This is a genomic window from Citrobacter sp. W9, from assembly GCF_026719375.1.
Taxonomy (GTDB): Bacteria; Pseudomonadota; Gammaproteobacteria; order Enterobacterales; family Enterobacteriaceae; genus Citrobacter; species Citrobacter werkmanii.
This window is the reverse complement of sequence record NZ_JAPPTE010000008.1, coordinates 1-57,671: the sequence shown is the minus strand read 5'-3', so window position 1 is coordinate 57,671 and position 57,671 is coordinate 1. Positions and strand designations below refer to the sequence as shown.

Here is a 57,671-nt window from a genome sequence, read left to right as displayed (position 1 = left end):
CGGCCTTTCCAGATCCGTACGCGCTTTAAAGAATGGGAAAGCCAGCGCAAGGAACAGATACGGCAGCGTCATTGAGACGTTCGCCATCAGGGTCAGTTTGTTATAAAACGCTGAGGCCGTGTCGCCGCCAAACGAAACCAGCAGGATAAACAGGCTCACCAGTAAACACTGCAACCACATTGCCGTCGTCGGCATCCCCACCGCATTCAGCCTGGTCATCGGCGCGGGCCACAATGCCTTCGGCGTTCCCTGAATAATCGCTTTCAGCGGCGAGTAGCTGAGCGTGAAAAAAGCGCCAGTATAGGCGAGGAACATAGAAAGACCGGTGATACGCGCGAACCATACACCCAACGCCATCGCGCTTTCCGGGGAAAGGTGCAGTGCATTACCCAACGTCATCCCGAGGCTTTTCATCAGGATATAGGTGATGTTGCCGAGGTTGACCGAGCCATCACTTAATACCTGTTGCCAGTTGGTGCTAACGCCCCATAAAAATATCGCCAGTGAATAACCGACAGAAATGACAATAGCGGCAAAGACAATCCCTTTCGCGAAGTTCTTTTCTGGCTTTTCTGTTTTATCTACCAGTCCGCCCACGGCCTCAATTCCGCCGTAAGCAAAAATAGCAAACACAACAAATGACAACATTGCCAGACCGGACTGATATCCCGGATTAGGCGAGGAGATAAAATTAATATCCTGCGCAAAGTGGCCACCCGTTAATAACAAAATAGCGACACTCACTAACAACAAAACTAAATTAAGACACATTACGGCAATTCCACCTACAGCCGTAATACGGGCAATCTTATTAATCCCCCGTGAGGCCACGCAGGTCACCAGAATCATCCAGCCGACGGCGAGCAGCCCGACAACCTGCGTAGGCTCAAGCCCGGCAAAACGCCAGTGCTGCGTCATGTCTGCGCCAAATAAGAAGGTCGAAAAAGGTACCCAGACCTTTGCCGCCGTGCTGACCATCCATATCACATAGGAAGAAAACCACATAAACGTGCCGATAAACGCATAACGTGGCCCAACGCTATTATTCATCCACGAATAGATTCCACCCTCTTCTTTCCGATAGGCGGAACCCATTTCCGCCATCATTAAAGCAAATGGAATAAAAAATAATAATGCGGAAAATATATACCATGGAATCGCGCTGTACCCCATTAAATAGAACGCGGAGGGGCTGTTAGCAAAACCAAAAACAGACGTAAATATCATAAGGATGAGACCAATCAGGCTCATCTTTTTTATTGTTTGGGTCATTAAACCATCCCTTACTCTGGCAAGCGTTTCACAAACGCCGCTCACCGATTGGCACTGCTCTCATTGCGGAGTTCAGCGATAAAAAATTAACACAGAATTGATACCTGAAAGATATCAAACATCCAGATGTAAATTGTGGCTATTAGAGGGTAAATGAAAAAATATGCTACAAAGTGGCTGTTTATCCGCCACTTTGTATGGAGAGAGCGTAAATTACGCGCGATCGACGGTAAATGCGATAACCTCAGCCAGGCTTTCCGCGCCCAGAGCCAGCATCACCAGACGGTCAACGCCGAGCGCCACGCCAGAGCAATCCGGCATGCCCACTTTTAACGCTTCAAGCAGGTTGGTATCGATAGGTTGCTGTGGCAGGCCACGCGCGGCACGTTTGCGGTTATCCTGTTCAAACCGTTGCTGCTGCTCGCGCGCGTCGGTCAACTCATGGAAACCATTCGCCAGCTCAATACCTTTGTAATACACCTCGAAACGCTCAGCCACGCGGTGATCTTCGGTACTGATTTGCGCCAATGATGCCTGGCTGGCGGGGAAATGATACACAAACGTCGGTTTGTCTTTGCCGATATGCGGCTCAACGCCCATCGTGAACAGCAGTTGCAGCAACGTATCCCGATCTTCTTCAGTATCGGCGATATTGCTGAGATCCAGCTTAGCCGCTACTTCCCGCAGTTGGGTTTTGTCTGCTGATAGTGGATCTATCTCCAGATGGCGCTGAAAGGCCTGCTGATAAGAAAGGCTTTCCGCCGGAGAGCAGTCCAGCACCTGCTGGAGCAAATCATCCACTTCATTCATCAGGCGATACATATCGTAGTGGGGACGATACCACTCGAGCATGGTGAACTCAGGGTTATGATGACGTCCCATCTCTTCATTGCGAAAGCTGCGGCACAGTTGATATACCGGGCCACATCCTGCCACCAGCAGGCGCTTCATGTGATATTCCGGACTGGTCATTAAATAGAGATTCATTCCCTGGGAATGTCCAGGGCCGACGAAACGTGTTTCGAACGGGAACAGATGGATGTCCGTTACCGTTGCCTGACTCATACAAGGGGTCTCAACCTCAAGCACGCCACGATCGGCAAAAAAGCGGCGAATCTCCGCTATAATTGCTGCACGTTTTAACAGATTGGGGATGGACGCGCTCGGCTGCCAGGTTGCCGTTTCGCTCATGGTTGTTTCTCCGATTTAAGACAAGGGCACGAAGTCTACTCGTATCGCGCTAACGAGACAAATTTCCCGCGGTAGTAATCAGCACTGGCAATCGGGTAAAAAAAGCGACATTGGGTGGTTTAGTAATTAAATTAATCAAATTCAATGATAATTCCCCCCTTTGACACGCTAAAAAAATCGAACACGTCAAATTTCCCGCACATCCCTAAGACTATACTATTGTACCTATAAAGGAGCAGTGGAAACGCGTTCATAACCTGTTTGAAGCCGATGAAGCATCTGAGTTCAGGCGGGGATGAAATAACAACAATCTGGAGGAATGTCGTGCAAACCTTTCAAGCCGATCTTGCCATTATAGGCGCCGGTGGCGCGGGATTACGTGCTGCAATTGCTGCCGCACAAGCAAATCCCAACGCTAAAATCGCACTGATCTCAAAAGTGTACCCAATGCGCAGCCATACCGTTGCTGCCGAAGGCGGCTCTGCTGCTGTCGCGCAGGATCATGACAGCTTTGACTACCATTTTCACGATACGGTAGCAGGCGGAGACTGGCTATGTGAGCAGGATGTCGTGGATTACTTTGTCCACCACTGCCCAACTGAAATGACGCAACTCGAACAATGGGGCTGCCCATGGAGCCGTCGTGAAGACGGTAGCGTCAACGTACGTCGCTTCGGCGGCATGAAAATCGAGCGTACCTGGTTTGCCGCGGATAAAACCGGCTTCCACATGCTGCATACGCTGTTCCAAACGTCTTTGCAGTTCCCACAGATTCAGCGCTTTGACGAACACTTCGTTCTCGATATCCTGGTTGACGATGGCCATGCTCGCGGCGTCGTCGCGATGAACATGATGGAAGGCACGCTGGTGCAGATCCGTGCTAACGCAGTGGTAATGGCAACGGGCGGCGCAGGTCGCGTTTACCGTTACAACACCAACGGCGGCATCGTAACCGGCGACGGTATGGGCATGGCGCTGAGCCACGGCGTTCCGCTGCGTGATATGGAATTCGTTCAGTATCACCCGACGGGTCTGCCAGGCTCCGGTATCCTGATGACTGAAGGCTGCCGTGGTGAAGGCGGTATTCTGGTCAACAAAAATGGCTACCGTTATCTGCAAGACTACGGCATGGGTCCGGAAACCCCACTGGGCGAGCCGAAAAACAAATATATGGAACTCGGTCCGCGCGACAAAGTTTCTCAGGCTTTCTGGCACGAATGGCGCAAAGGCAACACCATTTCCACTCCGCGTGGCGATGTGGTTCACCTCGACCTGCGTCACCTCGGCGAGAAAAAACTGCTCGAACGTTTACCGTTCATCTGCGAACTGGCGAAAGCCTACGTGGGTGTCGATCCGGTTAAAGAACCGATCCCGGTACGTCCGACCGCGCACTACACCATGGGCGGTATCGAAACCGATCAGCACTGTGAAACCCGCATTAAAGGTCTGTTCGCTGTCGGCGAATGTTCCTCTGTTGGTCTGCATGGCGCTAACCGTCTGGGCTCTAACTCCCTGGCGGAACTGGTGGTCTTCGGTCGTATGGCCGGCGAACAGGCTGCGGAACGTGCTGCAACGGCTGGCGCTGCAAACAGTGCCGCGCTTGATGCACAGGTTGCCGGTATTGAAAAACGTCTGAAAGATCTGGTTAACCAGGAAGGTAACGAAAACTGGTCTAAGATCCGTGACGAAATGGGGATCTCCATGGAAGAAGGTTGCGGTATCTACCGTACGCCGGAACTCATGCAGAAAACCGTTGATAAGCTGGCTGAGCTGCAGGAGCGCTTCAAGCGCGTGCGTATCACTGATACCTCCAGCGTCTTCAACACCGACCTGCTGTACACCATCGAACTGGGTCACGGTCTGAACGTTGCTGAATGTATGGCGCACTCCGCTCTGGCGCGTAAAGAATCCCGCGGCGCGCATCAGCGTCTGGATGAAGGCTGCACCGAGCGTGACGACGTGAACTTCCTCAAACACACCCTCGCCTTCCGCGATGCTGACGGCACGACTCGCCTGGAATACAGCGACGTGAAAATCACCACTCTGCCACCGGCTAAACGTGTTTACGGTGGCGAAGCGGAAGCAGCCGATAAGAAGGAGAAGGCGAATGGCTGAGATGAAAAACCTGAAAGTTGAGGTGGTGCGCTATAACCCGGAAACCGATACCGCGCCGCACAGTGCTTTCTACGAAGTTCCTTACGATGAAACCACGTCTCTGCTCGATGCGTTGGGCTACATCAAGGATAACCTGGCGCCAGACCTGAGCTATCGCTGGTCCTGCCGTATGGCAATCTGCGGCTCCTGCGGCATGATGGTCAACAACGTGCCGAAGCTGGCGTGCAAAACCTTCCTGCGTGATTACACCAACGGTATGAAGGTTGAAGCGCTGGGCAACTTCCCGATTGAGCGCGATCTGATCGTCGATATGACGCACTTTATCGAAAGCCTGGAAGCGATCAAACCGTACATCATCGGTAACCCGCGTACACCGGATCAGGGTCCAAACACCCAGACTCCGGCGCAGATGGCGAAGTATCATCAGTTCTCCGGTTGCATCAACTGTGGTCTGTGCTACGCCGCGTGCCCGCAGTTCGGCCTGAACCCTGAGTTCATTGGACCGGCTGCGATTACGCTGGCGCATCGTTACAACGAAGATAGCCGCGACCACGGTAAGAAAGAGCGTATGGCTCAATTGAATAGCCCGAACGGCGTCTGGAGTTGTACTTTCGTGGGCTACTGCTCCGAAGTCTGCCCGAAACACGTCGATCCGGCTGCGGCCATTCAGCAGGGTAAAGTTGAAAGTTCAAAAGACTTTCTTATCGCAACCCTGAAACCACGCTAAGGAGTGCAACATGACGACTAAACGCAACGCCTATGTGCGGCCAATGACGTCCACCTGGTGGAAGAAACTGCCGTTTTATCGCTTTTACATGCTGCGTGAAGGCACAGCCGTTCCGGCTGTCTGGTTCAGTATTGAACTGATCTTCGGCCTGTTTGCGCTTAAGCACGGTGTGGAATCCTGGGCTGGCTTTGTCGGGTTCCTGCAGAACCCGGTGGTGGTGATCCTTAACATCATCGCCCTGGCAGCCGCGCTGCTGCATACCAAGACCTGGTTTGAGCTGGCGCCGAAAGCGGCCAACATCATCGTAAAAGACGAAAAAATGGGACCAGAGCCAATCATCAAAGGGCTTTGGGCGGTTACTGTGGTTGCGACAGTAGTAATACTGTTTGTTGCCCTGTTCTGGTAAGGAGTCCGGAATGATTAATCCAAATCCAAAACGCTCTGACGAACCCGTATTCTGGGGCCTGTTTGGTGCAGGCGGTATGTGGAGCGCAATCATTGCGCCGGTGATGATTCTGCTGGTAGGCATTATGCTGCCGCTGGGCTTTGTTCCTGATGCCTTCAGCTATGAACGCGTCCTGGCATTCGCTCAGAGCTTTATCGGTCGCGCATTCCTGTTCCTGATGATCGTCCTGCCGCTGTGGTGCGGTTTACACCGTATGCATCACGCGATGCATGACCTGAAAATCCACGTGCCTGCTGGCAAATGGGTATTCTACGGACTGGCAGCTATCCTGACCGTTGTAACGGCCATTGGTATCCTGACCATCTAATTGCATGCGTTAACTATCAGGCCCGCCATTGGCGGGCCTTTTTATTTGTGCAGAGCCCCAGCCAACCAACGGGAAAACTCACGCATTGCAGATGTCTCCGGTCGGGATTGCAAACGCGTTATCCAATAGCTCCCCAGATCAATCTGCGTTAGAAACGGTTGAACGATACGTTCACTACCAAGCAGATGAGTGAACATTCTTACCGGGGCAATCGCCACCCCGATCCCCGCCTGCGCGGCCTCCAGCATTGTGACGGACGAATCAAACACCACCACGTTGTGCGTCGGTGACGGAGGCGCTTCTCCGGCGGCCTGCATCCAAAGCGTCCACTCATCTCGCCGATAAGAGCGTAATAACGGGAATTTCAGGAGGTCTGCAGGTACCTTGATCTGTGCGGCTAATTCTGGCGAGCAAAGCGGGGACATCAGCGCGCTACACAAATATTGTGCATCGGTATCGTGCCAGGCACCTCCTCCGTAGCGAATGGTATAGTCCAGTCCCTCGGCGGCGGGATCCACGCGGTTATTGTGGGTGGAAATATGCAAATCAATATGCGGATAACTACGCTTAAAGTCGCTGAGCAGAGGAAAAAGACAACCGACCGCAAAGGTCCCCACCACTCCGATTTTAAGTTTTTCCTGGGTTTTTTTAGTAGCAAAACGATCCAGCATCCCCGCCATACGATCGAAAGAATCATTAAGTACAGGTAACAGACTTTCCCCTTCTGTCGTCAGCATTAACCCACGGGAGCCGCGCACAAACAGCTGACAATTTAGCTGCTGTTCCAGCGCTTTGACATGCTGGCTGATGGCAGAATGCGTCACGTTGAGCTCAATCGCAGCGCGGGTAAAGCTAAGGTGTCTGGCCGCGGCTTCAAAAGCTCGCAGTGAGTTAAGAGGAATATAGCTACGCGTCATCATCCGGCCTGTTAGAAAAACTTATATCTGCTGCTAAATTTAACCGTTTGTCAACACACTGCAACTCAAACAAACTGATTGCGTCTGACGGGCCCGGACACCCTTTCGCTTTTTATTACGGAACTGATTTCATGATGAAAAAATCGTTATGCTGCGCGTTGCTGCTGACAGCCTCTTTCTCCACGTTTGCCGCCGCAAAAACAGAACAACAGATTGCCGATATCGTAAACCGTACCATCACACCGCTGATGCAAGAACAGGCTATTCCGGGTATGGCCGTAGCAATTATCTACCAGGGAAAACCCTATTACTTTACCTGGGGGAAAGCCGATATCGCCAATGACCGCCCCGTCACCCGGCAAACGCTGTTTGAGCTTGGATCGGTAAGTAAGACGTTTAACGGTGTGCTGGGCGGCGATGCTATCGCCCGTGGTGAAATTAAGCTCAGCGATCCGGTCACCCAATACTGGCCCGAATTAACTGGCAAACAATGGCAGGGTATCAGCCTGCTGCACCTGGCCACCTATACGGCGGGTGGTCTGCCGCTTCAGGTACCTGACGACGTTACAGATAAAGCGGCATTACTGCGCTTTTATCAAAACTGGCAGCCGCAATGGGTCCCGGGAGCTAAACGCCTGTATGCTAACTCCAGTATTGGTCTGTTTGGCGCACTGGCGGTGAAACCTTCAGGAATAGGCTATGAAGAGGCGATGACCAAACGCGTCCTGCAACCATTAAAACTGGCGCATACCTGGATTACGGTTCCACAGAGCGAACAAAAGGATTATGCCTGGGGTTATCGCGAAGGGAAGCCCGTGCACGTATCTCCGGGTCAGCTTGATGCCGAAGCCTACGGGGTGAAATCCAGCCTTGTCGATATGACTCGTTGGGTTCAGGCCAACATGGACGCCAGCCAGGTGCAGGAGAAAACGCTCCGACAGGGAATTGAAATTGCACAGGCTCGTTACTGGCATATTGGCGACATGTACCAGGGATTAGGTTGGGAGATGCTGAACTGGCCGGTGAATGCCGACTCGATAATCAACGGTAGCGACAGTAAAGTCGCGTTAGCGGCGCTTCCCGTCGTTGAGGTCAATCCGCCCGCCCCTGCAGTGAAAGCCTCATGGGTGCACAAAACCGGCTCCACTGGCGGATTTGGCAGCTACGTTGCGTTCGTTCCGGAAAAAAATCTCGGCATCGTGATGCTGGCAAACAAAAGCTACCCAAACCCTGCTCGCGTCGAGGCCGCCTGGCGTATTCTTGAAAAACTGCAGTAACTGACGATGAGGTCCGCTATAGCGGACCTCGTTTCTTCCTCTTCTTTTCCTGCTGTCATCTACACTTAACAAAAAAACAGTAAGGAAAATCTTATGCGCATTCTGCCCGTCGTTGCTGCAGTTACCGCTGCATTTCTGGTTGTCGCCTGCAGTTCCCCTACACCGCCAAAAGGCGTTACCGTTGTGAATAACTTTGACGCCAAACGCTATCTCGGTACCTGGTATGAAATTGCACGTTTAGACCATCGCTTCGAACGTGGACTGGAAAAAGTGACCGCAACGTATAGCTTGCGCGACGACGGCGGTATCAACGTGATCAATAAGGGCTATAACCCGGACAGAGGGATGTGGCAAAAAACGGAGGGTAAAGCCTATTTCACCGGCGACCCAAATCGGGCGGCGCTCAAGGTGTCATTCTTCGGCCCCTTCTATGGTGGGTATAACGTGATTGCGCTCGACCGGGAATATCGCCACGCGCTGGTGTGTGGTCCGGATCGCGATTACCTGTGGATCCTTTCACGGACCCCCACCATTTCAGATGAAATGAAGCAGCAAATGTTGGCTATCGCGACCCGGGAAGGGTTTGACGTCAATAAACTGATTTGGGTGAAACAGCCTGGTGCTTAGTGAGTGCTCAGCTTCAGACCAATAATGCCAGCCACAATCAGCCCCAGACTCAGCAAACGCGCCGGACTGGCAGATTCACCCAACAGCAGAATCCCGGTAATGGCCGCCCCGACGGCGCCAATACCGGTCCAGACGGCATAGGCGGTCCCAACTGGCAAGGTGCGCATCGCCCAGGAGAGCATGGCGATACTGACGATCATCGCGACAATGGTGATAATGCTTGGCGTCAGACGAGTGAAGCCGTGGGTGTATTTCAGGCCAATCGCCCAAACAACTTCGAGCAAACCGGCAATTAATAAAATGATCCAGGACATATGAGGCTCCAGAACAATGGGGCCGTCCCCGGTGAAAGAAGCGTTTGCAGGTCGTCCTGCAAAGCTGGTGTGTGAAATGGCATTTTTGCCCGACAGAAAATGAATTTCAACCTTTTTATTCACCGTCTGTTAAAAGCAAGAATTAAGCATAATTTGCGGCGTAGTTCCCGCATTTGGCACTCATCGGAGTTCTCTATGATGAAGGGCTTTCTGAAATCAGAAAGTCGATTGCCCCTCTTCTGAATGCGAAAAGTTTATGCTTAAAATTTTAGTGATTGACCGATGCCACTTTACCCGCACAGGGATTGAGGCCTTGCTTAATCATTCTGGCAGGTTCAGCTCCTCATTTCTGGTATCAGGAATTAATAATCTTCTGTTGGCAAAAGAGCATATTTTGCAGTGGAAACCACATCTGGTCATTGCGGATTTATACAGTTTTATTAGCGAGGCGCATTCCACTCCGCCAGTTAAGCCCTTTTTCATGAGCTGTGGCGTCATCCCGTTGATTTTACTGCAATCAGCGGACAGACAGCACACATCCATCCCGACTTCTCAAGCCATCGCTCATTCGGTATTAACCAAACACACCTCGCTAAACACACTCACACACACGATTCAGGAAGCGCTACAAGATCGCCCCACATTAGCATTAGCCGAAAACCCGACGCCACTGCTGACGCCGCAGGAGGAGAAAGTATTGTCAATGTGGATGGATGGCGTGAGCAACAGTGCGATAGCCGCCACGCTCAGCATTCATGGCAAAACGGTGTATACCTATAAACGAAATATTCGTATGAAGCTTCATCTGGGGAACCGCTTCTCACCGTTTCTCTCGCTCCCGCATAAGGAGAGTTAACGGTACGACCCGGCGTCGTACCGTTGAGCGTTATTGCTGAGCTTTTGTCGCTGCACCAGAAATAGCGTTACCACCGTCAGAAATATCCTCCCCTACGCCTCGCGTGGTATTACACGCGGTTAATACGGAAGAAAGTACCAACACAGAAAAGATCGCAGCAATTGTCTTCTTAATCATAACGTCTTCCTTTTCTAGCCAATATTGTTTGTGTATAGCTACTTAATAATAGACAAGATCCGGAAGTGTGATGGATAAACAATCGTTTTTCAGATTATGTGAGAAGTTTAACTGGCGGCGTGAGAGATTGAATTGCCGAGGTGTTTGATGTCTTCACCGAAGCCGCGCGCGGTATTACAGCCCGCCAGTAGGGTGCTGGTGAAAAGGATTAGCATTACAAGACTGAGAAGACGTTTCATCATTCCTGCCCTGGAAAAAGTATGGCGCAGCAACCTGCGCCACAAGATCAAATAAGTGTTTTATTTTACGCGGGAAACGTATTCGCCTGAGCGAGTATCCACTTTGATCACTTCGCCGATCTGTACGAACAGCGGAACTTTAACGACTGCGCCGGTAGACAGAGTAGCCGGTTTGCCGCCAGTACCAGCGGTATCGCCTTTCAGACCTGGGTCGGTTTCAATGACTTCCAGCTCAACGAAGTTCGGCGGGGTCACGGAGATCGGCTGACCGTTCCACAGGGTCACGATGCATTCAGCCTGGTCCAGCAGCCATTTAGCGTTATCGCCTACCGCTTTTTCATCTGCAGCCAGCTGTTCGAAAGTGGTGTTGTTCATGAAGTGCCAGAATTCACCGTCGCTATACAAGAAGGTCAGGTTCATGTCGGCTACATCTGCGCCTTCGGCAGAGTCGGTAGACTTGAAGGTTTTCTCTACGCGAGTACCGGTCAGCAGGCGACGCAGCTTAACGCGCGCAAACGCCTGGCCTTTACCTGGTTTAACGAATTCGCTGGCTTCAACCGCATACGGTTCGCCGTCCAACATGATTTTAAGACCAGCACGAAAATCGTTGCTATAGTACGTTGCCATAAGGCCCTCTGAAAATTGTTAACTGGTAGCTAAGCCACAAAATGGCGCATATTGTAACCCTAAATACCCCATCCAGAGAAGATTGGTTATCGCAACTTGCCGATGTTGTGACCGATCCCGATGAACTTCTGCATCTTTTGAATATAGACGCAGATGAAAAACTGTTGGCCGGACGCGACGCGAGACGACTTTTCGCCCTGCGCATACCACGCGCGTTTATTGCGCGCATGGAGAAAGGCAATCCGAGCGATCCGCTTCTGCGTCAGGTACTTACCGCCGAGGAAGAGTTTGTTGCGGCGCCAGGCTACTCGACCGATCCGCTGGAGGAACAACACAGTGTGGTTCCTGGCCTGCTGCATAAATATCGCAACCGGGCGCTGCTGCTGGTCAAAGGCGGCTGCGCGGTAAATTGTCGTTATTGCTTCCGCCGACACTTCCCGTACGCCGAAAATCAGGGCAACAAGCGCAACTGGCAGGTCGCTCTGGACTACATTACTGCCCATCCTGAGTTAGATGAGGTAATCTTCTCCGGCGGCGATCCGTTGATGGCCAAGGATCACGAACTGGACTGGCTGCTCACGCAACTGGAAACCATTCCACACATTAAGCGTCTGCGCATTCACAGCCGTTTACCGATTGTGATCCCTGCGCGCATTACCGAAGGGCTGACCGAGCGTTTTGCTCACTCTTCATTGCAAATTCTGCTGGTCAATCATATTAACCATGCCAATGAAGTTGATGAGACGTTTCGCCAGGCGATGCTCAGACTACGCAAAGTAGGCGTCACGCTACTCAATCAAAGCGTATTGCTACGGGGTGTTAACGATAACGCCCAAACCCTGGCCGACCTTAGTAACGCACTGTTTGATGCGGGTGTTATGCCCTATTACCTGCACGTACTGGATAAAGTGCAGGGTGCCGCCCACTTTATGGTCAGCGACGACGAAGCACGTCAGATTGTGCGTGAACTGCTGACGCTGGTTTCCGGTTATATGGTCCCTAAACTGGCGCGAGAAATTGGCGGAGAACCCAGTAAAACGCCGTTGGATCTGCAATTACGCCAGCAATAATGCTTATTGAGTGTCCGATTATGGACACTCACTACCAATCCCGAGTATTTAATATCCGTGCAGGTGGAGTCGCACTTTTAATATGTGCTATTTTAACTGGTACTGTGCAACAACTCATTTGCAAAATTTATAAATTAATAAAAATATAAATTCCCAATAAATATATGGTTAGGGAGAACCCTGGATGGCTATTAGTATTAAGGGTATTAATACCGGTGTTATTCGTCAGAAGAATGAATTTATTGCTCTGGCACTCAAGATCAAAGAACCAAGAAATAAAGAGTCACTGTTTTTCCTCTCACCGCTGGGGCTAAGAGATCTGCTTATCGCTCTGGAGAGCAGACTCCATGCGAAGCACCAGCTTAGCCAAGAAGCGCGTTTGCGATATGAAAAAGAACGCGACAAAGCCAGTAAAAAGATGCACGAGAATATCCCTTTAATTCAGGAAGATGAGTTAAAAAATGCAGATATAAACCGTCGAATCAATTCTCTGGTGTTAGTGGATGATAAAGGAGAAAGCTTAGCATTTTCTCTGACACTGCATAACGGACAAATCCACGAATTATTGATTAATGAACTGCAGATCCAGGTATTAGCCTATGCAATCATTCATGCAATAAAAAATGCTGGCATGCAGGAATTAGCGCTAAGAATGACATCGCTGCTGGATTTCCTGCCGCTGTACGATGTTGACTACCAGCAAAACGATAATCTTGAATATGATTCATATACACAACCAGAATGGAAACATAACCTGTTTAACCATTACCTGGCGATTATCTACCGCTATAAGGATGAAAAGGGTAAAGCTCAATTCTGTGGCTCAGTAGTGAAAACTCGCGCCCTTTCCGGCAGTAAAGAAGCTGAGGCCATTACCCGACGCCTTCTGGACTTCAGCCCACGACTGAAAAAACTTGCAGGTGTCCCGTGCCAGGTGTTTGTCAAAACATTGACGGGAGATAAAACCCAAAAGCTCAATCAGGATCAGTGTTTGCGCGCGCTACATCATTTACGCGTTCAGTCTGCGCATAAAGCTCAGAATGCCTGATGGCGCTGCGCTTATCAGGCCTACGATCATTTATACCGTAGGCCGGATAAGACGCTTTAGCGTCGCCATCCGGCATCAACAGCTTTTATCAGTTTGGGCACTTATAAACCTGACCATTCATCTCACTGGCGGTAGGAACAAAACTGGACAGCATTCCCTGTGATGGGCTGCTGACGCCGTAAATTACGTTACCCCCCATTGCTGCGGCCTGGTTACGCAGATCGTTCGCTGCGCCACGCATAGACCCACCCTCTTCGCCATGCTGACCAGAAAGCCAGTTGCTCTGCGTACCGGTTGCAGTGCCAATCAGCTGGCACTCTGCGCCTGGCTTGTCTTCGACAAAGCGTACGTTTTGTCCGGCTGAACTCAGTTCGTTGCTGGAGCTACAACCCGCCATCAGTAGCGCGGCACCAACGATCCCTGCTAAATATTTCACGTGCATGTCATTCCCCATAATCAATTAGTTGGACGTTATGTCCGTAGCTGAATCATATACTAAAAAGATGACCAAAAGAAAAACCCCCAGACATTTCTGCCCGGGGGTTTCTCATTTTTCGCGAGAGGCGTATTTAATCAAATAATTCAAGTTGCAGGCAGGCGGCAAGTTCATGAACCCCAGGAGCTTACATAAGTAAGTGACTGGGGTGAACGAACGCAGCCAACGAACCTACGGCTTGAAGTATGAAGATTAAATTACATCATGCCGCCCATTCCACCCATGCCGCCCATACCACCAGCAGCACCTAAGTCAGGCGCATCGCCTTTCGGCAGATCGGTAACCATGCACTCGGTGGTGATCATCAGACCCGCAACAGAAGCTGCATACTGCAGAGCAGAACGCGTTACTTTGGTTGGATCCAGGATACCCATGTCGATCATGTTGCCGTATTCTTCAGTTGCAGCGTTGTAACCGTAGTTACCGTCACCCGCTTTCACGGTGTTAGCCACTACAGACGGCTCTTCGCCGCAGTTCAGAACGATTTGACGCAGCGGAGCTTCCATTGCGCGCAGCGCAACTTTGATACCGACGTTCTGGTCTTCGTTCTGACCTTTCAGGCCGGCAATTTTGGACGCTACGCGAATCAGCGCAACACCACCACCAGCAACCACGCCTTCTTCTACCGCAGCACGGGTTGCGTGCAGGGCATCTTCAACGCGGGCTTTCTTCTCTTTCATTTCAACTTCAGTCGCAGCACCAACTTTGATTACCGCAACGCCGCCTGCCAGTTTCGCTACGCGCTCCTGCAGTTTTTCACGGTCGTAGTCTGAAGTAGCTTCTTCGATCTGCTGACGAATCTGAGTCACACGACCCTGGATTGCCGCTTCATCGCCCACGCCATCAATGATGGTGGTGGTGTCTTTATTGATAACAACGCGTTTTGCCTGACCCAGATCTTCCAGAGTGGCTTTTTCCAGTTCCATACCGATCTCTTCAGAGATAACGGTACCACCGGTCAGGGTAGCGATATCCTGCAGCATCGCTTTACGACGATCGCCGAAGCCAGGTGCTTTAACAGCAGCCACTTTCACGATACCGCGCATGGTGTTAACAACCAGAGTTGCCAGCGCTTCGCCTTCAACATCTTCTGCGATGATCAGCAGCGGTTTGCCTGCTTTCGCGACAGCTTCCAGAACCGGCAGCATTTCGCGGATGTTGGAGATTTTCTTATCAGCCAGCAGGATGAACGGGCTTTCCAGTTCAACAGCGCCAGTTTCCGGCTTGTTGATGAAGTAAGGAGACAGGTAGCCACGGTCGAACTGCATACCTTCAACCACGTCCAGTTCGTCCTGCAGACCGGTACCGTCTTCAACGGTGATCACGCCTTCTTTACCGACTTTGTCCATCGCTTCTGCGATCAGTTTACCTACGGTTTCGTCGGAGTTAGCGGAGATGGTACCAACCTGAGCGATTGCTTTAGAGTCAGAGCACGGTACGGACAGCGCTTTCAGTTCTTCAACGGCAGCAGCGACAGCTTTGTCGATACCACGTTTCAGATCCATTGGGTTCATACCCGCAGCAACAGCTTTCAGACCTTCAGTAATGATGGACTGAGCCAGTACGGTCGCGGTGGTGGTACCGTCGCCTGCAGCGTCATTCGCTTTAGAGGCAACTTCTTTCACCATCTGCGCACCCATGTTTTCGAACTTGTCTTCCAGTTCGATTTCACGTGCTACGGAAACACCATCTTTAGTGATGGTCGGTGCACCGAAAGATTTATCCAGAACTACGTTACGGCCTTTTGGACCGAGGGTAACTTTCACTGCATCTGCCAGTACGTTTACGCCGCGCAGCATTTTCACACGAGCGTCGTTACCGAATTTTACGTCTTTAGCTGCCATTTTCTCTTTCCCTTAAATTCGTATGTTCAGTGTCGTTCGCGGATTAGGCTTCAACAATTGCCAGGATGTCACTTTCAGACATGATCAACACTTCTTCATTGTCGATCTTCTCAGATTTAACACCGTAGCCATCGTTGAAAATAACGATATCGCCGACTTTCACGTCCAGCGGCTGTACGGTACCGTTGTCCAGGATGCGACCCTTACCGACAGCGATGATTTCGCCACGAGTTGATTTACCTGCTGCAGAACCGGTCAGTACGATGCCGCCAGCAGATTTGGATTCAACTTCTTTACGTTTGACGATCACACGATCATGTAACGGACGAATACTCATTGATAGCTCTCCTTTGAGAAAGTCTTTATCAGTTATGGGTGACGCCGGCCCGTAAACGGTTTCCCGGCTAGTGACCAGAGAGATGGGGATGGGCTTTTGTGCCTTCAAGGGGGCAAGCGAAAAAAATTTTTTATCAGCAGAAAATCCCGTCAAAACACCGACACGCCTCACATTTCATAACGATTTCAGTCACGTCGTCATAAGCAAATCCGATTGTGATACCATCAAAATCTGCGCTGTAGCCCGGTCAATGGGCATAACCGGATAACAACTTATGAGCGGACTGAAACAAGAGCTGGGACTGGCTCAGGGCGTTGGCCTGTTGTCGACATCATTATTAGGTACAGGCGTTTTTGCCGTCCCCGCGCTGGCTGCGCTGGTCGCTGGCAACAACAGTCTTTGGGCCTGGCCGGTGCTGATTGTTTTAGTCTTTCCCGTGGCGATTGTCTTTGCCGTGCTCGGCCGCCATTTCCCCAGCGCGGGCGGCGTGGCGCATTTTGTCGGTATGGCCTTTGGTTCGCGGCTGGAGCGCGTCACCGGATGGCTGTTTTTGTCGGTAATCCCGGTTGGCTTGCCTGCGGCATTACATATTGCCGCAGGATTCGGCCAGGCGATGTTTGGCTGGCATGACGAGCAGCTTCTGCTGGCAGAACTCGGTACACTGGCGTTGGTCTGGTACATAGGCTCCCGCGGCGCCAGCTCCAGCGCTAACCTACAAACGGTCATTGCCGGGCTGATCGTGGCCCTGATTGTCGCCATCTGGTGGGCGGGCGATCTAAAACCCAGTGAAATCCCCTTCCCTGCAATTAGCGAAATTGAGCTTCCCGGACTGTTCGCGGCCCTGTCAGTGATGTTCTGGTGCTTTGTCGGTCTTGAAGCATTTGCCCACCTGGCCTCTGAATTTAAAAATCCGGAGCGAGACTTCCCGCGCGCGCTAATGATCGGTCTACTGCTGGCAGGTTCTGTCTACTGGGCATGCACCGTCGTCGTCCTCCATTTTGGCGCTTATGGCGAGAAAATGGCGGCGGCGGCATCACTGCCAGAAATTGTTGTACAGCTGTTTGGCGTACAGGCACTGTGGGTCGCCTGCATTATTGGTTATCTGGCCTGCTTTGCCAGTCTCAACATTTATATTCAAAGTTTCGCCCGGCTGGTCTGGTCGCAAGCACAATACAAGCCGGGGAGTTATCTGGCGCGTCTTTCCCCTCGTCACCTTCCGCGCAATGCGCTGAACGCCGTGCTAGGTTGCTGCGTGGTCAGTACTTTGTGCATCTATATGCTGCAAATCAATCTCGATGCGTTAATCGTCTACGCTAACGGCATCTTTATTATGATTTATCTGCTGTGCATGCTGGCAGGTTGTCGATTACTGAAAGGACACTATCGCGCATTGGCGATCGTTGGCGGTTTGCTATGTCTGCTATTGCTGGCGATGGTGGGTTGGAAGAGCCTGTATGCGCTGATTATGCTGGCTGCGCTGTGGTTATTTTTACCCGGCAGGCCGGATAAGTCGACGCTGACGCCATCATCCGGCATATGAACACGTGCCGGATGGCGCTAACGCTTATCCGGCCTACATACTGATGCTTAATCCCGACGATCGTCTTTATGTTCGATACTGTCACGATGCTCGTCTTTGCGCTGGAACTCACCGTCAAAGGTCTCGCCCCCACCCGTTCCGGCGCTAAAACCACCGCCGGGCATACGAGAAAAACGCAAATGTGGCAGCAGTTTCATCGTCAGATGCTTCTGCACCGGGGGTAATAAAAGAAGAAGACCAAGGAAATCGGTGAAAAAACCCGGCAGCACTAATAGCAGACCGGCAATAATCAGCGAAACGCTCTTGATCATTTCTGCAGCCGGGCTTTCACCTGCCGCCATTTTTTGTTGCATCAGTAAAAAGTTCTTAAATCCCTGATTACGAACCAGAGACATCCCGATAACCGACGTAAAAATAACCAAAATCAGGGTCATCAGAACACCCAACACATGGGCAACCTGAATAAAAATAGATATCTCTATGTAAACATAGAGAAAAATGGCAAGTAATGGTATCCAGCGCAAAGGGGACTCCTGTTAATAACAGGCGTTTTGTACAACGTCTGTTCAAAAATTATGTGACTCGCATCAGTCAGATATTGAGGTGGTTAGCAAAATTTCAAGTCGCTTGTACACTAATATTTAGTGTTAATCCTAAAGGGGTGATCTATTTCACAGAATAATAAATAAGGGGTAAATTCCACGCTTTAAGTGATCCAGATTACGGTAGAAATCCTGAACCAGCATATGATCTCGGGTATCAGACCGATGCAGGGGATAATCGTCGGTCGAGAAACAATCGAAATCACATATATCCTGTGTGTTTAGTCAAATCATTGGCAGCTTGAAAAAGAAGGTTCACATGTTAAACAACATTCGTATCGAAGAAGACTTGTTGGGTACCAGGGAAGTTCCAGCGGACGCTTACTATGGTGTTCACACTCTGAGAGCGATTGAAAACTTCTACATTAGCAACAACAAAATCAGCGACATTCCTGAATTTGTTCGCGGCATGGTAATGGTGAAAAAGGCAGCGGCGATGGCCAACAAAGAGCTGCAAACCATTCCTAAAAGTGTGGCAAATGCCATCATCGCGGCGTGTGATGAAGTCCTGAATAACGGAAAATGCATGGATCAGTTCCCGGTAGACGTTTACCAGGGTGGTGCGGGTACCTCCGTCAACATGAACACCAACGAAGTGCTGGCCAATATCGGTCTGGAACTGATGGGTCACCAGAAAGGTGAATATCAGTACCTGAACCCGAACGACCACGTTAACAAATGTCAGTCTACCAACGACGCATACCCAACCGGTTTCCGTATCGCGGTATACGCATCCATCATCAAACTGATTGATGCTCTGAACCAGCTGCGTGAAGGCTTCGAGAAAAAAGCCGATGAATTCCAGGACATCCTGAAAATGGGTCGTACCCAGTTGCAGGATGCTGTGCCGATGACCCTCGGTCAGGAATTCCGTGCTTTCAGCATCCTGCTGAAAGAAGAAGTGAAAAACATTGGGCGTACTGCAGAGCTGCTGCTGGAAGTTAACCTCGGCGCAACGGCAATCGGTACGGGTCTGAACACACCGAAAGAATACTCTCCGTTGGCAGTGAAAAAACTGGCTGAAGTTACCGGTTTTGCCTGTGTTCCTGCAGAAGACCTGATTGAAGCAACTTCTGACTGCGGCGCATACGTTATGGTGCATGGCGCACTGAAACGTCTGGCTGTGAAGATGTCCAAAATCTGTAACGACCTGCGTTTGCTCTCCTCTGGTCCACGTGCCGGCCTGAACGAGATCAACCTGCCGGAACTGCAGGCTGGCTCTTCCATCATGCCAGCTAAAGTGAACCCGGTTGTTCCGGAAGTCGTAAACCAGGTGTGCTTTAAAGTCATCGGTAACGACATCACAGTCACCATGGCGTCTGAAGCAGGTCAGCTGCAGCTGAACGTTATGGAGCCAGTAATCGGCCAGGCAATGTTCGAATCCATTCACATTCTGAGCAACGCTTGCTACAACCTGTTGGAAAAATGCGTTAGCGGCATTACTGCTAACAAAGAAGTGTGCGAAGCATTCGTATACAACTCTATCGGTATCGTTACTTACCTCAACCCGTTCATCGGCCACCACAACGGCGACATCGTTGGTAAAATTTGTGCCGAAACCGGTAAGAGCGTACGTGAAGTTGTCCTCGAGCGCGGCCTGTTGACCGAAGCCGAACTGGACGATATCTTCTCAGTACAGAACCTGATGCACCCGGCTTATAAAGCAAAACGTTATACTGATGAAAGCGAGCAGTAATCGTGTAGGGTAGTACCAGAGAAGGCACGTCAGATGACGTGCCTTTTTTCTTGCACGAAGTTACTTAAAAACAACAATTTAATATCAACTTGTTAAACAACAAGGAAGGCTAATATGATAGTTTTAGAACTTATCATCGTTTTGCTGGCAATCTTTTTAGGTGCCAGACTTGGGGGTATCGGTATTGGATTTGCAGGTGGGCTGGGTGTCCTGGTTCTCGCCGCTATCGGCGTAAAACCCGGTAATATCCCGTTCGATGTCATTTCCATTATCATGGCGGTTATCGCTGCCATCTCAGCTATGCAGATTGCAGGTGGTCTGGACTATCTGGTTCATCAAACTGAAAAACTGCTGCGTAAGAACCCGAAATACATCACGATCCTGGCACCCATCGTGACCTATTTCCTGACCATCTTTGCGGGTACGGGTAACATCTCTCTGGCAACTCTGCCGGTTATCGCTGAAGTTGCGAAGGAACAAGGGATCAAACCTTGCCGTCCGCTCTCAACTGCGGTGGTTTCTGCTCAGATTGCGATCACAGCATCACCAATCTCTGCAGCCGTGGTTTACATGTCTTCCGTAATGGAAGGTCATGGCATCAGCTATATTCACCTGCTGTCCGTGGTTATTCCGTCCACCCTGCTGGCCGTTCTGGTAATGTCCTTCCTGGTGACTATGCTATTCAACTCTAAACTGTCTGACGATCCGATTTATCGTAAACGTCTGGAAGAAGGTTTGGTTGAACTGCGCGGTGAAAGACAAGTTGAAATCAAAGCAGGCGCAAAAACTTCCGTTTGGCTGTTCCTGCTGGGCGTAATTTGCGTTGTTGTCTATGCGATCGTTAACAGCCCAAGCCTTGGTCTGGTCGCTAAACCGCTGATGAATACCACCAACGCTATCCTGATCATCATGCTGAGCATCGCGACGCTGACTACCATCATCTGCCGCGTTGAAACTGACTCCATTCTCAACTCCAGCACCTTCAAAGCCGGTATGAGCGCCTGTATTTGTATCCTGGGCGTTGCGTGGTTGGGTGATACCTTCGTATCTCACAACATTGACTGGATCAAAGATACTGCAGGTAGCGTAATTCAGGGTCATCCGTGGCTGCTGGCCGTCATCTTCTTCTTTGCTTCTGCATTGCTGTACTCTCAGGCAGCAACCGCTAAAGCACTGATGCCGATGGCTTTGGCGCTGAACGTTTCCCCGCTGACCGCTGTTGCCTCCTTCGCAGCTGTTTCCGGCCTGTTCATTCTGCCAACCTACCCAACGCTGGTTGCGGCAGTTCAGATGGATGACACTGGTACAACCCGCATCGGTAAATTCGTCTTTAACCATCCGTTCTTCATCCCGGGTACTCTGGGTGTAGTTCTGGCTGTCTGCTTCGGCTTCTTGCTGGGTAGCTTCATGCTGTAAGTTTTTTCTGCAGGGTGCTCGTGCGCCCTGCAGTTCCTCCTCCTCACCCCGCTTTAGCTAACATCCTTCCCTCGTCCGTTGTATAGTGACCACTCTTTAGCTGGTTACTCTGTTCTTTCGAGGTGTTTATGCTTGATGTAAAGAGTCAGGATATTTCCATCCCCGATACCGTTGTGGTGCTCTGTACTGCTCCGGATGAAGCAACCGCCCAGGATCTGGCTGCAAAAGTGCTGGCGGAAAAGCTGGCAGCCTGCGTGACACTTCTGCCCGGTGCAACCTCCCTCTATTATTGGGAAGGTAAACTGGAGCAGGAATATGAAGTCCAGATGATTTTAAAAACCACCGTCACGCACCAGCAAGCCCTTCTCGATTGCCTGAAGTCACATCACCCGTATCAAACACCTGAACTTCTGGTTTTACCCGTCACTCACGGAGACTTTGATTACCGCTCATGGCTCAACGCATCCTTACGCTGATCCTGCTGCTATGCAGCACATCTACCTTTGCCGGATTATTTGACGCGCCCGGCCGCTCGCAGTTTGTTCCTGCCGATCGGGCGTTTGTTTTTGATTTTCAGCAAAACCAACACGATCTGAACCTCTCATGGCAGGTCAAAGATGGCTACTATCTCTATCGCAAACAGATAAGCATTACACCATCTCAGGCCGATATTGCCGAGGTAAAACTGCCGCCTGGCGTCTGGCATGAAGATGAGTTTTACGGCAAAAGTGAGATTTACCGTAAACAGTTGAATATTCCGGTCACGGTTAATCAGGCCGCAACTGGCGCAACATTAACGGTCACGTACCAGGGCTGTGCCGACGCCGGTTTTTGCTATCCGCCGGAAACTAAAACTGTCCCCTTAAGTGAAGTGTCAGCCGCTGTCGGGGGGGCTCCGGCTACCGCACCTGTCACTGAGGCCCCGGAAGAGAAACCACAGCCCGCAGCCCAGCTCCCCTTTTCCGCGCTGTGGGCCTTGCTAATCGGCATTGGCATCGCTTTCACGCCCTGCGTACTGCCGATGTATCCGCTGATTTCCGGCATCGTGCTGGGCGGCAAGCAACGGTTATCAACCGGTAGGGCGCTGCTGCTGACGTTTATCTACGTCCAGGGAATGGCGCTCACCTATACTGCGCTGGGTCTGGTTGTTGCCGCCGCCGGATTACAGTTTCAGGCGGCATTACAGCATCCTTATGTTCTGATCGGTCTTGCCATCATCTTTACGCTGCTGGCTCTGTCTATGTTCGGCCTGTTCACGCTGCAACTCCCTTCCTCATTGCAAACGCGCCTCACGTTGCTGAGTAACCGCCAGCAAGGCGGCTCTCCCGGTAGCGTCTTTGCGATGGGGGCGATTGCGGGTCTCATCTGTTCTCCTTGCACAACCGCGCCGCTAAGCGCGATTTTGCTGTATATCGCTCAGAGCGGAAATATGTGGCTGGGAGGCGGTACGCTGTATCTGTACGCGCTGGGGATGGGCTTGCCGCTGATGTTGATTACCGTCTTTGGCAACCGCCTGCTGCCTAAAAGCGGTCCATGGATGGAACATGTTAAAACCGCTTTCGGCTTCATCATCCTGGCGCTTCCCGTCTTCTTGCTTGAACGCATCATTGGCGACGAATGGGGCGTGCGCCTGTGGTCACTGTTGGGCGTTGCGTTCTTTAGCTGGGCATTCATTACCAGCCTGCAGGCAAAGCACGCCTGGATGCGTATCGTGCAGATTGTCCTGTTAGCCGCAGCGCTTGTCAGTGTACGTCCATTGCAGGACTGGGCGTTTGGCACGCCGCATGCTCAAACCCAGACACACCTTAACTTTACGCCGGTGGCCTCGGTAGAGGCGTTAAATCAGGCGCTGGCGCAAGCCAAAGGCAGGCCCGTCATGTTGGATTTGTATGCCGACTGGTGCGTGGCTTGTAAGGAGTTTGAGAAGTACACCTTCAGCGATCCGCAGGTTCAGCAAGCACTAGGCGACACGGTGCTTTTACAGGCGGATGTAACTGCAAACAATGCCAAGGATGTCGCTCTCCTGAAACATCTACAGGTTTTAGGTTTGCCAACTATCCTGTTTTTTGATGCCGAGGGTAAAGAGCATCCGGAGGCTCGGGTAACGGGATTTATGGATGCAGCGACCTTCAGCGCACATTTGCGCGATCGTCAACCGTGAGCGACACTTGCAAAAGGAAATACGGAGGAGAATACCGTGCAACGTGAAGATGTCCTGGGAGAAGCCCTGAAATTACTTGAGGTTCAAGGGATAGCCAATACCACGCTGGAAATGGTGGCCGAACGTATCGATTATCCGCTTGATGAACTACAGCGCTTTTGGCCAGATAAAGAGGCCATCCTGTATGATGCGTTACGTTACCTCAGCCAGCGGGTGGATATCTGGCGGCGTCAGCTTTTGCTGGATGAGACCCTGAGCGCGGAACAGAAATTACTGGCACGCTACAGCGCGCTGTCCGAATGCGTGAGCAATAATCGCTATCCCGGCTGCCTGTTCATTGCCGCCTGCACGTTTTATCCCGATCCTGGACATCCAATCCACCAGTTAGCCGACCAACAAAAAAAAGCAGCGCATGACTTCACTCATGAGCTACTGACTGAGCTGGAAGTTGACGACCCGGCTATGGTCGCCAAACAGATGGAGCTGGTGCTGGAGGGATGTCTGAGCCGCATGCTGGTGAATCGTAGCCATGCTGATGTCGAAACGGCACACCGTCTGGCGGAAGATATTCTGCGCTTTGCCCAGTGCCGTATGGGCGGCGCGCTAACCTAAGCGAACAAGCCCGTCCTGGCCGGTGTGAGTAAGCATAACGCCATCAGTCGTTGAAAACGTGCCATCGCCACGGTGGTGCGAATTAATCGGTTAACCGCCCTGGTCAGCATGTGATTAAGATGCAGTGAAACACTCTTTTGCCATACTGCCCTTCTTGCGCTTAGCATGACCTGTCGGCATCGTGGCGATCTGGAAGATTTGTGCAAACTTCAGGCACAAACGCACAGATTGCCGTAATATTAAGCGGTTGAACCGCTTTTCCTGAAATTTGATTGACTGGCAGGCGCGAATACGGTTTAATGCGCCCCGTTGCCCGGATAGCTCAGTCGGTAGAGCAGGGGATTGAAAATCCCCGTGTCCTTGGTTCGATTCCGAGTCCGGGCACCAAATTCATATCAACGGACCTCCACGGAGGTCCGTTTTTGCATTCTGAACCCGCGAAAATCAACACATCCACAATACGTTAACTCCACCCAACTCAATCAAATTCAACCCGCTTCAAGTCCCTTGCGAGGGTACAACTGAGGGTATAGTCTGATTCGATAAAATTTATACCCCTTTTACTATCAGGAGACCCCACCAATGGCGCTCACTGACGCTAAAATCCGGGCAGCTAAACCGGATGAAAAACCTTATAAACTTGCTGACAGCGGCAACATGTTTTTGCTCGTTCACCCTAACGGCTCGCGTTACTGGCGACTCCGCTATCGGTTTCTGGGCAAAGAGAAAACGCTCGCTCTGGGCGTCTATCCTGAAGTCTCATTATCAGAAGCAAGGGAAAAGCGCGATGCGGCAAGGAAACAGATAACGGAGGGAATTGATCCGTGCGAACAGAAACGAGTAAAGAAAGCAGTACAGGAGGCCAGCAATACGTTCGAGCTTGTTGCACGTCAGTGGCACAAGAGCAACAAAAAATGGTCCGAAGCTCACAGCGAGAAGGTGCTCAAAAGTCTTGAGAGTCACGTATTTCCTCTTATCGGCTCACGTGATATTACCACCCTCAGAACTCCCGATTTACTTGTCCCCGTTAAAACAGCCGAATCCAAAGAGATATATGAGATTGCAGCCCGCCTTCAGCAGCGTATCACTGCCATCATGCGCTATGCTGCCCAGTCCGGCATTATCAGCTATAACCCTGCCGTGGATATGGCTGGTGCTTTAACGACGGTGAAGCGCCAGCATCGCCCTGCCCTCGCCTTAAATCGCATTTCAGAGCTGCTTGAACGACTGGACAACTACAGAGGACAACCTCTCACCCGGCTGGCAACCAAACTTACCCTGCTTATCTTCATACGTTCCAGTGAACTACGCTTTGCTAGGTGGTCTGAGATCGACTTCAAGAAAGCCATGTGGACCATTCCTCCCGAGCGGAAACCTATTGAAGGGGTCAAGTACTCGCATCGAGGCTCTAAAATGCGTACAGAGCATCTGGTCCCGCTATCAACTCAGGCACTGGATATTCTCAAACAAATCCAAGCCATCAGCGGGGAATATGAACTGATTTTCACTGGCGATCACAATCCATGGAAACCCATGAGTGAAAATACAGTGAATAACGCACTACGTCTTATGGGCTACGATACAAAGGTCGATGTCTGTGGTCACGGCTTCCGGGCAATGGCCTGTAGTTCGTTGATTGAGTCAGGATTATGGTCGAGAGATGCTGTGGAGCGCCAGATGAGCCATCAGGAACGTAATGGCGTACGTGCGGCCTACATTCATAAAGCTGAGTTCTTAGATGAACGCAAATTGATGCTGCAATGGTGGGCAGATTTTCTCGATGCGAATAGTGAAAATCCGGTCTCACCTTTCGATTACGCCAGACAACAATTATAATCTATTCTCCCGGCAGAAATGCCGGGAGAATGTTTACTTATTCTTTCCCTGTATACATTTATTCACAGAGGGGTTGATGGCAAGCTGCCGCCTGTCCTTGTGATGAACTATTTTACGTAGGTACAGGTGATTACCTATACTACCCGCTTTAAAGCATGTCACAGCAATTAACGATAAAATAAGACACGAAATAACGGGGTGTCACTATGAGTTTTTTAACGGATGAAGAAATTAATGCACTGACAATAAAACGAATGATTTTTCATGTCGTTGGTGGGGAACTGGAGATCCCAGTGCTGCTCAGCGAAATATCACCACCTGAACACGTCGATTTTTTTCTGGAACGGATTAAGTCTGCATTAAGCGGTAACATGTTCCGGTTTACGGAATTGTCCAATACCGAGCGTATTCTGCGGCTCATAAGGAACAATGCCGATACCGACGCTAGTTGCTTCACCGAACAGTCCACCTTTCTGGCAAACGATTTTCAGTCTCATCACCACACAAAAAATGCCAGCATGGGGGTATTTTTTCTTTTTGAGCTTCACACCCTCAATGATGAAAAACTGTTTGCCCTCATTAAATATGATAACGAGGACGTGGTACGTTACGTGCTGGATGCGGAGGGAGACGAGTTTCAGGTTCCCAGACTCGAACGTTTCCGCGAAAGCTTCGTCAAGAAAGCTGAAGCCATGCAGAAAATTGCTCTGGTCCGCCTGACGGCAGATGCTCAGGGTGGGCGGGTTGTCGTTCGGGATCGCAGCAAACGAACCAATATCTCCGTTTATTTTGAGCGTTTTTTACAGGTACAGCGCGTCAACAGTACAACCGATCTCAGCGACAAACTGGTTGCCGCACTCAAGGATGTCTTCAAAAAGCATCGAGACCTGTTACCGGACGACATCAGACGCAGCGGTGTTAACAAGATTTATGAAACGTTACATCACGGGGCGCAGGATTTTAACACCGATGAACCCCTTTCCCTGCTTAACCAGATTTTTGGACCAATGGAAGAAGATCATCCGCTGGTCAAATCCTTTACCCGTAAAATAAAAGACCTGGGAATTTCAGGTGAATCTTTCCGGATCACCCCTGAGAACATTCCTAAGCCACGGAAAAGAAAACTGGTAACTCTGGAAGATGTTATTGTTATCTACGATGAGGATAATGCACCGGATATCCAAACGATGGAAGACGGGCGAAAACGTATAGTGATAGTGACTGCAGGGCTGGTGACAGATGACATCGATACTGGAAAAAATCGGTAAGGCAATTGACTGCTCACGCCGCACATCTGATCTGGTGATCACTGAAGATCAGCAAACCACCACCCGGAAATTGTTCATTTCTGGAACCATGGATAATGACACCCTTCAGTTATGGGGGGAAGTAATGGATACCGATGCCGAAAATCTCAGGATCACCTTTGTTGATGATAGTCGAGATGATATCCGCCCCGCACAAGGTATCCCCGGTCAGAAGCACTTTATCACCATCATCAGCGATGAACTCCCCGGAATTTTGCGCCTCTTCACCTTGGAAGGTTGGCGTTCGTTTTTACTCCAGGATCCCAGGCTCTGTCAGTATCACCGCATCTACGCCCTGTTTATCAACGAAGCATTTGAAACACAACAATGGAAGGTCGCGCCGTGGAAAAAAATGCTCCCGGATGAGAGTGAAAGCGACGTCCCAACTCAGACGGCCTCCGTCACAAAAAGCATTATCCGTTGTTTTTCAACTGACTTTCTTCCCCCAGATACCATTGCACCTTGGATCCTGATATCCGGCGATACAGTGATCGACGAATCAATGAGACTCTGGGAGTCACTCGCTTGTCGGGAGTTGTTGAAATGTTTCGTCAATGAGCTTTTTGCTGCCGAAATAAAAAAGGTCGGACTGTCAGGAAAACCGCCGCGGAAAATCCCTTTCGGGGAAGAACATGCGGCTCTGCCCGCCTTTGACGTCATTCAGGAAACAGCAAAATGGATTTTTCTGGAAGGAAACGAAACCGAGCTTAAACATACCTTTTTGTCCAGTGAACTGGCCAGAGAATGGCCTGAGGGCGTTACGTTTTGTGAAGGCATTGTGTATCGACTCTCCCCGGCACTGGAGTCAGCCCGACTTCTCTACAAGGCCCATATCCGGACAGGGGGAAAAGACACCCTGAAATCGCTGGGCGATTTGCGAAAAAGTCTGACAGAGGACACACAAAAAATTCTGCAGCAGTCGCGTGGCCTGTCTTCCACGTTGTGGAAAGATATGGCCCTGGTTATCAGCACTCTGATCCTTCGCTACAGTCTGGAGGCCCTAAAGGCAAGTGGTCCGCAAAAAGTGTATGCTCTGGCATTTTGTGCACTGGCCCTGTATATCGCCATCTCATACGGGATGTCGGTCTATATCAACCGGAATGCCCTTTCACTGCTGGAACAAAACAGAATAACCTGGAGAAGTAAGTTATATGGTTTTCTGGATGAACAAGATTATCAGGAGCTTGCGGGTCTTCCCATTAATACCGCAATGTGGTCATATCGCCGGGTTGAGCGAATAACGTCGGCCATTATGCTCGTACTGGTTACGCTATTACTCACGGCAGCAGCAAGTGAATTCTGGTCGCTAAGTATGATCATGCATTCTGGATACACTTGGGTTATGAGTGCGCTGCAGTTTCTGACATCCACGGCCCTGCGAGGCCCGAACGATTTCCAGTGTGTCCTTCAAGGCTGAAATGAAACAATCAGAGATCATAGCAGGCTCTGGTAATGAGCAACTCTCATGGTTATCTGCTTTCAGGTAACTAAACAGAAATTCATTTTGCCCTGTCGGTCATCTCGCAACTGCTTTCCCCATCGCGTCATGGTAGAAAGAACCACCCCCATAGCACTGTCCGCAGTTGCAATGGTGTAGTTCTACTCAAGGACCATTTGTGCGGATTCGTATTTAAATTCAGCACTGAAATTTCTTTTTTTTCATTGGGATGCCTGTATTGTTCTGAGATGAGCGTATCACCTTTGTTCAGGTGGTAAAATTCTGTAAACCACTACAGTTATCGCTGAAGCTAATCCTGAGTAAAACGGTGGATCAATATTAGAATGTAGGTGGAGATGTAAGTGGATCACTTTTCACCCGTCGTTGACATCCTAGCCCTGTACTAAAAAGTCTTCCAATTTAATCGTGCGCGGAATCGATTCATAAAATGATTTTAACAAACATTGATGGATGAACAAAACCACATTGTATATTCCGTTAGAAAAAATTCACTACACCCTTTTTTAGATTCATAGATACTTGCATCAGATCACGGACATATAATCAAGAAGGTGATAGTAAATGAAAATTTCATGCATATTAAATTAAAACTCCCCCTATCTCCCAAAAGTATATTTCAAGGTTTCCATTAACATTCCCGCCTGCCACTTTACGTACACTCATCCTTCCACGCATACACAAAACACTGCAACTAATAAACAACTACATTAAGGTATCAAATACAGATTACATCGGCGAAAACAAGAACTGTAACCCTACCTACATCACAAGCAAAGACGGCAGCATACTTGTGATTTATCGGCATTTCTGGCATGATCTTTAGTGTGTTTAATACAGATTAATCAGTTGAATCAACATCCTAATTGTACACACTGGAAAAATGTCAGACGTTGAGATACATTCACGGAATGTATGTTTTATGTGGAGATATCCTCCCATGTTTCATGGTAAGGCCTACGAATTCGAAAATGTCGATTATTTTTAAAAAAGATGTGTTTCAGCAGCAAGGCCAACATAAAGTGATACGAAAACACAAAATTGCATAAGCTGTCAGTGCGGGATACCTACGAACACATAATAACGCATTGCAATTAATTTATTGCTTATTATTTAAATACTCTTTGAATAGCTCTTTTGACATCTTATAACTAATACAATAATCAGTAATGTCGGACAAAATCATTACTAATTCTAAATTTTTAGTTGATACAGCTTGCTTGTCGTTACTTAATTATTTTTAAGGAAAAAGATTGTGAATACATTTAACCGAACTACCACATGCATCGTGATTTCCGCAGCATTGTTACTTGGAGGCTGTGCCAATACAGGAAGCTCTCTCCTGTCTGGGACAAAGCCGGATCCTCGCCTTACCACCACAGAACAATCACAGTTCTTTAGCGCTTCTGGTGCACAAGGTTGTGGCGTAGGCGCCGTATCCGGCGCAGCTCTCGGCGCGTTAGTAGGGGCGTTAGCAGGTGACTCGAAGAAAGCGCTTGCCGGCGCTGCAATTGGTGGCGCAGCTGGCTGTGCTGCAGGTATGACCGCTAACTACTATCTTGATGGCCTGAAAAAAGATTATGCCTCTACAGCCGATCGTCTGCAGGCTATGGATAATGACATCAGCAAAGATACCGCAGCGGTTGAAAAATCGACGCTGGCGATGAAACAAGTTATTAGCGAAAACCAGGCCACCTTAACCAAAATCAGCATCCAAAAAGATAAAGCTGGATTTGATAAAGTCGGTGCGAAAACCCAGCTGGCGCAAATTGATGCCAACATCAGCAAGATGAAAGAGACCATGAAAGGCATGAAGGATAAAGAATCTGCCTATAAGGTCGCTTTACAAGGTCAAACGACCACCACAAGTGCAGAGAAAAGCAAGCTGGCAAATTTGAACAAAGAATATGCCAATCTCAATAGCAAGATTGCTGCTCTGGAACAAGAAACCAACGAGCTGTATGAACAGCGCCAGGCGATCTCCCTTGGTTAACCCTTTCGGCCGATAGCATTATCGGCCGGTTTAAGACTGCTTAAAGCAGCGTTATTCGACGCTAATGATGGATTATTTGATGAGAAAATACGCACTTCTTGCCGCCCTTGTCCTTACGGGTTGTACTACGTCCCCCCAGGACTGTGATTTACACGCACAAGATCCAAGCTTTATTACCAAACTGAGCTGCGCCACGTCGGGTGGTTATCGTCAGCAGGTTGATCAAAAAGAACAGCAGGTTCGTCTGAGCCAATATCAAAATGAATCGGCCAGGCAACAGCAGGATTATACCCAAAACAGACAGCAGACCTTAAATCAAAAGCTGGCAGATGAACAAGCAAGGCTAAATGCCGTGCGTTCGGATCTGTCGCAGACTCTCGCAAAACTGAAATCAAGCAAGATTCAAAGCCGCGAACGCCAGCAGGAAATTGCCAAATTGCAGGAGCTGCAGCGCCAGTCACAAACGGCAACGAGCGCCAGCGAAATTTCAGCGATTGAGAAAAAGGTCGCCGAAGCCAAGCACAAAATTAAAGTTCTCGAAGAAGCAAATACGCTCCGCTAAAAGCGCAGAAAACGTTCCGGCTGTCTGAGATGCGATGATACACATCTCATGCATATCACCCACAACAATAATGATTTGCTTATGCAACGATTAACAACTGCCGCGCCGATTGATGAAGCAACGCTGACAACCTATGAAGAGACGGTCGGTATCATACATCGTCATCTTCCTCCTTCACTGGCGCTGCTGTATGCCACCGCGCGTCGCAATGCTGAAGGACGCCTGGAGTGGTGGACAGCACGTCAGGGGCTGGCTAAACCTTTTTCCGCACTGAATGACGCCGAACGGCTGACTGTTGAGAATAAACGTCAGCAATATCAGGACATTCTGGCGGGGTTAATCAGCCAGCTGGCCGCGCGCGGCGAAGATAAGTCAGCACATGCGTTGCAAACGCTGCTCACCCAATCACACCACCTCGACGGCTATAGCGTCGGCGGCGAACCGGTGTTGGTCAATTGGGCCACAGCCAGCACAGCGGCCCCCCTCCATACAGTAGTGGTTATCCCCTGGTGGCGCGGTTTTCTTCCTTGGCTGGCATTATTGCTACTGCTGCTCCTGCTCGTCGGTGTCTGGTGGTGGTTTACACATCACCCGGCCGTGAAGCTCCCCGTTGTTACATCAACCCATACCGAATTAACTGACACCAATCCCAGCGTGAAGCTTGAGAAACGTCAGGATTTTGGCCGGATAAAAATCAATCTGCAGTGGAAGCAGGGGGACCACAAAGAGCCTGTCGATCTCGATATTGCCGCCTTTGTGCGCTTAAAAAACGGTGAAATCAGCGGCGCTGAGGCGCTGAGTCATTTGCCCGGCAACTATGACCAGCCACCGTATCTGCTGCTGCAGGAAGATCTGCGTGAAGGCAATGACGTGGATGGCGAATGGCTTTTCGTCAACGGCAGCCACTGGCAGGACATTGATGAGGTGTTGATTTATAGCTTCATTTACGCTGGCACCGATAACTGGCAAGGGACAAACGCCTCCGTCACCCTCTATGTCCCCGAACAGCAGCCGATTACATCCATGCTCACGGATAGCGACCAGCGTAATAATGTCGCCGCCATCGCCAGGCTCAAAAATGTCGATGGCAATATTCAGGTTGAACGCCTTGACCGTTTCTTCCCCGACCGCGAGTCGATGGATAAGCACTATGGCTGGGGTTTCAAATGGACGCCCGGCGCGACCAAAAATTAGCCTGTACCACTGTGGCTTTAGTCAAATTACAGCCTTTAAGGGTTAGATAATGCGAAATTCGATTCAGGGACCACTACTTCGTACCGGAAATAACTCTTCATTCAAGGCGCTGGGTGAAACGGGCTATCCTGTTTTCAAGATGGCCTTCCAGCTACGCGAAGCCATCTATCGTCTTGATGCAGGGCGCGATCTGGCCCGTCATCTGGCTATCCCGCAAAACGATCAGGGCGGTGACAGAACCGACTGGTACAGCAGTTTTCCCGGCGATGTTATCCCGTGGAGCGGCGCAAGCGAAGCGGAGCGAGAATCGGCGCGCCAGCAATTTAATGCGTTTCAAATGGCAGTGCAGTCACTAAGCGAACAGCTGCTCAACGCGGAGCAAAGCGGAACCGGCGGCGATCGTCGGGTCTTTGCCCAGTTGCTTAAATCTGTGACCCATTTCCCCGATTATGAGTTTGTCTATCTCGTTAATGGAACGCTGGTGATCACCTTTTGGGGGTTTGTCCACCCGGAAGGGGAACAACGTCACCCGATGCATTGGCTGAGTTCATCGTCCGTTCCCGCCGCCGCCCTCGCGGCCGTTCCGCCGCAGGCCAGCGCCACGGAAAAAACCGTCGAACCCGCTCCCGCGCCCTTTGTTGATATTCGAACGCGCCGCTGGCGCTGGCGTTGGTTGCTATGGCTACTTTTGGCGTTACTGCTGCTGGCGCTGCTGTTAGGGCTGCTCCGCGGCTGCGCTCCTTCTCTTTCCCTGCCGGGCCTCCCTGGTCTTTCTGCGGATAAAACCACGGTCACCGCTGAACCTGTGGCTACGCACCCGGCCACCAGCACCCATGACGTGGCGATCAGGGGGTCAGAAACCGCCGTTGGCGCTCGCGCCGTACCCGGCATTGTGGAAGGGTCAACCGCGGACGCGCATCCTGCGCTGGATTCAACGGTGCCCGCGATGCCTGCCGACACATCTGACAGAGCGGTAGACGGCGATGCGCCGCCGCCGGCTAACGCAAATGAAGCCAGCGTAGAACCGCCACTGCCGCCCGGCGTACAGGATACCCACGACGAGCAGACGCCTCCGGGCGTGACTCCGGTAACCGCCCCGCCGCTCGTTGCGCCGCAGGGCGAACCGTTAACCCTCCCGGCCACGCTGCCGGACGGCCCGGCGAAGTTTCTTAACGGCGAATGGCGCGTGAATGGCGGTATTCAGGACAAGCACACCGGACGCCCGCTCCAGCTGCAATATAATTTTGACCAGGGCAACGGCACCGTCAGCGTCCGCCAGTCCAGCGGCGTAACGTGCCGTGGCCCAGCCAACGGTAACGTGCAGCAGGGGGCGCTCAACATTACCAACCCTGAGCAAATGACCTGCAGCGATGGCTCAAACTTTATTGTGCCGACCATCGAGTGCAAATCACCTTCCGCGGGTCATGCCGATTGTATTGGCAGCAACGATGGGGAAAAAACCTTCCCGATTCGTATGCTTCAACCTAATTCCTGAACAGGGACGAGATAACTATGTTGCCCGAGATTGTATCTTTTGATCGTCAAGTAACCCTGGTAGGCGACTCCGGGATCCAGTTTATGGATTTTGGTTTGTCTCCAGGACGTTTGCCCGCCGGTGAATTTGTTAAATTAGCCAATGGCGTATTGACCCGTTTAATCTACAACGAACAGCGTGATTACTATTTTTATCAGCCCAGCCCGGCAAATATCGAGAAGGCTAAAAGCCAGTACGATATTCCCGTTGAGCAGAGTCTTAAGCTGTTTGACGGGACATGGTTGCCGCTTCCCCTACTCCGTTTTAGCCCGCCTGACGTCTATCAGGAAGGGCCGCTAAACTGGGCGCGTTTTCGTATCGTCAAGCTGGACAAGCCTGATATGGATGGGCATAGCCATCGAATGACGTTGGCTATCGATACTCGCGTAATGGCCAAACAGCAGGCCGCCGCCGACCTCAGCCCGAACCAGGAAGATGTCAATGCCGGGGCAACCTTTGCGGTGGCGACAGCCACCTATGCCCTTAACTGGTATCTCACGCAAGAGTGGATTGTCGACTGGCTGAAAGAGGTATTTAAAGAGGCGAGCAAAGGCCGGGATATCGACGAACGCGAGCAGGAGCTTAACCAGCAGTATCCGCTGGCGCACTACCTTAACCTTCTTTCACTGATGGCGATTCCCGTCGAAGGTTTGCAAAGTCAGACCGCCCCCATCATTGAATTGCCGCATTTCAGGGTCATCGCCAATCGGGAAACTAACGCTATCAAGCCTATTCCCGTTGATTTGATCCTCGATGTCGGTAACTCACGCACCTGCGGTATTCTCATTGAAGATCATGGGCAATCAGGTTCAGGTATGCAGCACAACTATGTGCTCAAATTGCGCGATCTTAGCGCGCCGGAACATGTTTATACCGAACCCTTTGAAAGCCGGGTCGAATTTTCACAGGCCTTCTTCGGCAAAGATCACTGCTCGGTGCGTAGCGGCCGCCACGATGCCTTCCAGTGGCCGACGATCGCTCGTATCGGCGGAGAAGCGGGTCGTTTAGCGGCGCGCCGAAAAGGCAGCGAAGGTTCAACCGGCCTCTCCAGCCCTAAACGTTATCTTTGGGATGAAAAATATTACGGTCAGGGCTGGCGATTTAACGGTAGCTACGTGCAGGACAGTAATCCACTCGCCACCGCTGCGCCGTTCGCGAATCTGATCGATGAACGGGGCGAGGCGTTACACACCATCGAAGATGAGATGGATCGCATCCCGGTCTTTACGCCACGCTATTCTCGCAGTTCTCTGATGACCTTTATGCTCGCGGAAGTATTAACCCAGGCGATTAGTCAGATTAATAGCCCGGAACAGCGCATACGTCAGGGACACGCAGGTATTCCGCGTCAGCTACGCCATATTATTCTGACCGTGCCGCCCGGTATGCCGATGGCTGAACGTTGCGTACTGGATGACCGTATGCGTCAGGCGGTCGGTTTAGTCTGGAAAGCGCTACGCTGGCACAACGGCGAAAACGATCCTTATGAGGATGAGCAAGAAGATCATAGTCAGACAAACATTAAAATTCCGCTGCCAAAAATCAGGGTCGAGTGGGATGAAGCGTCCTGCGCGCAGTTGGTTTATCTCTACACCGAGATAAACCAAAACTTTGCCGGTCACCCGGAGTCGTTTTTCGACGCCCTTAGCCGACCCGACAGCACGCAACGTGAAAGAATATCCATCGCATCTATCGATATCGGCGGCGGCACCACCGATCTGGTCATCACCGATTATCATCTCGATCGCAATGGTCATAGTGGGGGCGGCGCTAACGTCCATATCATCCCGCAGCAGCGTTTTCGCGACAGTTTTAAAATTGCCGGCGACGATATTCTGCTAGATGTCATCCAGTCCTATGTGCTTCCAGCCTTTGAGCAGGCGCTGCGTGAAACGGGGGTCATATCCGTTGAGACGCTGATGTCTCAACTGTGCGGCTCGCAAAATATTAGCGCGGCGGAATCCGTGCTGCGCCAGCAGCTCACCCTGCAACTCTTCGTTCCCCTCGCGTTGCACATTCTGGGTAAATACGAGCAATTCGATCCGCTGGACGAGCAAACGCATATCGTGATTAACCAACGTGTCGGCGATCTACTGCCGGTAGGTTCTCTGCGTGATGAAGTCGAGGGCTTTGTTCGCCGCGAAGTACAAAAAGCTGGTGGCCCGACCGATTTCAAACTGGCGGAGGTAATGCTCACTCTGCCACTCGCCAGAGTGCATAACGATTTGTGCTCGGGTAAGTTCAACATTGATAAAGTGCTAACCGCGCTGTGCGAAGTGCTGAGCTATTATCATTGCGACCTGCTACTGCTGACGGGCCGCCCTTCGCAGCTGCCGGGCATTCAGGCAATTATCCGTCGCAACCTGCCATTGCCGCCGGGGCGTATTTTACCGCTGCACGGTTATCAGACCGGCACCTGGTATCCGTTCCATAAAAATGGCCATATCGACGATCCGAAGAGCACCGCCTCCGTTGGCGCGATGCTCACACAGCTGTGCGCAAATCACAGCATTCCTAACTTCCATTTCCGTACCTCGGCGCTGAAGCCTTACTCAACGATTCGCCATATTGGCACCATTGATATGGATAACCTGATTCGCAGTGCCGATATCGTTTATCGCCATATCGAATCGGAGAACGGGCAGATAAAACTGCCGACATTCACCGACGAAAATGGCGAGAACACCACGCAAAGTATCATCATGCGTGGCGATTTGCGGCTGGGTTATCGTCAACTGGATGCCGAACGTTGGGCCGCCGCACCGCTTTATACCTTACGTTTTAGCGAAGAAGGCCGTAAGAAGTTTTCCGCCGCCTTCTCCGTGGATAACGGTTCACCGTACCTGAAAGTGAGACTGGCTATCGACAAAGGCAAACGGGCGCGCCAACTGGGCTTAATCAGCGATCGGCTGATGATTGCGGATATCACCAGCAACACCGATAAGTCATTCAGCAAGCGTGATGTAGATCTGGAACTCAATACCATGCCCGATACGGGGCTCATTGATAGCCGACACTGGCTCGATAGCGGGAGTGTTAAAAAATAATGAATAGCGATCAAAAATCTCTCACTCAGGGTTGGGCAGCTATCGCTCAGGGCTGTCAGGACGCACTTGGCTGGGTTGATGCAGTGCGTTCCGGTTCACGTCGCCTCGACAACGAGGCGGATAAACTCAACCTTAGCTTGCTCCGCACGCGTAACCAGGCCAATAGCCTGACGTTGGTCGCCAGAACGCCAATGACCGTCGGTTTTTTTGGCATTTCTCAGGCCGGGAAATCCTATCTCATCTCCGCGCTGGCAGCGGGCAGCAATGGTTCACTGGAAGCCCTTTATGGCGAACGGCGCGTCGACTTTATCAAAGAAGTGAATCCCGTCGGCGGCGGTAAAGAGGCCACCGGCCTGGTCACCCGCTTCACCCGCCAGGCCCCCGCTGCGCCTGCGGGCTATCCTGTGCCTCTGCGCCTGTTCAGTGAAATCGATCTGGCCAAAATTCTTGCAAACGCCTGGTTTAATGATTTCAACCACGAGCAGCTGAGCTTTCAACTTGATGAAGCCAGGGTTGAAGAGCGACTGCGCCCCTTCCTACAACTCGCCACACAAGCAAAAAGCTATAACGGCGTGAGCCAGGAAGATGTGGTTGCCTTATGGGATTACCTGAACGCCTCGTTCAGAAAATCGGTTGAAAAACTTGAACACGCCTATTGGCCGCAGGTGTTGAAAATTGCCCCTGCGCTGAGTCCTGGTGAACGCGCAGAGCTATTTTCTTTATTGTGGGGAGAACTGCCGGCCCTCACCGAGACCTATCGTTCATTAGCCAATGTGCTGACCAAACTCAATCATGCCCGGACGGTGTTCGCCCCGCTGGAGACGCTGATCGATCACAGTAATGGCAGCATTATGAACGTCGACAGCCTTAACCGGCTAGGCTCCAGCCAGGATCGCCACGTGGAGATCCGCTACTGGAAAGAGGAACAGCAAATCGGCAGCGCCAGCTTAACCCAGGCGGAACTGGCAGCGTTAACCACCGAGCTTATCTTCCCGTTAGCAGAAGTCGAGGCCGACAGCGTCGTGGAGCAGGTCGATCTGCTTGACTTCCCTGGGTATCGCGGGCGTCTTAAAATTACCGCACTGGAAGAGGCCGGTAGAGAGGGGCTTAATCCCATTTGCCAGCTTCTGCTGCGCGGTAAAGTCGCCTATCTGTTTGAACGTTACACCGATAATCAAGAGATGAACGCGCTGGTCGTGTGCGCCAGCTCCGCCAAACAGAGCGATGTTGCTGACGTCGGTCCGGTATTAAACCGCTGGGTAGAAAAAACGCAGGGTAAAAGCGCCGAAGAACGTCAGGGCCGTAACCCTGGGCTGTTCTGGGCCATCACCATGTGCGATATGCGCATCAACAGCAGTCTGCAACTCACCACCGAACAGTTAAAAGAAGGCTGGGAAGGTATGCTGCACATGACCTTGCTGGAGCGTTTCGCCCAATATGATTGGCTGCAGCAATGGGCGCCCGGCCAGGCGTTTAATAACTGTTTCCTGGTGCGAAAACCGGGGCTGGATAATCCGTTCATCGACCTAAAAGACGGTACAGAACAGGAGCGAAACAAGGAAGCGTGCATCACCGAGCGCTATCGCCAGAAGCTCGACGAAATGGGCAGCACCTTCATTAGCGCTAAAAACGTGCTGCAACACGTCACCGAGCCGAGCAAAGCCTGGCACGCGATGCTCGAGCTCAACGATGGCGGCATGGGACGCTTAACCAAAGCGCTGCGCGGCGTCGCGCATCTGGAATTCAAGCTGGCACGTTTGCAGCAACAACTTGAGCAGTGTCGCGAGGAGACCGGCAATCGCCGCCTGGGCCGCTGGTACGAAAAAGACGGCGACGGGCAGCTCGTGAAAAAACAGGCCATCGCGAAAGAGCTATGGCAGGGGCTGTCCGCCTGCTCCCACAGTATGGGAGAGCTAATTAATCGTCTGGATCTGCCGACGCAGGAGCTTAATAACATCTATTTAAGCATTCGCGACCGCAACCCGGAACCGTCAAGCGATGGCGACAGCCTGGCGGCAAACGCGTTTACCGCCAGCCCATTTGGCAACAACCCCTTCGGTGATAACCCGTTTGGCAGCGATCCATTCGCCGCCGCACCGGCTGAAATCGCCGTGGTTGACGCGCCAGCGTCAACTGCCCAGGAAAGAGTCGGCCAGGACGATGATTTCGCCCATCAGGCGTTTAAAGCCTGGGTCGCGCATCTGCGTGAACTGCCGCAGCAAGCGCCGCAGTGGCATCAGTTGGGGATGAACAGCGAACTGATTAATCATCTCAGCGAAGAATTGATCACCGCAGCCACGCGCCTCGATCTGGAAGGCACGCTGAAACGCGCGCTGGCGGGTCAGGAGCAAGCGGGTACGCGGCGTGAACATCTTATGGCACGCCAGGTTCTGCGAGCCCAACTGACTATGCGTGATTTTATCGCCTGGTTTGGTTATCTCACTCTACCGCCTGAAAAGGTGCCCAACAGCTACGTTGGCGAGAAAAATAAAGTCTTCCTGCGCCAGAAACCGCTGATGAACGACGAGCTGCCGCAGCTCGCCGCCGTTGCGCCGCAGCCGGGTGTCTCTTATCTGGGAGACTGGCTATCCGCCCTGATGAGCGTCGTACTTGATAACGCTGGTCATAGCGCCACGCGCGATATTTCCGTCGAACATAATCGCCAACTTGGTCAGATTATCAGCCAATTAAAACAAGAGAACATGCCATGCTAGCTAAAATCATCGCCTGCCAACCGGCAGAGCCGGGTACCGCACAATTGATGGTTCGCCTGCGCGGCGAAACTGCGGTGCTGCCCGATCTGACCTTTACGCTTTGTAATAACGAGCAGAACTATCTGCAGCCCGATGGCAGCTGGAGCCCTGCACAGCACTGGTTTACTGTCAACGGCGGTTACTCCCTGGCCAACGGCAGCGGCTTTCGTATCGGCCCTACTCTACTTGACCCTTTGCTGGCAAACGCAAGCCAGGTCCAGATTCAGATCAAGCTGGCTTCAGGAGAAGTGCGCAATACCACCCTCCAATTGGTGCGTGATGAGTTGCTCTCTTCTGAAGCCAGGGGCGCGACGGGTAATTACAGCAGCAGCAGTATGCTGGCAACCCCAGAAACCGACTCCGCACCAGTGGCCATCGTAGAAGCGCCCGTCGCAGAATCTGAAACCATTGCGCCGACCATTCATGCCGAGCCGCAGCCGCAACAAAAACCTGCGGCTTCCCGCCTCCCGCTCATCATCCCCGCCATCCTGCTTTTAGTGGTGATTGCTGGCGCGCTTTGGTGGTTCATGGGCCGGGACAAAGGTCAGGAGGTGGTCCCGGCGGTACAAGCTCAGCAAGCCCCCGCCGCCGCCGCCCCTGAAGCGACGAACACCGAGCCTAAAGCCCCGGCTGGCTGTTCCGCACAGAGTTTAGACACGCTGAGCGAGCTTGAATTCGTGCAGACGTGCGTTCAGGAAAAACTCGATAGCGATAAACTGCTGGCCATTATCCAGTCAGCGAAAGAGGCGAAGAAATGCGGCGTCGCCCAGCGCCTGTACGCAAATCGCGCGCAGGGCGGCGATACCAAAATCGCCCTGATTTACGCCGGTGAGTACGATCCGAAATACCATCAGGCAAGCGAATGTTTCAAAGAGGCGGATAAAGATACCGCGGCCTATTGGTACGAAACGGTACTACAATCAGAACCCGAGAACCAAACGGCTAAGCAGCACCTTGAGGAGCTAGCAAAATGACCCGGACTTTTTTTTGCCGTCTGGCGCTGCCATTATGCGGCCTGTTGTTCAGCGGGCACCTCTTTGCCGCCGAGGGCGATAAACCGCTGCTTCAGGAAGGGAAGAAAACGCTATACCAGCGCATCCTGACGACGCCAGGCTGTAAGCTTAGCGACAACGCCGGGGATGAAAATGGGCAGCTTCAGCCTGCCTTTAGCAGCCTTTATGTTTATCAAAAGGAAGAGGCTAAGGGGCAAAGCTGGCTTAAAGTCGGGCCGGATAGCTATGGCAAAACCCTTGGCTGGTTGCCGAAATCCTGTACCGTAGACTGGAAAATGCAGCTGACGCTGGCGTTTACCAACCCGGCCAACCGCGATCGGTTACTCTTTTTCAAAGAGAAAGAAAGTCTGGATAACATTCTTTCTGCCCCCGATCCTGTCTCTCTGGTGGCGCCGCTGCGCGCCAAATTGAAGCGTGACGGCCACGCTGAAGGTATTCAGGCCCAGGAGCCGGAATATTTTGTCGATCTGCAAAAGCAATTTTATCTGCTGCCAATCCTGAGCGGCGAAGAGGTCATGACCGAAGATGGCTTCTATACGCGCCTGCTCAACGTGGCCTCCGTCAGCAAGGCGGATGATAACGCAGCGGCAAAACAAGATAACGACGTAAACCAGTTGAAAGGCTTTAACGCTTCGGTGGTGTTCGTTATCGATTCAACCATTTCAATGGGGCCGTATATTGAGCGCACTAAAGAGGCGGTCAATAAGATCTACGACAAAATTAAACAAGAGCATCTGGATGGGCAGGTCAAGTTTGGTTTGGTCTCTTATCGTTCAAATACCAAAGCCGTACCGGGACTTGAATATAACACCCGCATTTTCGCCGACCCTAACCAGGTCAAGGACGGCGCGGATTTTCTGCAGAAAGTCGCCGATCTTAAAGAAGCGAAGGTCTCAAGCTCTTTATACGACGAGGATGCCTATTCCGGCGTGTTATCAGCTATTGATGACATTGACTGGAGTCCATTCGGCGCCCGCTATATGGTGCTGATTACCGATGCTGGCGCGATTGAGGGCAGCAATAAACTTTCAGGAACCGGCCTTGATGCCAGCCAGCTCCGTCTGGAAGCCGGTAACCGCGGCATTGCTATTTATACGTTGCACCTGAAAACCGCCAGCGGCAAAGCAAACCATACCAAAGCCGAGGGCCAGTACCGCGATCTCTCCAATTTTGATAGCACGCAATCTAACCTTTATCAGGCGGTGAATGCAGGCGATATCAAAATGTTCGGTCAGCAGGTTGATGCCCTGGCGTCAGCCATTACGGAACAGGTGAAAGCCGCCTATATGGGGGATGCCGCCATTGGCAGCGCGCTGTATGCCAAAGATGAGGGGCAAAAGCTCACGGCGGAGCAGAAATTGCTCCAGGATACGGCGTTAATCGGGCATGCGATGCAGTTAGCCTATTTGGGCAAACGCAACAGCACCCAAGCCCCGTTGGTGTTCCAGGCCTGGATTAGCGATCGCGATCTGATTAAGCAGAACATCCCCACAACAGATGTTCGCGTGCTCTTAACCAAGGGACAGCTGAGCGATTTAAGCGATGCCGTCAGCCAGATTCTGAAAGCCGCTAATGAAGGGATGATCTCGCCCACTAAGATGTTTGAACAACTGCGCACCGTTGCGGCAACAATGGGGACCGATCCTAACCAGTTGAAACAGCAAGACAGCGCGAGCATCGGCGATCTTGGCGTGCTGGGCGAGTATCTGGCCGATCTTCCCTACAAAAGCGATGTGCTGAATCTCGATGAAGAAACGTGGAAAAGCTGGGATGGGCTGTCACAGGAGAAATTTATCCGCACACTGTCATCCAAGCTGCGTCACTATCAAAAATATAATGCAGATGTCGACCGTTGGGTCGAGCTGGCGCAAGGTAGCGATCCGCGCGATCGCGTGTATCCTATCCCACTGGAAATGATGCCCTGATGCTGCACATTGAAGACTTGTGCGTGGTTCGTGGTCAGGATCATCAGGCTCACCGTGTTTACCTGCCGCAGCTTTCGCTGCGGCCAGGCGAGGTGGTGGCGGTAACGGGTGAAAGCGGCTGCGGTAAAAGCACGCTTCTGGAAGCCATTGGTTTAGTGTTGCATCCCAGCAAAATTGGGCGTTTCACGCTCAGCAAAGGGACACAGCAGCAGGATATTGCCGCGTTGCTTCTGGGCGAGCGACATAATACACTCGCTGCGATTCGGGCACGCGAACTTGGCTTTGTATTACAAAACGGTGGCCTCCTTCCCTACCTGAACGTCAAAGATAATATTCTCTTGCCGTGCCAGCTGCTGGGAGCCCGCCCTGACAGCACCATGCTGGATAGGGTCATCGACACGCTAAAACTGTCGCCACTACTGGCAAAATATCCTACCCAGCTCTCCTTTGGCGAACGGCAGCGCACCGCTTTTGCGCGCGCGATATTACATCGCCCGGCGCTGGTACTGGCAGATGAACCGACGGCGGCGCTCGATCCCTACAATGCCCAGAAATTATTTAGCCTGTTTATCGAACTAGTCCGTCAGGAAGACATGATGGCGCTGGTCGTTTGCCATGACTGGCCTCTGGTCAAACACTTCAATTTACCCTGTTTAGCTGCGCAGCCAGAATCGCTGACGGCGTCATCACAGAGCGAACGGGGAGGTACTTACTTTGTCCTTTAATCGTGCAAGACTGCTCGGTCGCCTTGCAATGCAAGACCTGTGGCACGATCGCATCATCTCTTTTTGCATCGTCTCCTCTCTTGTTGCGGTCATCGCCCCTTTACTGCTCCTTTTTGGCCTGCGCTTTGGCATTGTGAACCAGTTACAAAACGATCTGGCCAACGATCCCCGCAATCTGGAGATCCGCATGTTGAGCAGCGGAAGCTACGATCAGCACTGGATCACGCAGCTACGGCAGCGGCCTGATGTCGGCTTCGCCATCGGGCAAACGCGCTCGCTCAATACGCTGACTGACTTGCAGACGGACAGCACACATTTTATTGAAAATGCGGAAGTCATTCCGACAGAGGCTGGCGATCCTTTGCTCGGCACGCAGGTGCTCCATCATGACCATGAAGTTGTTATTACTCAGGAAGCGGCACGCAAGCTGGCGGTGAAAACCGGTGATACGCTCACGCTACGCGTGAGTCGTATGCTCGATGAACGCCGCGAATGGGGACGTAAGCGCGTGACCGTGGTGGGGATTTTGCCAGCCACCTATTTTAATCGCCCCGCTATCTTTACCCGCCCCGCGTTATTAATGGCTCTTGAACATTTTCGCGATGGCTATGCGGTAACAGCGTTAGGGGTCGCCAGCGGCGCTCAGCTTAACGGTAACGCGCCGCGCTACGCCCGCGCAAGGTTGTACGCACGCGATATTGACCATGTCGCCAGCCTTGAACGCGATTTGCGCGCCCAACGCATCGAAACTACCAGTCGGCTGGCGGATATTGAGAATGTAAAAAGCATTAACCGTGTGTTGGGCATCATCTTTAACACGATCGCCATCACCGCGCTCATTGGCTGTATCGCCTCGTTAATCGGCTCGTTTATCGCCAATGTCGATCGTAAACGTAAGCATATTGCTGTACTTCGTCTGCTGGGCTTCACGCGACCAGCCGTAGGCGTTTACGTCATTAGTCAGGGCACTTTGCTCAGCCTGATGGCCTATATAGGCGGTTTTGGCATCTATTTTTTAGCCAGCCAGATATTTAACCGGGCGCTGTCCACAAGCCAGGCCACCGGTCAGATGATTTGCAAGATAACGCCCTTACACGGCCTTATCGCCCTCTTACTGACGCTGGTTGTGGCGACGCTGGTTGCCGGTATCGGTGCCTGGCGCGCGATCCATATTGAACCTGCGCAGAGCCTGCGCGAGGCATAACCCTTATTTTTTTAATTTGCCCTAAGCATCTATTTTAGCGGAGATCGTTCATGGCCTTTACTCCTTCCACATTATCGCGCTGCCTGGCGCTAGCCCTGCTGGTGAAGATCTCCCCCGCGCTGGCAGAACCGTGGGCAGAGAAAACCTATAATCCGAAGCCGGATAGCGATGACGTGATTTTGCCTATGCCCTGCGAAGGTTCGATGGTATTTCGTCGGGTAGAAATTCCAGTAGCCGGTCCTCTGGATGATATTCCCATCACCTTAGGGGAAGATGGCGGTGAATGGGGCTTTGTGGAACACAGTTATCCCACGTTTATCGCCGGTAGCTTTACTGAAACGCCCCAAAATAAAGGCCGTTATTATTTAATGGCGAAATATGAGCTGACGGCATTGCAATATCAGGCATTAACTTCCGATACTTGCCCGACACCATCGCGTAAACTTAGCCTCCCTCAAACCAGCATCAGTTGGTTTGAGGCCGTTAATTTCTCCGATAAATATAACCAGTGGTTACGCGCAAACGCGCTCGACAAGCTGCCGAAAGAAGATAACAAGCCAGGTTTTTTACGACTGCCCACCGAAGTAGAGTGGGAGTTTGCCGCGCGCGGCGGTCTGAAAGTGGATACCGCACAGTTTCGTGATTCCCGTTATCCGATGGACGACATCAAAAATTATGAGTGGTATTCCGGTTCGCAGTCCTCAAACGGGAAACTTCAGCTCATCGGTCTGTTAAATCCTAACCCGCTCGGCCTGTACGATATGTTAGGCAACGTCTCTGAGATGATGTTTACCCCCTTCTACCTCAATAAAATTAATCGATTGCATGGCCAGGCTGGCGGTTTTGTGGTGCGTGGCGGCAGCGTGATGTCCAGTGAGTCGGATATCCGCAGCGCTAGCCGTAAAGAAATTAACTATTACGATAATGCCCAGCCTTTTACCAGTAAAACAATGGGCCTGCGGTTGGTGCTGGTTTCCCAGGCAATTACCTCAACGGACCGGGTCAAACTTCTTGAGAAAAACTGGTCGACTCTCGGTGATGATAAAACGGGCGCAGAGAGCAGCAAATCCGGGTCCAATGATACGGCGAAAGCGTTAGGTAGCCTGGCTTCTGGCGTTGAAGACGGCGAGCTGAAGAAAAAGCTGAAAGATCTGGAAAACCAACTTCGTGCCAGCAACCAGCAGCAGCAAGAAGAAAGAGCACAGTCTATCCGCGCCAGCCTGAATCTGGGCTCTTTTCTCTGTACCAAATTACAGGACGATGGTCGTTTCCTTGACTTCCTCAATCACAATTATGAGCTGCTGTGCAAAGATAAAGACAGCAGCGATGCCAACTGTGCCATCCGCAAAAATAAGCTGGCGGAACAAACCGATCGTCTACAGCAGCTAACGAGCTACTACGCCAGCAGTCTGGTGGATTCCGGCACCCTGTATGGGCAAGCAGGGCTAAAAGGCGAAGTGAACGTGTTCAATCAGATGCTGACGCTGAATAAACGTCTTTCCGGTCTTAAGCCGTTCCTCGCTGCTCATTGGCAGAATCAGCAAAAATACCTAGCGAACGGCAAAATTGATACAGCTGGCTGGCTGGATACCTGCAAACAAGTAAAGAACGGCCACTAATCTTAAACATGTCAGTTTATAAAGGAGTAAGGAACGTGAAATTAACTCTACGAATTGCAGCGTTGACCATTGTCTGTATGTCACTCAGCCAGACAGCTTTAGCTGCGTCTTACAGTGCGGAGGATCAGGAACAATTAACGCTGGAATGCCTGCTCACCAATAATAAATACGCCAGCGCCTTTATTGCGCAGGATAGCGCGGGATATGCCCTGGGAACCCAGTCTGCTCCGACTGCTGAGCTGAATCTTGTCACTAATCAACCGGGGGTTAACGCCTACTATAATTCTCAGATGATCGCCGGTGGCTCGCTTTACTGGATACGTGTCGTCAAAGGCCCCTATGAATATATTGTTTACGATAAAGAGCAGCACGGCGATATGTCAGGTGTGGTTGTCACAAAAAAAGGGAAAAGAATCTTCCACAAAGATTGCAAGGAACCTATCAAGGTGGGTACACAAAACGATGGCAGCATCTTTAGCCGAGTTGCGCAAGAAGATACAGAAGGCGATCGTATTATCGATTTAATCAACAAAGCATAAACGCTTATTTCGTCGTAATGGGGATGTATATCTATCATCCCCATAGAAGGCAGCTAAAGCTATCCGCTTTTTTGTACGCTCATTTTTAATGGTTGATAATATTGCGGATCAAACATCGACAGTGGCAGAGCATGGACTGAACCATCCGAAGACGTTTCCTCAACGTGGGTAATCACGATGTTGGCTGTATTTTCAACCGCATCACAGCTGAATTCAGTTGCCGAAAGGGTTGAGCGAGTTGCACTGCTATCGCCAAACGGCTGAACATCAAGAGTTCCTTTTTCCAGAACGGCTCCCGATTTATCAGTTAATTGTAAGCTGACTGTCAGGTTATTGAATGTCCCATCACCGCCGTTATCCAGCCGGAATACCAAAGAACACACGCCCTGCACCCAACTGCTATCCGTATTACGAATACTAATATACCGATGGTCATTCTCCGCACTCACTGCGGGGCCAACCATGCCGCCACAAAGTACGGCCAGCAATAAGCTGCATAATGTTTTCTTAATCATAATCTTCTACGCCCTCATTCCTCACGCCGCCTCACAAAATTCTGTTCTCTTCCCCGATACGTATGTCGGTTTTAGCCTATTTCAGTGCCAACTCAATCTGTTCTATTGCTTTCTAAGCATATTGTAATGAGCTATATGGTTAAAAAATAGTAATACACTAAACAAACTAGCACTTCAATTTAAAAGCATTACTCACGAAAAAAAATTAGAGCGATAATTAGTTCGTTAAAAATAATAACATTACAAAATTAGTAATATCTATTCTTTCTTGTTGCTTGTAGAAAAAACAGCCTAATCAATAGACCCTATGCAAAATTCATTGAGATGGACCATTTTAGTATATGAACGGTTTTGCTAACGTCATTAATCGTTATTATATAAAACGTTGTTTTGTTTTCCTACGTATACCTAATGCGGAATATAAGGAAATAGCATTCTATAAAGATATTGGTGAAGAATAATTAATGAGTTGAATCGCCACAGGTTTAACAGACACCTCAGAGTCATTTAAGATGGCTTAAAGAGAGGTGCCCATGAGCGGTAAGCGTTATCCCGAAGAGTTTAAAATTGAAGCAGTCAAACAGGTTGTCGATCGCGGTTATTCTGTTGCCAGCGTTGCAACACGTCTCGATATCACCACCCACAGCCTTTACGCCTGGATAAAGAAGTACGGTCCGGATTCTTCCGCTAATAAAGAACAGTCAGTTGCTCAGACCGAGATCCGCCGTCTCCAGAAAGAGCTGAAGCGGGTTACCGACGAACGGGACATATTAAAAAACTGTCCATGGGTGAAACCCCGTCCTGAGTCTCAGAAACTCCCCGGAAAAGTTGGCAGGCTAATTTAGCGAAGGAAGCGGCCGTCGGCCTTTTGGTGGTATGACCCCGTAAAAAAACATGGTTCAGGGACTGTGGCGGATCCGGCAGTGGTGACTTTGATCCCGTTCAGGAAGGTGATTTCTCCGTCGTCCCCTCCTTCGTTCATTGAAAAATGAGCAAGGAGATTTCCATGAAAAAATCCTCCCGAATGTCTGTTATCCATCCTCATGCTGCGGGCGTTGATATTGGCGCTGAATTCCACGTAGTCGCCGTTCCACCGGATGCTGACGCCGAGCCGGTCAGAACTTTTCAAAGTTTCACTGGCGACCTTCATCGGATGTCCGACTGGCTCAAAACCTGTCACATTACGACCATTGCCATGGAGTCCACTGGCGTTTACTGGTTGCCTGCTTTTGAGATCCTTGAGGCTGCGGGTTTCAATGTGATCCTTGTTAATGCCAGAGACGCAAAAAATGTTCCCGGTCGCAAGACTGATGTCAATGACGCACAGTGGCTGCAGAAGCTGCATTCATTTGGCCTTCTTCGGGCCAGTTTCAGACCTGAACACGACATTTCCGTACTCAGGTCTTATTTGAGACAACGGGAACGCCTGACTGAATACCGGGCTGCTCATATCCAACATATGCAGAAGGCGTTGATGCAGATGAATGTTCAATTGCATCATGCCGTATCGGATATTACTGGCGTTACCGGTCTTTCAATCGTCAGAGCTATTGTCAGTGGTGAGCGCGATCCTTCAGTATTGATCCAGTATCGTGATGTCAGATGTAAAAAGACGCCAGAGGTTCTTCAACAGGCACTGACAGGGAACTGGCAGCCTGAACATCTTTTTGCACTTGAACAGTCGGTGGCATTTTTCGATTTTTACCAGGAAAAAATCCGTGAGTGTGATGATCAAATCGAAACTTCATTATTGCAGCTCAGCACCGGAACTGAAGAGCCTGAAGGAGTATTGCCCTCCGCCAGACATCGTACAAAACAGCCCAATCAGCTTTCCTTTGATGTCAGGCCATTACTCTGGAAAATTACCGGAGCAGACCTGACACAGATACATGGGTTCGGACCTTATCTGGCACTAAAATTCGTTGCCGAATGCGGTACTGACATGAATCGCTGGCCGGATGCGAGCCATTTTACCTCGTGGCTGTGTTTGTCCCCGGGGAATAAGATCTCCGGTGGAAAAGTACTGTCCTCGAAAACACGGCGTTCATCCAGTCGAATTGCTGCTGCACTAAGACTGGCAGCCACAACAATTGGCCGGAGCGATACAGCGCTGGGTGCTTTTTATCGTCGATTATCATCCCGTATCGGGAAAGCAAAAGCAGTCACTGCAACGGCAAGAAAACTGGCAATACTGTTCTACAATGCCCTTAAATACGGTCAGAAATATGTCGATCCTGGCGCGGATTATTATGAAGAGCGCTACCGTAATCGCGTACTCGACGGGCTTAAACGAAGGGCAAAATCACTGGGTTACTCTCTCCAGCAAGATCCCGAGTTATGCGTGTGAACCGGGAGTTTCTCAGGAAGGCTACCGCGCTCTTGATGTCAGACTCCCTGAACAGTTCTCATTAATCAGGAAACTCAGAGCGCAGTATCCTGTGGTCACACTTTGCCACGTGTTCGGGGTTCATCGCAGCAGCTACAAATACTGGGGAAAAAGCCCCGAAAAGCCAGACGGCATGCGAGCTGTGTTACGCAGTCAGGTTCTGGAACTGCATAACATCAGCCATGGCTCTGCTGGCGCAAGAAGTATCGCGATTATGGCAACCCTGAAAGGCTTCAGAATGGGACGCTGGCTTGCCGGAAGGCTCATGAAAGAACCGGGTCTGGTGAGTTGTCAGCAGCCAACCCACCGGTATAAACGTGGTGGTCATGAACACACCGCTATCCCGAATCGCCTTGAGCGACAGTTTGCAGTGACAGAACCGAATCAGGTGTGGTGCGGCGATGTGACGTATATCTGGACAGGCAAGCGTTGGGCTTACCTTGCTGTTGTTCTCGATCTGTTCGCAAGGAAACCTGAGGGTTGGGCAATGTCATTCACACCGGACAGCAAGCTGACATCAAAGCGCTGGAAATTGCGTGGGAAGCTCGCGGTAAACCCGCCGGAGTGATGTTCCACAGTGACAGTAATAATGCCGGTGTCAGTCTTTACCACCACTCAGTTTGCCGTTTAAACCGATTGGTGTGATTACTGATGCAGTGAAGACCTATCCGCATCACATCACTACAAATATTGATTTTTGATTGTTGGATTCGCACCAGATTTCACCTCTGTAGGGTATTCAAAAATGCTCAGTTATTACTGATGCCTAAACTGCAGCGTTGCGGGCAGGTAGCGTTGTAGCGTTTCGGGCGTATCGCCCTCGATCAATTGGCTTATCAGATCATAGCAGTGCCAGGCCAACTGGCGGTTATCCTGCTGTACGGTATCGATACGCAGCGACAGCGAATCATAAAGATAGTGATCGTCAAAGCTCGTCAGATGGATATCTGAGTCGAGTAAATGGTGCTGGCTCATATAGCGCAGTACCCCTTCGAGCAGTCCACAGGCGGCAGTGAACAGCGCCTTAGGCGGCCGCCCAAGTCGCGCGCAGAGTGCGGCGAACATCTCATAGCCTGAGCTCGGGTGGTAGTTACCGTTAATCACCCATTCCGGGCGCAGTGCAATACCCGCCTGAGCCAAACCCTGCGTGAAGCCGGTCAGACGATCGCGTGAAGGCGACAGACGCGACTGACCGCCTAAAAACCAGAACTCATCGCTATGCTTAGGTGCAATGCGGGAAATCAGTTCCGCCGTTGGGGTAATCGAATCAGTCATCACCAGCGGCAGCAGGCTTTCATTAGGACAACGATCAAACAGCACTACTGGCAGTTGTTGGCTGAGCTTAAGATAGTCGGCATCGTTGTGCATACATGAAGCGACGATCAGACCGTCAACCTGGCGGGAAATCATGTTATTGACCACCACGCTCTCCTGACCGGGGTTTTCATCAGTACAAGAGATCAATAGCTGGACGCCTGCTTCGCGGCACAGCATTTCCAGCTCATGTGAAAAGACCGCAAAGCCGTGGTTGGTGATCTCCGGCACCACCAGTCCGATGGTGTGGCTGCGGTTGTCGCGCAGCGAGCGGGCGTGAATGCTTGGCTGATAGTGCTGCTCACGGGCAATCGCCAGTACTCGCTCACGCGTTTCCTGCGCCACACGCAGCTCCTTACCACGACCGTTCAGTACTAGGCTGGCGGTCGCTTTTGAGACGCCAGCCTGTTCGGCGATATCTTTAATGGTTACGCGTTTAGTTTTCATTACGACGCCATGAGCTTGAGGCAAAACGCTTATTCTACCATGCAAGTTCGCAGCGGCCAGTAGCAGAATGCGTCCGGTGTGATGCCGGAGAACATTAGCTGCCCTGAACAGGCCGGGAAGTAGCGGCAGCTCATCACTCCTTCGCCGCCGTTGATGAAAATCTCCACGCTAGACTGGTCGATGAAAATATGCAGCGAGCGGACGTCTCCGCGCCAGTAACGATAATGCTTCTCGTCGCTGGCCAGACTGGGTCGGGCCAGGCGGATCCCGCTGGCATCGCGTTCAAGGGTTAATGCGCCGTCAAAATCGAGGCTCAAAATATCGTCCCCAGTGGTTTGTAGAACGATTTCCATCGGTGCCAGCGGCAGGGAGTTCCCTGCCCAGCCGTGCGCTTCGCCGCGCAGGGCGCTCAGCTCTCGTAGAGGACGTTGGTATAGCTGACCATCGATAAACTCCAGCTCACGCAGGCAGGTCATCTGATGGATCCAGCCGTTGGTGAGGGTCGGTTGAAGCATCTCTTCGCCCTCCGGCACGCCCATCCAGCCGACCAGCAGACGGCGGCCATCACTGGTAAGCATGGTTTGCGGGGCGTAGAACTCAAACCCTGCGTCCAATTCGTGCAGTTCGCCATGCTCGAAGGCCGCGCGGTGGTAGTCGAAATCGCCGCTCATCCACACTGCCGGGTAGGTGTTGAGATAGCGCTCTTTCTCACGAGGCACGCCCTGCGGGCAGCAAATCAGGACATGCTGGTCGCCGAGGGCAAACAGGTCCGGGCATTCCCACATATAGCCCGCGTCGTCCAGGCCATTGATGCCATAACCGGCGATTTCGCCCTGACTCGTCCACTCATGAAGGTCCGCTGAGCTGAATAACAACACCTTGCCACGCTTTTGCAAATCCTGTGCGCCCAGCACCATGTACCAGCGACCTTCGTGCTGCCAGACTTTCGGGTCACGCACGTGGCCGGTATAGCCCTCCGGCAGCGGTAATACCGGGCCGAGTTTGGTAAACGTGCCGTCGGCATTTTCCGTCGCCAGGCACTGCCACGCGGTTCGGCTGCCGTCGTCAAATTTTACGTTGCCGGTATAGCACAGGGTGAGCGTGCCCTGACTATCCACGGCGCTGCCGGAGTAGCAGCCGTTGCGGTCATACTCTTCATCCGGCATGAGCGCGATCGGCTCATGTTGCCAGTGCAGCAGGTCGGCAGAGCTCCAGTGCCCCCAGCACTTGAACTTATGATCGCAGGCGAGCGGGTTCCACTGATAAAACAGGTGATAACGTCCGGCAAATTCAATAAAGCCGTTGGGATCGTTCATCAGCCCGGTCACCGGCGCATGGTGCCAGCGGGGATAGTGGCTGTCGGTCAGCGCGCGCGGCTGGCCCTGCATAACAGCCTGCAAAATCGCAGGCAGGCGTGATGGATGTGACATTATTCAGCGTCCGTTTTGTATTTCAGTACCAGGGAGACGACAAAGGCGACGCCAAAGGCGATAACCATCCCGATAATGTAGTTCAGCAGCGAGCTGGCCTGCACGATAGCCATGCCAGGGATAGCCGTCAGGCCCACCGCGGTCATGTAAACATGCATGGATACCACCCACGCGCCGCCCACCGCGCCGCCAATCAGGGCTGCGATAAACGGTTTTACAAAGCGTAAGTTAATACCAAAAATCGCCGCTTCGGTGATGCCGAGCATGGCAGAAAACGCCGAGGGCAGGGTAATGGCTTTGATTTTGGCATCTTTCGTTTTGAACCACACCGCCAGACAAGCACCGCCCTGAGCGACGTTGGCCATCGCCCAAATCGGCAGCAGGAAGTTGACGCCGATGGATGGGTTGCCCAGCAGTCCCGCTTCGATGGCGTGGAAGCTGTGGTGAATACCGGTAATGACGATAACCGAATAGAGACCGCCAAACAGCAGTCCGGCCAGCCAACCGGCGTGGGTAATCAGGGTGCTGAGGACAAACGAAATACCGTCGCCAAGCGCGCGACCAGCCGGGCCGATAATCAGCAGGGCGATAAAACCGGAAATGATCACCGTCAGGAACGGCGTCAGGATCAGATCCAGTGCATCGGGGATCACGCGACGTAGCTGTTTCTCAACGATGCTCATAAACCACACCGCCAGCAGCACCGGGAACACCGTGCCCTGATAGCCGATCATGGCAATCTCAAGGCCGAAGAAGTTCATGGTGTGGAAACCGGCGGCCACACCCCAGGCGTTGGTGAGCGCCGGGTGAGTCAGGATGCCGCCAAGCGTCGCGCCAAGATAAGGATTACCACCGAACTCGCGGGCGGCGGTGAAGCCAATCAGAATCGGCAGAATAATAAACGCCGCTGAGCTGCACATATCCAGCATGATGTAGATGGCGTTACCCGGGTCGACCCAGCCGTACGTTTTAACCATCCCCAGAAGGCCCATCAACAGGCCGGAGGCGACGATAGCCGGGATGATCGGCACAAAGATGTTCGACAACAGGCGGGCAATGCGCTGGAAAGGATTCAGTTTTTTCGCCGCAATGTCGGCAGCTTCCGATTTGCTGGATTCGCCAATCCCTGCCGCCTGGATAAAGGCGGCGTAGACTTTGTTCACCACCCCGGTGCCGAAGATAATCTGCATCTGTCCGGCGTTACGGAAACAGCCCTTCACCCCATCAATTTTGCCGATGGCCTGCTGATCGGCCAGTGAGTCATCGACCAGCACCAGGCGCAGGCGTGTGGCACAGTGCGCGGCGCTGGCGATATTTTCCTTGCCTCCCAGAAGCGGAAGTAGCGAGCGGGAAATCTGTTCAAAATCCATAGTACCCTCTGAATGCGTATTGATTTTCGAGTTGTCGTCCCGTGGTAGCCGGGGCGCATTCTCTTCGTTGTTATTGTGTCCGGGGCGACGAAACGTATTTTGTCGCCCCGGCGGTTACTGTCGCCAGGTGTTAACCATCAAAACCAGGTTTCCATCTGCATCCCGAACGACCATTCGCCGCCCGATTTAAAACCACTGCTGCCCAGCGCGTCATCGCTGGCGTAATTATTGAGTTTTTTGCTCCAGTCCATCCACGAGGTGTAAAGACGGATTTCAGGACGGCTGAAGAAATCGCCGATGTCGCCAACCTTAAAGGTCGGGGCGAAGGTGAGCTTGTAGAAGCTGCCGTTTACCGCATGGCGATCGTTATAACCTTCAGGTTTGAGATCCATATACTGGTAACTGCCTTCATAAGCGAGGGCGAAGTTTTGATTGATCTCCTGGATCAGACGCATGTTGAGGGTTGCCCACTGGTAGCTGTCGCCATCGACATAACGGTCTTTACTGGTTTGTGCCAGTATCGCCGGGGCGATAAACCAGTTCTTGCTCAGTGGCGTGGTGCCGTAGCTGGCGAAGCGCCAGGTGTTAGCCCCCGAGCGTAACGCGCCGTCAGAGCCGACACCTTTAACTTCGGCACCCAGTCCGTGACCGTAGAGCAGGGCGGTTTTGCTGGCACCTTCACGCAGGCCGTAAAAACTGTCGTTGTGCAACCCGAGCAGCGCATGTACACCGGTATTTGCCGCATCGCCTTTGACCGGATTACCGTTGGTATCCTGGCGTTCGTCGTTGTCTTTTGCCCGCATCCCGCTGACCATCATCTGCACCGGCCCGATGAAATTGTTCATGCTGACGATGTAGTTCTGCACACTGTTGCTGGTATCAGCAATATCGCCGAAGTTACGCCCGTAAAGAGAGAAGTTGCTGCGAACGCTGTCGTTCCACCTGACATCATAAATACCGCCGCCGGTACCGGCGAGGAACACGACATCCGAGTCGATCCAGTGAATGTCAAAGTTATCCCGGTCAAAGCGTTTCCCGGCCCACAGGGTGGAGCCTTTAAACGGCCCGTCGAAGGTGGGCAAGTTGCCCAGTTCAACAAAGGCCTGACGCACGTTCAAATCACTGGTGCTCGCCGTCCAGTCGTTATAAGTGGTTTGACCGTCGGCGACCATGACTTTGAAGCGGGTCGTTGCCCCGTTATCCAGGGTCTGCTTATGTTCAAGATTCATTTCAACATAGGTATCGGCCTGGTTTCCCAGGCGGCCAATAGCCCCACCGGTTTCCCCTGCTGGCGTCATGTAGGCTCCGGATTTGGTGCTGGCGCCGGAGTCATTCATTATCACGCCGGAGCGGGCGTAGCCGTGGAACTCAAACCCGCTTTTCTCATCGGCTTTTTTCTCCAGTTTGGCGGTACGCTGAGCCACTTCCTGAGTGCTGTCCTGGGTTTTTTGTTGCTGTGTCGTGAGCTGCTGTACTTTCTTCTCTGCCGACTCTGCGCGGGTTTCTGCCGTTTGCGCTCTGTTTTCGGCATCCTGTAAGCGTTTTTCCAGCGCAATTAAACGGGCTTCGATACTGCTGAGATCCGTTTGTGCATGGGCTGAGGCGGCGCCGGTTAGCAAAGCGATAAGAACCGCGAGTGTGCTTTTTCTGAACATATTGATTGCATCCCAAAAGGAAAATAAAAAATTGTGTGTCTTTGCTAAACCGGTTTAGTTGCTATGTTAAGCACGACATTTAACATTTTGAAATTGATTTTGCTAAACCGGTTTAATAAGTGTGATGGATGCAACAAAGTGGACCGCGTACGACGGTATTTAGGATCAAATCTGGCGGTGTAGATCGCGCTGGTATGGCAGGGCAGTCATCGCGCCTTTCGCCAGGGTTGCCAGGGCACCGCAGGTTTGCGCCAGAGCGAGCGTTGGCTCCAGGGCATTGATATCCGCCGGCATCCCGTTGGCAGCAAGGCTAGCAAGCAGTCCGGCGACAAACGCATCGCCCGCACCGGTGGTATCCACGCTGACAACCGGTTTAGCGCTGAAATGGGTACACTTCTGCTGAAAAGCGGCAAGCACCCCCGCTTTGCCCCGCGTCACCAGTAGCAATTCCGGCTGATAGCGCTCTGTTACGCTGGCGATTCCGTATGCTAAATCTTTACTGCCGCTGATGAAGACCAGCTCCTCTTCCGATAGCTTTACCACGTTTGCCATGGACAAAGCGCGATCGAGGCAGGCTTGCAGCAAAGCCTGATCCTGCCAGAGATCAGGACGAATATTAGGGTCAAAGCTGATCCGACCGCCGACAGACTTGATGTTCTCCATAGCCGCGAAGGTAGCACTGCGGCTGGGCTCGGCGCTGAGCGCGATGGAGCAGACGTGCAACCACTGTCCGGCGGCAAACTGTGGCAGGTCTTCTTCAGCCAGGAACAGGTCAGCGCTGGGGCGTACCATAAAGGTAAAGGTGCGTTCACCTTGGTCATCAAGGTCGACCACCACAGTGGACGTGCGGTGATGATCGTCAAGATACATATGGCTGACGTCGACCTGCTCCTGTTGCAGGGTATGACGCATGTAGCGGCCAAACGGGTCACCGCCGACGCGGCCGATAAATCCGCTGTTGCCGCCAAGGCGGGCAACCCCTACCGCCACGTTAGCCGGCGCGCCTCCAGGGCACTGTAGCAAGCGCCCTTCACTCTCCGGTAGCAGGTCCACCACTGCGTCGCCCAGAACCCAAACTTTTGCTTTCATGCTAAAACCCTCCAAGGCTAAACTTAATTAAACCGGTTTAGCATATTAAATCACAATGAATGAGTGGGTGGAAAGTTCCAGCCGGAAAAGCGCTGCTCAGGGCATAAAAACGTGAGCCGCCTTACGAAATAGAATTGATTCGACAGCTGTGAAGACTTACGTCCTGGACACAAATGGATCCTGGATAAATTACCATGCAACTTGATGAAATTATTATGTTTTATCTTATTTTGAATAGACCTCAGTTTCCTAGACGGTTCCGTGCCTCATGAACCAGGCACTTTCATAAATTGCAGGGGGTTGATCCTCACAGGCACTGTGGCGGCGTTTAGCATTATAAAACATCTCTACATAATCGAAGATATCTGCCTTCGCTTCTTCCCTGTTTTTATAGATCCGTCTCTTTATGCGTTCCCGTTTTAGCAACTGGAAAAAGCTTTCTGCCACTGCGTTGTCATGGCAATTACCCCGACGACTCATGCTGCTTTTCAAATTGTGAGATGCCATAAAATGCTGGCACCTTTCGCTGGTATATTGAGAACCCTGATCTGAATGGATTAATACTTCTGCTGTCGGTTTACGTCGCCATTCCGCCATCAATAATGCATCCATCACTAATTCAGCGGTCATTCGTCCTCCCATGCTCCAGCCTATAACCCGACGTGAGAAGAGATCGAGAACAACAGCCAGATATAACTGTAAGTATCCCGCATAATCGTGCCATTCACATTTAGAGACCCTCCGGCATAATCACTCTGCCAACAAAGGAGATCGCTATGCGTAAAGCCCGTTTTACTGAGCATCAGATCATTGCTGTAATTAAA

At 51.5% G+C, this 57,671-nt stretch carries 48 protein-coding genes, 1 tRNA gene and 3 pseudogenes (1 of these 52 running past the window's edge); 34 read left to right on the top strand and 18 right to left on the bottom strand.

Annotation, left to right across the window (positions count from 1 at the left end):
• Both yjeM and epmA read right to left on the bottom strand, forming a co-directional pair.
• Positions 1 to 1,272, bottom strand: partial view of a glutamate/gamma-aminobutyrate family transporter YjeM gene (gene yjeM, locus OOJ59_RS13465; protein ID WP_038636500.1) — the 5' portion only. The gene continues 231 nt to the left of window position 1, outside the view; only the first 1,272 of its 1,503 coding nucleotides appear in the window; its start codon is at positions 1,270 to 1,272; its stop codon lies off the left edge, out of view.
• Positions 1,273 to 1,485: 213 nt separating this feature from the next.
• Positions 1,486 to 2,463, bottom strand: a complete 978-nt coding sequence (gene epmA / locus OOJ59_RS13460; RefSeq protein WP_003830517.1) for an elongation factor P--(R)-beta-lysine ligase — start codon at positions 2,461 to 2,463, stop codon at positions 1,486 to 1,488.
• A 324-nt stretch (positions 2,464 to 2,787) separates the two neighbouring features.
• On the opposite strand from epmA, the gene frdA reads away from it, so the two are divergent.
• Genes frdA through frdD form a run of 4 tightly spaced genes read left to right on the top strand, consistent with a single transcriptional unit; the run spans position 2,788 to position 6,078 of the window.
• Positions 2,788 to 4,578, top strand: coding sequence for a fumarate reductase (quinol) flavoprotein subunit (gene frdA, locus OOJ59_RS13455; protein ID WP_038636496.1), 1,791 nt, complete (start codon positions 2,788 to 2,790; stop codon positions 4,576 to 4,578).
• Entirely contained in the window at positions 4,571 to 5,305 is a 735-nt protein-coding gene (gene frdB / locus OOJ59_RS13450) for a fumarate reductase iron-sulfur protein (RefSeq protein ID WP_121529862.1), read from the top strand. The genes frdA and frdB overlap by 8 nt, the downstream gene beginning before the upstream one ends.
• Before the next feature lie 10 nt (positions 5,306 to 5,315).
• On the top strand, positions 5,316 to 5,711 hold the full coding sequence (frdC, locus tag OOJ59_RS13445; RefSeq protein WP_006686290.1) for a fumarate reductase subunit FrdC: 396 nt from the start codon (positions 5,316 to 5,318) through the stop codon (positions 5,709 to 5,711).
• 10 nt (positions 5,712 to 5,721) lie between these two features.
• Positions 5,722 to 6,078: a fumarate reductase subunit FrdD gene (gene frdD / locus OOJ59_RS13440; RefSeq protein ID WP_003025535.1), complete on the top strand. Its 357-nt coding sequence runs from the start codon at positions 5,722 to 5,724 to the stop codon at positions 6,076 to 6,078.
• 41 nt (positions 6,079 to 6,119) lie between these two features.
• On the opposite strand, the gene ampR is transcribed toward frdD, so the two are convergent.
• Positions 6,120 to 6,995: a LysR family transcriptional regulator AmpR gene (ampR, locus tag OOJ59_RS13435; RefSeq protein WP_069324727.1), complete on the bottom strand. Its 876-nt coding sequence runs from the start codon at positions 6,993 to 6,995 to the stop codon at positions 6,120 to 6,122.
• Positions 6,996 to 7,126: 131 nt separating this feature from the next.
• Between ampR and OOJ59_RS13430 the strand changes: the two genes are divergently transcribed.
• Together OOJ59_RS13430 and OOJ59_RS13425 are read left to right on the top strand one after the other, a co-directional pair.
• Positions 7,127 to 8,272 carry a class C beta-lactamase CMY-159 gene (locus tag OOJ59_RS13430; protein ID WP_122630837.1) on the top strand — a complete coding sequence of 382 codons (1,146 nt, stop codon included), beginning with the start codon at positions 7,127 to 7,129 and terminating at the stop codon, positions 8,270 to 8,272.
• Positions 8,273 to 8,365: 93 nt separating this feature from the next.
• Positions 8,366 to 8,899: a lipocalin family protein gene (locus tag OOJ59_RS13425; protein WP_038636486.1), complete on the top strand. Its 534-nt coding sequence runs from the start codon at positions 8,366 to 8,368 to the stop codon at positions 8,897 to 8,899.
• Here the strand turns inward: OOJ59_RS13425 and sugE are convergent.
• Positions 8,896 to 9,213 carry a quaternary ammonium compound efflux SMR transporter SugE gene (gene sugE / locus OOJ59_RS13420; protein WP_038642963.1) on the bottom strand — a complete coding sequence of 106 codons (318 nt, stop codon included), beginning with the start codon at positions 9,211 to 9,213 and terminating at the stop codon, positions 8,896 to 8,898. The two genes, OOJ59_RS13425 and sugE, sit on opposite strands and share 4 nt — an antisense overlap.
• 256 nt (positions 9,214 to 9,469) lie before the next feature.
• On the opposite strand from sugE, the gene OOJ59_RS13415 reads away from it, so the two are divergent.
• A complete protein-coding gene (locus OOJ59_RS13415) occupies positions 9,470 to 10,069 on the top strand; it encodes a helix-turn-helix transcriptional regulator (protein ID WP_085048476.1) in 600 nt (199 codons plus the stop codon).
• 30 nt (positions 10,070 to 10,099) lie between these two features.
• Here the strand turns inward: OOJ59_RS13415 and ecnB are convergent, their stop codons facing one another.
• The 3 genes from ecnB to efp form a co-directional block, all read right to left on the bottom strand.
• Entirely contained in the window at positions 10,100 to 10,246 is a 147-nt protein-coding gene (gene ecnB / locus OOJ59_RS13410; RefSeq protein WP_032940256.1) for a lipoprotein toxin entericidin B, read from the bottom strand.
• Positions 10,247 to 10,353: 107 nt separating this feature from the next.
• On the bottom strand, positions 10,354 to 10,488 hold the full coding sequence (gene ecnA, locus OOJ59_RS13405) for a lipoprotein antitoxin entericidin A (RefSeq protein WP_016151394.1): 135 nt from the start codon (positions 10,486 to 10,488) through the stop codon (positions 10,354 to 10,356).
• A gap of 57 nt (positions 10,489 to 10,545) precedes the next feature.
• The gene (gene efp / locus OOJ59_RS13400; RefSeq protein ID WP_006686282.1) at positions 10,546 to 11,112 is read right to left on the bottom strand and encodes an elongation factor P; all 567 of its coding nucleotides are present in this window, start codon (positions 11,110 to 11,112) and stop codon (positions 10,546 to 10,548) included.
• Positions 11,113 to 11,153: 41 nt separating this feature from the next.
• Between efp and epmB the strand changes: the two genes are divergently transcribed.
• Entirely contained in the window at positions 11,154 to 12,182 is a 1,029-nt protein-coding gene (gene epmB, locus OOJ59_RS13395; RefSeq protein WP_160955483.1) for an EF-P beta-lysylation protein EpmB, read from the top strand.
• A 184-nt stretch (positions 12,183 to 12,366) separates the two neighbouring features.
• Positions 12,367 to 13,230 carry a YjeJ family protein gene (yjeJ, locus tag OOJ59_RS13390; protein WP_160955482.1) on the top strand — a complete coding sequence of 288 codons (864 nt, stop codon included), beginning with the start codon at positions 12,367 to 12,369 and terminating at the stop codon, positions 13,228 to 13,230.
• Positions 13,231 to 13,318: 88 nt separating this feature from the next.
• Here the strand turns inward: yjeJ and OOJ59_RS13385 are convergent, their stop codons facing one another.
• From OOJ59_RS13385 to OOJ59_RS13375, 3 genes are all read right to left on the bottom strand, one after another.
• Positions 13,319 to 13,672, bottom strand: coding sequence for a DUF4156 domain-containing protein (locus tag OOJ59_RS13385; protein WP_038636474.1), 354 nt, complete (start codon positions 13,670 to 13,672; stop codon positions 13,319 to 13,321).
• 251 nt (positions 13,673 to 13,923) lie between these two features.
• The gene (gene groL, locus OOJ59_RS13380) at positions 13,924 to 15,570 is read right to left on the bottom strand and encodes a chaperonin GroEL (protein WP_006686275.1); all 1,647 of its coding nucleotides are present in this window, start codon (positions 15,568 to 15,570) and stop codon (positions 13,924 to 13,926) included.
• Between the two features lie 43 nt (positions 15,571 to 15,613).
• Positions 15,614 to 15,907 (bottom strand): co-chaperone GroES, encoded by a 294-nt coding sequence (locus OOJ59_RS13375; protein ID WP_000027827.1) that lies wholly within the window; start codon positions 15,905 to 15,907, stop codon positions 15,614 to 15,616.
• Between the two features lie 274 nt (positions 15,908 to 16,181).
• On the opposite strand from OOJ59_RS13375, the gene yjeH reads away from it, so the two are divergent.
• Entirely contained in the window at positions 16,182 to 17,447 is a 1,266-nt protein-coding gene (yjeH, locus tag OOJ59_RS13370) for an L-methionine/branched-chain amino acid transporter (protein ID WP_038636468.1), read from the top strand.
• A 47-nt stretch (positions 17,448 to 17,494) separates the two neighbouring features.
• On the opposite strand, the gene OOJ59_RS13365 is transcribed toward yjeH, so the two are convergent.
• Entirely contained in the window at positions 17,495 to 17,971 is a 477-nt protein-coding gene (locus OOJ59_RS13365; protein ID WP_006686272.1) for an FxsA family protein, read from the bottom strand.
• 337 nt (positions 17,972 to 18,308) lie between these two features.
• Between OOJ59_RS13365 and aspA the strand changes: the two genes are divergently transcribed.
• The 21 genes from aspA (at position 18,309) to OOJ59_RS13260 (ending at position 46,641) form a co-directional block, all read left to right on the top strand.
• On the top strand, positions 18,309 to 19,745 hold the full coding sequence (gene aspA / locus OOJ59_RS13360) for an aspartate ammonia-lyase (RefSeq protein ID WP_032940252.1): 1,437 nt from the start codon (positions 18,309 to 18,311) through the stop codon (positions 19,743 to 19,745).
• A 114-nt stretch (positions 19,746 to 19,859) separates the two neighbouring features.
• The gene (dcuA, locus tag OOJ59_RS13355) at positions 19,860 to 21,161 is read left to right on the top strand and encodes an anaerobic C4-dicarboxylate transporter DcuA (RefSeq protein WP_038636462.1); all 1,302 of its coding nucleotides are present in this window, start codon (positions 19,860 to 19,862) and stop codon (positions 21,159 to 21,161) included.
• Positions 21,162 to 21,289: 128 nt separating this feature from the next.
• Positions 21,290 to 21,637, top strand: coding sequence for a divalent cation tolerance protein CutA (gene cutA / locus OOJ59_RS13350; protein WP_003025447.1), 348 nt, complete (start codon positions 21,290 to 21,292; stop codon positions 21,635 to 21,637).
• Entirely contained in the window at positions 21,613 to 23,322 is a 1,710-nt protein-coding gene (locus OOJ59_RS13345) for a protein-disulfide reductase DsbD (protein ID WP_160955481.1), read from the top strand. The genes cutA and OOJ59_RS13345 overlap by 25 nt, the downstream gene beginning before the upstream one ends.
• A gap of 36 nt (positions 23,323 to 23,358) precedes the next feature.
• Positions 23,359 to 23,934: a transcriptional regulator gene (locus OOJ59_RS13340; protein WP_160955480.1), complete on the top strand. Its 576-nt coding sequence runs from the start codon at positions 23,359 to 23,361 to the stop codon at positions 23,932 to 23,934.
• Positions 23,935 to 24,245: 311 nt separating this feature from the next.
• Positions 24,246 to 24,321: transfer RNA gene (locus OOJ59_RS13335), tRNA-Phe, on the top strand.
• 195 nt (positions 24,322 to 24,516) lie between these two features.
• The gene (locus tag OOJ59_RS13330; protein WP_040232077.1) at positions 24,517 to 25,770 is read left to right on the top strand and encodes a tyrosine-type recombinase/integrase; all 1,254 of its coding nucleotides are present in this window, start codon (positions 24,517 to 24,519) and stop codon (positions 25,768 to 25,770) included.
• Positions 25,771 to 25,976: 206 nt separating this feature from the next.
• Complete coding sequence (locus tag OOJ59_RS13325; protein WP_040232076.1) at positions 25,977 to 27,038, top strand: nucleoid-associated protein; 1,062 nt, start codon at positions 25,977 to 25,979, stop codon at positions 27,036 to 27,038.
• A complete protein-coding gene (locus OOJ59_RS13320; RefSeq protein ID WP_094168641.1) occupies positions 27,010 to 28,494 on the top strand; it encodes a hypothetical protein in 1,485 nt (494 codons plus the stop codon). The genes OOJ59_RS13325 and OOJ59_RS13320 overlap by 29 nt, the downstream gene beginning before the upstream one ends.
• 1,294 nt (positions 28,495 to 29,788) lie before the next feature.
• Positions 29,789 to 30,526: a glycine zipper domain-containing protein gene (locus OOJ59_RS13315; RefSeq protein WP_040232073.1), complete on the top strand. Its 738-nt coding sequence runs from the start codon at positions 29,789 to 29,791 to the stop codon at positions 30,524 to 30,526.
• A 79-nt stretch (positions 30,527 to 30,605) separates the two neighbouring features.
• The gene (locus OOJ59_RS13310; protein WP_023288353.1) at positions 30,606 to 31,088 is read left to right on the top strand and encodes a hypothetical protein; all 483 of its coding nucleotides are present in this window, start codon (positions 30,606 to 30,608) and stop codon (positions 31,086 to 31,088) included.
• A gap of 81 nt (positions 31,089 to 31,169) precedes the next feature.
• Entirely contained in the window at positions 31,170 to 32,282 is a 1,113-nt protein-coding gene (locus OOJ59_RS13305) for a tellurite resistance domain protein (RefSeq protein WP_226809245.1), read from the top strand.
• Between the two features lie 49 nt (positions 32,283 to 32,331).
• On the top strand, positions 32,332 to 33,777 hold the full coding sequence (locus tag OOJ59_RS13300; RefSeq protein ID WP_047363971.1) for an SrfA family protein: 1,446 nt from the start codon (positions 32,332 to 32,334) through the stop codon (positions 33,775 to 33,777).
• A gap of 17 nt (positions 33,778 to 33,794) precedes the next feature.
• Complete coding sequence (locus OOJ59_RS13295) at positions 33,795 to 36,863, top strand: virulence factor SrfB (protein WP_040232067.1); 3,069 nt, start codon at positions 33,795 to 33,797, stop codon at positions 36,861 to 36,863.
• Complete coding sequence (locus OOJ59_RS13290; protein WP_094168642.1) at positions 36,863 to 39,577, top strand: putative virulence factor; 2,715 nt, start codon at positions 36,863 to 36,865, stop codon at positions 39,575 to 39,577. The genes OOJ59_RS13295 and OOJ59_RS13290 overlap by 1 nt, the downstream gene beginning before the upstream one ends.
• Positions 39,571 to 40,590, top strand: coding sequence for a hypothetical protein (locus OOJ59_RS13285; protein WP_226809244.1), 1,020 nt, complete (start codon positions 39,571 to 39,573; stop codon positions 40,588 to 40,590). Before OOJ59_RS13290 ends, OOJ59_RS13285 begins: the two co-directional genes overlap by 7 nt.
• A complete protein-coding gene (locus OOJ59_RS13280; RefSeq protein ID WP_040232062.1) occupies positions 40,587 to 42,554 on the top strand; it encodes a vWA domain-containing protein in 1,968 nt (655 codons plus the stop codon). The genes OOJ59_RS13285 and OOJ59_RS13280 overlap by 4 nt, the downstream gene beginning before the upstream one ends.
• On the top strand, positions 42,554 to 43,279 hold the full coding sequence (locus OOJ59_RS13275) for an ABC transporter ATP-binding protein (RefSeq protein ID WP_047660990.1): 726 nt from the start codon (positions 42,554 to 42,556) through the stop codon (positions 43,277 to 43,279). Before OOJ59_RS13280 ends, OOJ59_RS13275 begins: the two co-directional genes overlap by 1 nt.
• Positions 43,269 to 44,483, top strand: coding sequence for an ABC transporter permease (locus OOJ59_RS13270; RefSeq protein ID WP_040232058.1), 1,215 nt, complete (start codon positions 43,269 to 43,271; stop codon positions 44,481 to 44,483). Before OOJ59_RS13275 ends, OOJ59_RS13270 begins: the two co-directional genes overlap by 11 nt.
• Positions 44,484 to 44,533: 50 nt before the next feature.
• Positions 44,534 to 46,102: a formylglycine-generating enzyme family protein gene (locus OOJ59_RS13265; RefSeq protein WP_040232056.1), complete on the top strand. Its 1,569-nt coding sequence runs from the start codon at positions 44,534 to 44,536 to the stop codon at positions 46,100 to 46,102.
• Between the two features lie 35 nt (positions 46,103 to 46,137).
• Positions 46,138 to 46,641, top strand: a complete 504-nt coding sequence (locus OOJ59_RS13260; protein ID WP_040232055.1) for a hypothetical protein — start codon at positions 46,138 to 46,140, stop codon at positions 46,639 to 46,641.
• Between the two features lie 59 nt (positions 46,642 to 46,700).
• Here the strand turns inward: OOJ59_RS13260 and OOJ59_RS13255 are convergent, their stop codons facing one another.
• Complete coding sequence (locus OOJ59_RS13255) at positions 46,701 to 47,156, bottom strand: IrmA family protein (protein ID WP_094168643.1); 456 nt, start codon at positions 47,154 to 47,156, stop codon at positions 46,701 to 46,703.
• A gap of 533 nt (positions 47,157 to 47,689) precedes the next feature.
• Here OOJ59_RS13255 and OOJ59_RS13250 point away from each other — a divergent pair.
• The 3 genes and pseudogenes from OOJ59_RS13250 to OOJ59_RS13240 form a co-directional block, all read left to right on the top strand.
• Positions 47,690 to 47,932: pseudogene (locus tag OOJ59_RS13250) on the top strand (transposase); the annotation flags it as partial.
• 230 nt (positions 47,933 to 48,162) lie between these two features.
• Positions 48,163 to 49,503: an IS110 family transposase gene (locus tag OOJ59_RS13245; protein WP_008786676.1), complete on the top strand. Its 1,341-nt coding sequence runs from the start codon at positions 48,163 to 48,165 to the stop codon at positions 49,501 to 49,503.
• Positions 49,504 to 49,519: 16 nt separating this feature from the next.
• A pseudogene (locus OOJ59_RS13240) lies at positions 49,520 to 50,133 on the top strand (IS3 family transposase); the annotation flags it as partial.
• Between the two features lie 165 nt (positions 50,134 to 50,298).
• Here OOJ59_RS13240 and OOJ59_RS13235 read toward each other — a convergent pair.
• The 6 genes and pseudogenes from OOJ59_RS13235 to OOJ59_RS13210 form a co-directional block, all read right to left on the bottom strand.
• A complete protein-coding gene (locus OOJ59_RS13235) occupies positions 50,299 to 51,303 on the bottom strand; it encodes a LacI family DNA-binding transcriptional regulator (protein ID WP_003029591.1) in 1,005 nt (334 codons plus the stop codon).
• Between the two features lie 29 nt (positions 51,304 to 51,332).
• Positions 51,333 to 52,733: a sucrose-6-phosphate hydrolase gene (locus tag OOJ59_RS13230; RefSeq protein WP_040232051.1), complete on the bottom strand. Its 1,401-nt coding sequence runs from the start codon at positions 52,731 to 52,733 to the stop codon at positions 51,333 to 51,335.
• Positions 52,733 to 54,103, bottom strand: coding sequence for a sucrose-specific PTS transporter subunit IIBC (locus OOJ59_RS13225; RefSeq protein WP_000345204.1), 1,371 nt, complete (start codon positions 54,101 to 54,103; stop codon positions 52,733 to 52,735). Before OOJ59_RS13225 ends, OOJ59_RS13230 begins: the two co-directional genes overlap by 1 nt.
• 137 nt (positions 54,104 to 54,240) lie before the next feature.
• Complete coding sequence (locus tag OOJ59_RS13220) at positions 54,241 to 55,758, bottom strand: carbohydrate porin (protein WP_003029587.1); 1,518 nt, start codon at positions 55,756 to 55,758, stop codon at positions 54,241 to 54,243.
• A gap of 165 nt (positions 55,759 to 55,923) precedes the next feature.
• Entirely contained in the window at positions 55,924 to 56,847 is a 924-nt protein-coding gene (locus tag OOJ59_RS13215; RefSeq protein ID WP_047359077.1) for an aminoimidazole riboside kinase, read from the bottom strand.
• Between the two features lie 249 nt (positions 56,848 to 57,096).
• Positions 57,097 to 57,543, bottom strand: a pseudogene (locus OOJ59_RS13210) (IS3 family transposase); the annotation flags it as partial.
• Positions 57,544 to 57,671 lie beyond the last annotated feature (128 nt).

Excerpts from the sequence above, each read along its gene's own strand:
- epmB (WP_160955483.1), top strand. The coding sequence starts at position 11,154 with ATGGCGCATATTGTAACCCTAAATACCCCATCCAGAGAAGATTGGTTA.
- OOJ59_RS13425 (WP_038636486.1), top strand. The coding sequence starts at position 8,366 with ATGCGCATTCTGCCCGTCGTTGCTGCAGTTACCGCTGCATTTCTGGTT.
- OOJ59_RS13245 (WP_008786676.1), top strand. The coding sequence starts at position 48,163 with ATGAAAAAATCCTCCCGAATGTCTGTTATCCATCCTCATGCTGCGGGC.
- OOJ59_RS13255 (WP_094168643.1), bottom strand. The coding sequence starts at position 47,156 with ATGATTAAGAAAACATTATGCAGCTTATTGCTGGCCGTACTTTGTGGC.
- OOJ59_RS13325 (WP_040232076.1), top strand. The coding sequence starts at position 25,977 with ATGAGTTTTTTAACGGATGAAGAAATTAATGCACTGACAATAAAACGA.
- OOJ59_RS13430 (WP_122630837.1), top strand. The coding sequence starts at position 7,127 with ATGATGAAAAAATCGTTATGCTGCGCGTTGCTGCTGACAGCCTCTTTC.
- OOJ59_RS13330 (WP_040232077.1), top strand. The coding sequence starts at position 24,517 with ATGGCGCTCACTGACGCTAAAATCCGGGCAGCTAAACCGGATGAAAAA.
- epmA (WP_003830517.1), bottom strand. The coding sequence starts at position 2,463 with ATGAGCGAAACGGCAACCTGGCAGCCGAGCGCGTCCATCCCCAATCTG.
- ampR (WP_069324727.1), bottom strand. The coding sequence starts at position 6,995 with ATGACGCGTAGCTATATTCCTCTTAACTCACTGCGAGCTTTTGAAGCC.
- OOJ59_RS13235 (WP_003029591.1), bottom strand. The coding sequence starts at position 51,303 with ATGAAAACTAAACGCGTAACCATTAAAGATATCGCCGAACAGGCTGGC.
- aspA (WP_032940252.1), top strand. The coding sequence starts at position 18,309 with ATGTTAAACAACATTCGTATCGAAGAAGACTTGTTGGGTACCAGGGAA.
- sugE (WP_038642963.1), bottom strand. The coding sequence starts at position 9,213 with ATGTCCTGGATCATTTTATTAATTGCCGGTTTGCTCGAAGTTGTTTGG.
- ecnB (WP_032940256.1), bottom strand. The coding sequence starts at position 10,246 with ATGATTAAGAAGACAATTGCTGCGATCTTTTCTGTGTTGGTACTTTCT.
- cutA (WP_003025447.1), top strand. The coding sequence starts at position 21,290 with ATGCTTGATGTAAAGAGTCAGGATATTTCCATCCCCGATACCGTTGTG.
- OOJ59_RS13215 (WP_047359077.1), bottom strand. The coding sequence starts at position 56,847 with ATGAAAGCAAAAGTTTGGGTTCTGGGCGACGCAGTGGTGGACCTGCTA.
- OOJ59_RS13275 (WP_047660990.1), top strand. The coding sequence starts at position 42,554 with ATGCTGCACATTGAAGACTTGTGCGTGGTTCGTGGTCAGGATCATCAG.
- OOJ59_RS13280 (WP_040232062.1), top strand. The coding sequence starts at position 40,587 with ATGACCCGGACTTTTTTTTGCCGTCTGGCGCTGCCATTATGCGGCCTG.
- efp (WP_006686282.1), bottom strand. The coding sequence starts at position 11,112 with ATGGCAACGTACTATAGCAACGATTTTCGTGCTGGTCTTAAAATCATG.
- OOJ59_RS13230 (WP_040232051.1), bottom strand. The coding sequence starts at position 52,733 with ATGTCACATCCATCACGCCTGCCTGCGATTTTGCAGGCTGTTATGCAG.
- OOJ59_RS13290 (WP_094168642.1), top strand. The coding sequence starts at position 36,863 with ATGAATAGCGATCAAAAATCTCTCACTCAGGGTTGGGCAGCTATCGCT.
- OOJ59_RS13225 (WP_000345204.1), bottom strand. The coding sequence starts at position 54,103 with ATGGATTTTGAACAGATTTCCCGCTCGCTACTTCCGCTTCTGGGAGGC.
- frdC (WP_006686290.1), top strand. The coding sequence starts at position 5,316 with ATGACGACTAAACGCAACGCCTATGTGCGGCCAATGACGTCCACCTGG.
- OOJ59_RS13305 (WP_226809245.1), top strand. The coding sequence starts at position 31,170 with ATGCAACGATTAACAACTGCCGCGCCGATTGATGAAGCAACGCTGACA.
- OOJ59_RS13415 (WP_085048476.1), top strand. The coding sequence starts at position 9,470 with ATGCTTAAAATTTTAGTGATTGACCGATGCCACTTTACCCGCACAGGG.
- OOJ59_RS13375 (WP_000027827.1), bottom strand. The coding sequence starts at position 15,907 with ATGAGTATTCGTCCGTTACATGATCGTGTGATCGTCAAACGTAAAGAA.
- groL (WP_006686275.1), bottom strand. The coding sequence starts at position 15,570 with ATGGCAGCTAAAGACGTAAAATTCGGTAACGACGCTCGTGTGAAAATG.
- yjeH (WP_038636468.1), top strand. The coding sequence starts at position 16,182 with ATGAGCGGACTGAAACAAGAGCTGGGACTGGCTCAGGGCGTTGGCCTG.
- OOJ59_RS13220 (WP_003029587.1), bottom strand. The coding sequence starts at position 55,758 with ATGTTCAGAAAAAGCACACTCGCGGTTCTTATCGCTTTGCTAACCGGC.
- yjeJ (WP_160955482.1), top strand. The coding sequence starts at position 12,367 with ATGGCTATTAGTATTAAGGGTATTAATACCGGTGTTATTCGTCAGAAG.
- OOJ59_RS13320 (WP_094168641.1), top strand. The coding sequence starts at position 27,010 with ATGACATCGATACTGGAAAAAATCGGTAAGGCAATTGACTGCTCACGC.
- OOJ59_RS13295 (WP_040232067.1), top strand. The coding sequence starts at position 33,795 with ATGTTGCCCGAGATTGTATCTTTTGATCGTCAAGTAACCCTGGTAGGC.
- ecnA (WP_016151394.1), bottom strand. The coding sequence starts at position 10,488 with ATGATGAAACGTCTTCTCAGTCTTGTAATGCTAATCCTTTTCACCAGC.
- OOJ59_RS13345 (WP_160955481.1), top strand. The coding sequence starts at position 21,613 with ATGGCTCAACGCATCCTTACGCTGATCCTGCTGCTATGCAGCACATCT.
- frdB (WP_121529862.1), top strand. The coding sequence starts at position 4,571 with ATGGCTGAGATGAAAAACCTGAAAGTTGAGGTGGTGCGCTATAACCCG.
- dcuA (WP_038636462.1), top strand. The coding sequence starts at position 19,860 with ATGATAGTTTTAGAACTTATCATCGTTTTGCTGGCAATCTTTTTAGGT.
- OOJ59_RS13285 (WP_226809244.1), top strand. The coding sequence starts at position 39,571 with ATGCTAGCTAAAATCATCGCCTGCCAACCGGCAGAGCCGGGTACCGCA.
- OOJ59_RS13385 (WP_038636474.1), bottom strand. The coding sequence starts at position 13,672 with ATGCACGTGAAATATTTAGCAGGGATCGTTGGTGCCGCGCTACTGATG.
- OOJ59_RS13310 (WP_023288353.1), top strand. The coding sequence starts at position 30,606 with ATGAGAAAATACGCACTTCTTGCCGCCCTTGTCCTTACGGGTTGTACT.
- frdD (WP_003025535.1), top strand. The coding sequence starts at position 5,722 with ATGATTAATCCAAATCCAAAACGCTCTGACGAACCCGTATTCTGGGGC.
- OOJ59_RS13300 (WP_047363971.1), top strand. The coding sequence starts at position 32,332 with ATGCGAAATTCGATTCAGGGACCACTACTTCGTACCGGAAATAACTCT.
- OOJ59_RS13265 (WP_040232056.1), top strand. The coding sequence starts at position 44,534 with ATGGCCTTTACTCCTTCCACATTATCGCGCTGCCTGGCGCTAGCCCTG.